The following is a 55,553-nucleotide window of genomic DNA, read 5'->3' on the forward strand; positions in this document are numbered from 1 at the left end:
CGTGAAGTTCGCGTCGCCTGTGAATGGCGACCGTCTCTTCCTCTCGCCCGAAATCTCGATGCAGATCCAGCACGTGCTCAACTCGGACATCGTCATGCAGTTCGACGAATGCACGCCGTACGAGATCGACGGCCGCCCAGCCACGGAAGTCGAGGCCGGCCAGTCGATGCGCATGTCGATGCGCTGGGCCAAGCGCTCCATCGACGAATTCAACCGTCTAGAGAACCCGAATGCCCTGTTCGGGATCGTGCAAGGCGGCATGTACGAACATTTGCGCGACGAGTCGCTCGCCGGGTTGTCGGAACTGGACTTTCACGGCTATGCGATCGGCGGGTTGTCGGTCGGCGAGCCGAAGGAAGACATGATGCGCGTGCTCCAGCACGTGGCGCCGCGGCTGCCGGCGAACAAACCCCACTACCTGATGGGGGTCGGCACACCGGAAGACCTCGTGGCTGGCGTGGCGGCGGGCGTCGACATGTTCGACTGCGTGATGCCCACGCGTAACGCGCGCAATGGCTGGCTCTTCACGCGATTCGGCGATCTGAAGATCCGCAATGCGTCGCACAAGACCGATACGCGCCCTCTGGACGAAACTTGCGGCTGTTACGCCTGTCGAAACTTCTCGCGCGCCTACCTGCACCATTTGCAGCGAGCCGGGGAAATTCTGGGCGCGCGGCTCAACACCATCCACAACCTGCATTACTATCTCACGCTGATGCAGGAAATCCGGGATGCCATCGAAGCGCACCGTTTCGACGCTTTCGTCGCCCAGTTCCGGGCCGATCGCGCGCGCGGCGTGCATTGACGGCCGTCGCGCGCCAGCGGGCGCCGAAACCCCGGAGACCGGGGTTGGGCAGTGGTAAAATGTCGGGCTTGGATCCTGCATCCACGCACCGAAACACACGCCGCGCGTGTCCGGAGCTCCGGCCACACGCGGCTTTTACACGTCTTACATAAGGAGAACCGAACGTGCTGATTTCCAATGCCTTCGCTCAGACGGCAGGCGCCGCGAGCCCGACCAGCAACCTGATGAGCTTCCTGCCGCTGGTGCTGATGTTCGTGGTGCTGTACTTCATCATGATCCGTCCGCAAATGAAGCGCCAGAAAGAAACGCGCAACATGCTGTCGGCCCTCGCCAAGGGCGACGAAGTCGTGACCTCGGGCGGTCTGGCCGGTCGTATCTCGAAGGTCGGCGAGACCTTCGTGACCGTGGAGATCGCTGAAAACGTCGAAATCAACGTGCAGAAGGGTGCGATCACCACCCTGCTGCCGAAGGGCACCATCAAGGCGCTCTGAGCCTTCGCGCCACTGCACGCGGCTGCCTTCAACGGCAGCCGCCGTGCATGGCGACGCCGGCCTTGGCGACCCTCGTTGCCATGCCAGCCGGTCTGAAGCACGGTTTGCCACATGGCATCACCCTAGCCCGCTGCTATGAATCGCTATCCTCTCTGGAAGTACATCCTCATTCTGGTGGCGCTTGCCATCGGGGTGTTCTATACGCTGCCCAACCTGTTCGGTGAAACACCGGCAGTACAGATTTCCAGCGTCAAGGCGACCGTCAAGGTCGATGCCTCGACGCTCGCGCGCGCCGAAGACGCACTCAAGGCGCAGAACATCGCCTATCAAGGCGCCGTGTTCGACAGCACGGGCAACAACCCGAGCGTGCGCATTCGCTTCGCCGACACCGACACGCAATTGCGGGCCAAGGACATGCTCCAGACGGCGCTGAACAGCGACCCGACGGACCCGACCTACGTCGTCGCGCTTAACCTGCTCTCGGCCTCGCCGGAATGGCTCACCCGAATCCACGCGCTGCCGATGTATCTCGGTCTCGACCTGCGTGGCGGGGTGCACTTCCTGCTGCAAGTCGACATGGCCGGCGCCATCACCAAGCGCCTGGACGCGAGCGCCGCCGATGCCCGCACGCTGCTGCGCGACAAGAACATCCGCCACAACGGCGTGACGCGTACGGACACTGGCATCGAAGCCGTCTTCAGCGACCAGAACGACGCCGAGCGCGCCCGCGGTGCCCTGACCGACGGCCTGCCCGATCTGTCCTACACCACGCAAGCCGGCCCGAACGGGACGTTCAAGGTCGTGGGCGCCTTCACGGAAGCTGCCCGTCGTGCGGTACAGGACAACGCCGTCAAGCAGAACATCGTCACGCTGCATAACCGGGTGAACGAACTCGGTGTGGCCGAGCCGGTGATTCAGCAGGAAGGCCCGGACCGCATCGTCGTGCAGTTGCCCGGCGTGCAGGACACCGCCAAGGCGAAGGACATCATCGGCCGTACGGCAACGCTCGAAGCGCGTCTGGTCGATCCGGACGCCCCGCGCCTCATCACGGCCGACACACCGGTGCCGCCGCAGGACGAATTGTTCCTGCACGGCAACGGCGCGCCGGTGATGCTCAAGCGTCAGGTGATCTTCAGCGGCGATCGCATCACCAGCGCGTCCGCGGGCTTTGACGATCACCAGCAACCGTCGGTGAACATCAAGCTCGACGCCGCCGGCGGCCGTGTGCTGCGCGACGTCTCGCGCGACAACATCGGCAAGCCGATGGCCATCGTGCTGTTCGAGAAGGGCAAGGGCGAAGTGCTGACGGTGGCGAACATCCGCAGCGAACTGGGCCAGAGCTTCCAGATCACCGGCATGGGCTCGGCGCAGGGCGCCAACGACCTGGCACTGCTGCTGCGCGCCGGTTCGCTGGCCGCCCCGATGGAGATCATCGAAGAACGCACGATCGGTCCGAGCCTGGGTGCCGATAACGTGCACAAGGGTGTCGACTCGGTGCTGTACGGCCTGATCGCCATCGCCGTGTTCATGATGGCGTACTACATGCTGTTCGGCGTGTTCTCGGTGATCGCGCTGCTGTTCAACCTGTTGCTGCTGGTGGCCGTGCTCTCGATGATGCAAGCCACGCTGACGCTGCCGGGGATTGCCGCTATCGCGCTCACACTCGGTATGGCCATCGATGCGAACGTGCTGATCAACGAACGCATTCGCGAAGAGTTGCGCGCGGGTGCGTCGGCACAGAAGGCGATTTCGCTGGGCTTCGAGCATGCCTGGGCGACGATTCTGGACTCGAACGTGACCACGCTCATCGCCGGTCTGGCGCTGCTGGCGTTCGGTTCGGGCCCGGTGCGCGCGTTCGCCGTGGTGCACTGCCTGGGTATTCTGACCTCGATGTTCTCGGCCGTGTTCTTCTCGCGCGGTCTGGTCAACCTGTGGTACGGCGGCCGTCGCAAGCTCAAGACGCTGGCGATCGGTCAGGTCTGGCGCCCGGACGGTGCGAAAAACGCACCCGACGCAGGCGAGCAATAACCGCAGGCGCGAGAGGAAACAGTCATGGAATTTTTCCGCATCAAGAAAGACGTGCCGTTCATGCGGCACGCCCTGATCTTCAACATCATCTCGGCGCTCACGTTCGTGGCGGCGGTGTTCTTCCTGCTCACGCGGGGCCTGCACATGTCGATCGAGTTCACCGGCGGTACGGTCATGGAAGTGGCCTACACGCAGGCGGCCGATCTCGAGAAGATCCGTGGCGAAGTCGGCAAGCTGGGCTATCGCGACGTGCAGGTGCAGAGCTTCGGCACCTCGCGCGACGTGATGATCCGCCTGCCGATCCAGAACGGTTCTGACGGCAAGCAGGTCACCAGTGCGCAGCAAAGCGACGCCGTGATGTCCGCCCTGAAGGCCGACGCCCCCGATGTGCAGTTGCGTCGCGTGGAATTCGTCGGTCCGCAAATCGGCCACGAGTTGTTCACGGATGGCCTGCTGGCGCTGACCTTCGTGGTCATCGGCATCATCATCTACCTGTCGTTCCGCTTCGAATGGAAATTCGCGGTGGCCGGCGTGATCGCCAACCTGCACGACGTGGTGATCATTCTGGGCTTCTTCGCCTACTTCCAGTGGGAGTTCTCGCTGGCGGTGCTGGCGGGGGTGTTGGCCGTGCTCGGTTACTCGGTGAACGAATCGGTCGTGATCTTCGACCGGATTCGCGAGACGTTCCGCAAGATGCGCAAGGCGACGGTGCGCGAGGTGATCGACCACGCCATCACGACAACCATGTCGCGTACGATCATCACGCACGCGAGCACGGAAATGATGGTGCTGTCGATGTTCTTCTTCGGTGGACAGACGCTGCACTACTTCGCGCTCGCCCTGACCGTGGGTATTCTGTTCGGTATCTACTCGTCGGTGTTCGTGGCCGCGGCCATTGCGATGTGGCTCGGCGTGAAGCGTGAAGACCTCATCAAGCACAGCAACAAGGATGGTGAAGAAGGCGTCGATCGCAACGACCCGAACTTCGGCGCCCGAGTCTGACCGACCGGCTCACTGCGCTCCGTCAGGAAGACCGCCGGCATGTCCGGCGGTTTTTTTTCGCCGGTGCATTGTGCGCTCCGCGTTGCGACAGCGGCTTCCCACGTTGCCCTGCGCAGGCTGCCGTCACCATGCAAAACGGGCCGCAAAAGCGGCCCGTTTCGTTCAAGCAGAAAGCGTGCTGGACGGACGCGCTCAGACCCGCTTGGCGAGCGATTCGGCGATACCGATGTAGTTCGCCGGCGTCATTTGCAGCAGACGCGCCTTTGCGTCTTCCGGAATAGCCAGTTGCTTGATGAAGTCCTGCAACGCTTCGCGCGTGATGCCCTTGCCGCGCGTCAGCTCCTTGAGCTGCTCGTACGGGTTGGGAATGCCGAAGCGGCGCATCACGGTCTGTACCGGCTCGGCCAGCACTTCCCACGTATTGTCGAGATCGTCGTTCAGACGCTGCGGATTGACTTCGAGCTTGTCCAGGCCCCGCTTGCACGAGTCGTACGCCAGCAGGCTATAGCCAAACGCCACGCCGATGTTACGCAGCACGGTCGAGTCGGTCAGGTCTCGCTGCCAGCGCGAAACCGGCAGCTTGTCGGCCAGATGGCGCAGCACGGCGTTCGCCAGACCGAGGTTGCCTTCCGAATTCTCGAAATCGATCGGGTTGACCTTGTGCGGCATGGTCGACGAACCGATCTCGCCGGCCTTCGTCTTCTGCTTGAAGTAGCCGACCGAGATATAACCCCAGATATCGCGGTTCAGGTCGAGCAGGATGGTGTTCGCACGCGCAACGGCGTCGAACAGCTCGGCCATGTAATCGTGCGGCTCGATCTGGATCGTGTACGGGTTGAACGTCAGGCCCAGGCGCTGCTCGATCACGGCCTTCGAGAAGGCTTCCCAATCGTATTCCGGGTAGGCCGAGAGGTGGGCGTTGTAGTTACCGACCGCACCGTTCATTTTGGCGAGCAGCTCGACGCGGCGAACGCGCTCGAGCGCGCGTGCAAGTCGTACGGCCACGTTCGCGAGTTCCTTGCCCAGCGTGGTCGGCGACGCCGGCTGACCGTGCGTGCGCGAGAGCATCGGCTGGGCGGCGTGTTCGCGGGCCAGTTCGCCGAGCTTGGCGACCAGCGATTCGAGCGCGGGCACGACGACCTTGTCGCGCGCGCCCTTGATCATCAGGCCGTGCGAGGTGTTGTTGATATCTTCCGACGTGCAGGCGAAGTGGATGAATTCGCTCGCCTTTTCGAGTTCCGCCTGGCCCTGCACCTTCTCCTTGAGCCAATACTCGACAGCCTTCACGTCGTGGTTCGTGACCTTCTCGATGTCCTTGATGCGCTGCGCATCGGCGTTCGAGAACTGGGTGGCCAGGCTGAGCAGGAACGTCTCCGCTTCGGCCGAGAACGGGGCGATTTCGGCGAAACCGGCCTTGGACAGGGCGATCAGCCAATGGATCTCGACGGTCACGCGGTGGCGCATGAACGCCGCTTCGGACAGCCACGGACGCAGGGCGTCGGTCTTGCTGGCATAACGGCCGTCGAGCGGAGAAAGCGCGGTCAATGGGGAGAATTCGTCGGACATGGCACTGGGCACCGAAAAAGAAAATCGGGGGAGCCGGCGAGCCGCCAACTCGGAAAGGCCAGTATTTTACCATTCTCGGCCTCGCCCATCCCGGGACGAATCGATTTCACCGGAATTCGGGCAGGACTCGCCCCGGGCTGCGGCATACGCAACACGCATGCGCGAGCGCCCGGAGCCCACGTTATACTCTCCCCCGCCCTACCGCGATTTATCAAGGATTCACATGAAGTTGATCGGTGCCCTCGCCAGTCCCTACGTTCGCAAAGTCCGCATTGTGCTGGCTGAGAAGAAGCTCGACTACAAGCTCGAGCTGGAGAACGTGTGGGCCGACGACACGCGCATCCAGCAGTCCAACCCGCTGGGCAAAGTGCCGTGTCTGGTCATGGAGGACGGCGAAGCCGTGTTCGACTCGCGCGTGATCTGCGAGTACCTCGATACGCTCTCCCCGGTGGGCAAGCTCATCCCCCCTTCGGGCCGCGAACGCGCCGAAGTGCGCTGCTGGGAGGCCCTCGCCGATGGCGTGACGGACGCCGCCGTGCAGATTCGCGTCGAGGCGATGTTCCACGACGAAGCCTCGCGCTCGCAGGCGCTCATCGACCGTCAGCGCGGCAAGATCGACGAAGCGCTGCGAGCAATGGCGCTTGGACTCGACGAACGCCAGTGGTGCGCGAGCAACCGCCTCACGCTGGCCGACGTGGCCGTCGTCTGTGCGCTCGGCTACCTCGATTTCCGGTTTCCGGAGATTGCCTGGCGCGACGCCCACCCCAATTTGGCCGATCACTTCGAACGCATGTCCGCGCGCCCGTCGGTCGTCGACACCGCCCCCACGCGCTAGTCCTATCTCCTATCCGCCAACCGCAGGGCCAGCGCCTCGCGCTTGGCCGCGCGCGGGCATGGCGACCGCTGGCCGGTCGCGTCCGCGGCTGTCGGTGGCTTCCGCCGACGGGCTGCGTGTCAGCAGTGCCCCGACCCCTCGCAGCAAACGCCAGGCGCGTTCCCTCGCGGCCTCGTTCGAGGACATATCGCCGCGCTCCCGAGCCGGCGTTGTCGTGGCGGGCGCCTTGGTATCGGGCGTCGTATCGACAAGGACGGCGGCAGGCTGCATGGGCTGCATGGGTGGCAAAGGTCGCGAGGGCACCGCTGGCACCGGACTCGCGTCGCGTAGCCGAGCGTATCCGGCCATCACCTTGCGCACGTAATTCTGCGTCTCCGGGAACGGCGGGATCTGACGACCATAACGCAGCACCGCACCCTCCCCCGCGTTGTAGGCCGCCAATGCCAGCGTCAGGTCGCCGTCGAAGCGCGCCAGCAGCCAGCGGACGTAGGACGCCCCAGCGCGTACATTCTCCGCCGGGTCTTCGAGACGTCGCACGCCGAAGCGCGCGCCAGTGCGCGGCAGCACCTGCATCAACCCGATCGCCCCCCGCACGGACACCGCCTGCGGATCATATCCCGATTCTGTGTCGATAATGGCGTGCAGCAGCGCCGCATCAACCGACGCCACTTGCGCCGCGCGTTGCACCACCGCGTCGAAGGGCAGCGCGGGGTCGGCAGACGTCGGTGCGTCCGTGTCGCGGGCGCTGGCGACGACAGATATCGGTGCCGCCGTGTCGCGGGGGCTGGCGACGACAGACATCGGTGCCGCCGTGTCGCGGGAGGTGGCGATGATCGACGTCGGTGCGTTCGCGTCGCCGGGGCTGGCGTCGACAGGCGCGGGCACGGGCCGCACCAACGCGTCTGGCGTGGCCCGCGGCACGGGTACCACGAGCTGCGCGTCAGCCACTCGCGGATGACGCGGCAGCAATCCCCCGTCCATCGCCCATACGGACATCGACGGCCCCATCATGCTTAACACGCTGAGCACGCCTCCCGCGAGCCGTGCGCGCCACCGGCACAAGTCCCGAATCCGGCGCCCACTCATACGCCGTCTCCCGAAGCCGAGCGCGTGGGCGCGTCCTTCATGCCGCCTCCGACGCAGCCGTCCTGCGGCATTGCATCAGCGTGCGGCGTGGCGTTCGCCGCTTGCACCTCATAAGGCAGGTCGAGCGCGAGCCGCAGAATCGCGGCCACTGCGTCGAACAGATCGGGGGGAATCGGTGCGTCGACCTCGACGTCGTCCATCAGGCGGCGCGCCACAGGCACGTGCTCGACTATCGGCACGCCTTCGCGCTCGGCGAGCCGGACGATGGTCCGCGCGCGTTCGTTGCGGCCCTTCTCGATCACCATCGGCACGGCCGTCTCGCCGGGCACGTAGCGCAGGCAAATCGCGATGCGGGTCGGGTTGCGCACCACGGCCGTCGACCGCTTCACGTTGTCCGACAGACTGCCGCTTTCGATCGTTTCCCGATGAATGTCGCGCCGCTTGTTCTTGATCTCCCGGTTGCCCTCGACCTCTTTGGATTCCCGCTTGATCTCGTCGTGGGACATCATCAATTGCTTGCGAAGCTGATACTTCTGATACGCGAAGTCGAGCCCGCCGAACACCACGTACGCGATAACCAACACCGCCATCAACCAGAACATCAACCGCACCGTGAGGGCAAGACCGCACGACGGCCCGCACTGCGGCAGCGCGGCGAGCGACGGCGTGTACTGTCGGATCAGATAGAAAAAGACCACGGCCAGCACCGCGACCTTGACGAACGACTTGCCGAATTCGAAGAGCGACTGCATCGAGAACAGTTGTTTGGCCTTGGCGATGGGATCGATCCGTTCATACTTGGGACGAACGCTCTCGGGCGCCACGAGCATGCCGACCTGCAACACCATCGCCAGCCAAGTCGTCACGATCACCAGCACGGCAAGACCGCCCACAAAACGCACGAAGAGCAGCAGCGACGGTCCGAGCATGCCGCGCACGGCGTCGTCCACCGGATCGTTGAGCAGCCCTAACATGCGCGCGACGAGCGCTTGCAGCGCGTCGTAAAGCGCCGGGCCTTCGAACGTCAGCCACGCCAGCACCACGCCGAGTTGCATGCACACGGCAAGATCGGCGCTCTTCGCGACGCGCCCCTTCTTGCGCTCGTCTTCGATCTTCTTGGGGGTGGGCGGCTGGCTCTTTTCGCTCATGTCGGCCTCAGGATGCAGGCAGCGCCAGCGCGGCCCAGGCGCGAAACACGTCGGGCAGCCGATACCAGCCCTGCAGCGGCACGGCGACGGCAAACGGCAGACTGGCCACCGTCACCAGCAGCGCCATCGCGCTTTTCACCGGCATGGCGAGAAAAAAAACGTTGAGCTGTTGCGCGGCCCGGTTGATGAAGCCCATCGACATATCGACCAGCACCATCACGACCATCGCCGGCAGCGCCACCGCCACGCACATCACCTGCACCGCCTGCCAGAGCGCGAGCAGCCAGGCCACGCTGTCGTCATGCCATTGCCACGGCTGCCCCACCGGCAGCGCGGCGTAGGAGTCATATAACGCGGTGAGTAAGGCCTGCGCCGCCGGGGTGACAAAGAACAGCACGCAAAGCATCTGAGTGAGCGCGATGCCGAAGACCGACGACTGCGCCCCCATCAACGGATTGAGCACGCTCGCCATGGACGCGCCGCGCATCGTGTCGATCACGTACCCCGTCATGTCGACGGCCCAGAACGGCAGCGCGGCGGCAAAGCCGAGCAGGCCGCCGATGCACAACTCGCGCAGCACCAGCATGCCCCATGCGCCCCAGTGCGACGGCATTTCCGGACTTGCATGCACGAGCGACACCACCGGCAAAGCGAGCGCCAGCACCAGCGCATTGCGCAACATGCCGGCGCCGAGCATGCCGACGGAGAACACTGGCAGCAGCATCGCAATGCCCAGCGGGCGCAGCATCGCCACGCCCCACGCCACCAACCAGCCATACAGGTCGGCCCACAGCGGCGAGAGCAAGGTGTCGACGCCGGGCGCCATGCCCGGCACGAAGGAGGACGTCATGCCGCTCACCGCATCCGGCTGATCTGCTCGAACGCGTTACCCGCGTAATGCAGCAGCACATGGCCCATCCACGCATAGGTGGCGGCCAACGTGACCGATACCGCAATGAGCTTGATGAGGAACTGCACGGTCTGATCCTGCACCTGCGTAAGCGCCTGGACCAGCGAGACCAGCACGCCGACCGCCGCCGCCACCACCACGGTGGGCAGCGACAGGAGGAGCGTAAGCCAAAGCATCTCGCTCGTGAGATTGACGACGATGGCTTCACTCATGGGTGCGCTCCGGGCCGCGTCATGCGTAGGAGAGCATCAACTGGCGCACCAACTGCTCCCAACCGTTCATCATGACGAAGATCAGTAACTTGAACGGGAGAGCAATGGTCATGGGCGAGACCATCATCATGCCCATCGCGAGCAGGATGTTCGAGATCACCAGGTCGATCACAACAAACGGCAGGTACAGCAGCAGCCCGATCTTGAACGCTTCGGCGAGTTGGCTCAGCGCGAACGCCGGCATCAGGACGAGCAGCGAGTCGCTGCCCAGGCGGTCGCGATGCGCCTCAGGCCAGGTATCGCGGCCGACGCCGGCGAAGAAGTCGCGTTGTCTCGCGTCGGTGTGACGGGTGAGAAATGCACGGTAGGGCGACAGGACGCTCGCATCGACATCGGCCACGAAATCCTTGGACGACAGCGATACCGGACGCGTCTCGAGATTGGCCTCGATGTCGAAGGCCACCGGGGCCATGATGAAACAGGTGAGCACGAGCGATAAGCCGTAAATCGCGATGTTGGGCGGAATCTGCTGCGTGCCGAGCGCATTGCGCAACAGGGCGAACACGACCGCCAGCTTCAGAAACGCGGTTCCCAGCACCACCAGCAACGGCATGATCGAGAGCAGCGACAGTACGACGACGAGCTGCACCGGGTGGTCGAGCAGGGACATGCAAACTCCAATGAGCGGCGTTGACGACCGGGTGGGGTATCCGAGAGGTTAGGTCGTCTCCGGATGCACGCCCATCCGGTCACGACCCGAAATGGCGCGGGGAGAATCGCGCTCACCGGGCGCGTCACCTTCGGTGAGGGCGACCTCAAGCGAAGCGTTCGCGGCGAATGCGCCGATCACGCTGTCGATGCACACCGCGAGTCGTCCGTCGTCGAAACGCAGCAAACGCCCGACGGCCCACGGTGTGTCGTCACGCAGAAGCGTGATTCGATCGGCCGACAACGCGCAGGCGATTGCCTCGCTTTGGGAAACGGCATCGTTGCCTGAACGCCAGGCGGTCAGGAACGGAATGGGAAATTGCCTTTCTGCGACGAGGGCAGACAAACGCACGGTGGCTGCTCCCTGGCGCGCTCCGGCCGCCGTCGACAGGGTGTCGTCGGGGGGACTGGCGTTCGTGTCGTCGAGTTGCAGGACGCGCCGATCCAACGGCCGGCCGTCACGCATGGCCATGGCGCGGTCGCCGTCCACAAGCCAATACTCACCGCCTGCGATGTGAGCCGCCACGTCGAGGAGTACGGCGTCTCCCACCTGCAGATGCTCGCATTGCGCGCTGGGCAAGGTCGCCCACCCCGCCACCAGCGCACATCGACGCGTCGGCAATCCCGACGGATCGAGCGCGGTGTCGCCTGGCGTCGCCCTCCGGCAGCGCTCACACAGCCACGACGTCGCGCCGTCGAGATACATCAACGCCAACCGACGTCCCTCTCGCTGCAACACCATGCCCACACGCCACGCTGTCTCCACTTCCGCGGCCGCGACGTCAGTCGCGCGCGGCCACGAACTGGTATCGCGGGCCGCGTCGGCCGCACTGACCGCGGCGTCGAGCGACATATCCGCGCTCACATCGCCCGTCGCCAGCGTGAGCGACGCCGCGCTGGCCCGCCACGAGGGCGGCAGCGCGTCCCACGACGGAACCGGCAGGTTCGGCGCGAGCCAGTCGCGCCACTGCTGCGCGTCGCACCAGAAGCGCGTCTGGCCGACAAGACCGTCGTCGACGCGTGCCGTCACGACAAGACCGTCCCCTCCCGCACGTAGCCAGCCGACGCGGACTTCGGTATCGCCTTCGACAAACTCCACGCAGGCCGCGCCCATGAGCGCCTCATCCAACGGCCCCGGCGTCGACGCCGCGATGAACCCGACGTCCGGCTCAAGGGGCATATCGCGCCTCGACTTCGATCGTGACGGACACCTTCAGGCGCGACGTCAGGGCGCGCTCGAGCCGCCCTCGATGCGCCAGCAAGCGCCGGTACATCGTGAGCCGCACGCAGAGCAGACTCACCGTCACGCCCTGCCGTCCGCGCCGCGCTTCGACGACCAACGCATCGAGCGCGCCACCATGCACCAACACGCGCAACGAACTGCCGCCGTCCCAGTTGGCCTCCTGGCGCATGTGCCAGACACGCAACCAACGCAGCACATCCGCGGGTCCGGACACGCACGCGGCCGGCTCGCATGCCAGGGTGAAGGTCCGTTCGTGACGGTCGCCGCTTGGCCTTCCATCGGGCGTTGCCGTGCCGCGCCGTTGCGACGACGAACGGTCGGACAAGCTGACGAACGCATCGGCTGACGGGCCGCTTCGGTGAATGGTACGCATCGTGAAGTCCTCTTGATGGCAATGGTGGTGAGCGCGTTTCGTTCGGCATAGGTGCGCAATCCCTTCGGCGCCGGGTAATGGCGTGAGACGGTTCCGTCTTCAGCGGCCCATTGCCCATTCACCGGCGGTGAAACGTCATCAACTCCCGCAGTTTTTCCTGTTTGCGTGCATTCGCCTGCAGGCGCTCGCGTTGGTGAAGCACTTCGGCGTCGACAAGCTTCGCGTGCGCGAGTGCAGCGCTGTGCCGGTTCCGCGCCTCGCCAAGGGCGGCACGCTGCACTTCCACCGCACCCGGCGCGCCCGCGGCCTCGCGTGGCCCGTAGACACCGCCGCGCGACAATGCGTCCTGCCACGCGCGACGTTGCGCGTCGCACGCGCGCTCGCACGCAATGACCGCCTCGTTGGCATCGCGCGCCGCGACCGTCATGCGGGCCAGTGCGGCACGCAGGCTGGCTTCGCGGCGCTGGGCGAGGGCCGCCAACGCCGCGAGGCCCTCGTCGTCCGTCAGTTCGCGAGATGTTCGAGCCATGCGCGCGTGTCGTCGAATGGCGTCACGTCGTGCTGCGCCTGACAAAGAAAGGCACGGATGTCCGGGGCCCGCGCGAGCGCGTCGTCGGTCTCCGGATCGTTGCCCGGCTGATATTCGCCAACGCGTACCAGCAACTCAACCTGCGCCGCCAGCGCCATCGCGCGCCTGACACGCGCCGCCGCATCGACATGCGGCGCGTCGGTCACCGCCGCCATCACCCGCGAGAGGCTCCTCGCGACGTCGATGGCGGGATAGTGATTTTCCTGCGCGAGACGCCGCGACAGCACAATGTGACCGTCGACGATCGAACGCACCTCGTCGGCGAGCGGCTCATCCAGGTTGTCGCCTTCGACGAGCACCGTATAGAACGCGGTGATGCTGCCGCGCACGCCGGTCCCCGCGCGCTCCAGCAACCGGGGCAGACGCGCATAAAAGCTCGGTGGCAACCCGCTCGTCGCGCCAAGCGGCTCTCCCGCCGCCATCCCGATATCGCGCACGGCGCGCCCGAAGCGCGTCAGGGAATCCATGAGCAACAGCACGTCTTTGCCGTCGTCGCGAAACGCCTCCGCAATGGCCGTCGCGGTGTAGGCGGCCTTCATCCGTTCGAGCGCGGGACGATCGGATGTCGCGACGACGCAGACAGTTCGTGCACGCGCCTCAGGGGTGAGGGCCGACTCGAGAAACTCGCGCACCTCGCGCCCGCGCTCGCCGATCAGCGCCACGACGATCACATCGGCCTGCGCACCCTGGCACATCATCGCCAGCAGCGTGCTCTTGCCCCCCCCCGCCGCCGCAAAGATGCCCAATCGCTGGCCACGACCGCAGGTGAACATGCCGTCGATCGCGCGAATGCCGATGGGCAGGCACGTGGACACCAGCGCACGCGTCATCGCGGGCGGCGGCTCCGTGTCCAGTGAACGCCATGCCACGCCGGACGTCGGCGTCTCGTCGGCCGCCGCACGGACCAACGGCCGCCCCAGCCCATCGAGCACCTCGCCAATCAGGTGATCGCCGACGGCCACGCGCGACGACCTTCCCAGCGCCTGCACCAGCGCGCCATTGGCCACGCCGTTCGGCTCGGCATACGGCGCAAGCCAGACATGCCGCCCCTCGACCGCAATCACCTCGGCGTCGAGCGACGGCGAGACCACGCGGCATTGCTCACCGAGCGCCGCGCCCGGCAATCGGGCCCGCATCGCATTCGGGGTGATCTTGTCGATACGACCGTAGCGCGCATCACCGCCGGACATCCGCCGCCACTCGTCACACGCCTTGCGCCGCGCGTCGAGCGTTCGACGAAGCCCATTGGCGATGCGTGTGGCGTCCGGGCGACGCATCTCAGTAGGTTCCCTGCACGTCGATCGTGCCCAGCACCCGCACATGCGGCTCGTCGGCCACTTCCTGGAACGACAACACCGCCAGATCGGCGCGCTCGCGCTCGACGAGCTTGCGCAGAAAACGCCGAACATCCATGGCGGTGAACAGCACGGCTGGCGTGCCGTCATGCGCGGTCAGTGCGCCATCGATGGCGTTCAGAATCGCGTCGGTCTGCGTGGGATTCAGATCGGCATAGGACCCCGACGCCGTCTGCCGCACGGCGGCGCGCACGGTGTCTTCGATGCCGCGTCCCACGTTCCACCCGGTGATGTGTTCGGTGCCCCGTCGAAAGCGCCGGGTGATGTGACGTCGCAGGCTGAGCCGCACGTACTCGGTCAACATGATCTGATCGCGCTCACGCGGGGCCCATTCGATCAGGGCCTCGAACACGCGCCGCAGGTCGCGAATCGACACGCCCTCGGCGACCAGTCGCTGCAGGACTTCCGCCGTCCGGCTGATCGGCAGTTGGCGTTGCAGCTCCTTGACGAGTTCGCCGTAGCGATCCTCCATCGCATCCATCAGGAAACGCGCTTCCTGCACACCCAGGAAATCGGCGGCATGCGCGTCGATGACCAGCGACACGCAGTGCGCCACGCGGTCCGCGCCCACGATCACGGTGCCGCCTCGCGTCTGCCACGCCTGGCGTTGCGCGTCGTCCAGCCAGAAAAGGATCTGCCCGCCGAACGGCAACGGCATCTCGCGCGGCGCACCGGCGTCAAGGCTGCGCAGCGCGGGCATCGGATGCGCCGCGTCGTGCTGCGCCAATGCGGCGTCAGGGGCCAAATCGATCGTCATCACGCTCTCGTGATAGAGCTGAATTTCCAGCGTCTCGCCCGGCAGGCCGGCGTCGACGACCACCTGTACCTCGGGCATTGGCACGCCGAACTGCTCGAACTTCTGATCGCGCAGGGCATTGATGCGCGCGGCGAGCACCGCGGTGCCGCCCGCTGCCTCGGCCAGCGCGGCCCCCACCCGTGCCTGCAGCGGCTGCGCGCCAGGGCGTCCCGGTTTCGCTTGCGCTCCGCCGGCGTCTCCCTGCGCGCCGTCCTTGTCCCCTTGGCCCTCGCCCCCTCTGCGCCCTGCCCACCACGCGGCGGTCCCCGCCAGCGCCGCGAGCAGGAGGAAATAGTGCATCGGGAAGCCAGGGATCAGACCGAAGAGCACAAGCACCACGGCCGCCAACGTCAGCGAGCGCGGCTGTGCGGCAAGCTGATCGGTGAGCTCGCGCGCCAGGTTGCGACGTTGCTCGCCAGGCACCCGCGTGACGATAATGCCTGCCGTCACGGAAATGAGCAGCGCCGGGATCTGCGACACCAGCCCATCGCCGATGGAGAGAATCGCGTAGATCGCCGCCGCATCGCCCGCGCTCATGCCGCGCATGAAGACGCCGACTCCGATGCCGCCCAGCAAGTTCACCACGATGATGACGAGGCCGGCGATGGCATCGCCCTTGACGAATTTCATCGCCCCGTCCATCGCGCCGTAGAACTGGCTCTCCTTCTGCACGATGCGGCGCACGCGCTTGGCTTCGGCTGCGTCGATGGTGCCCGCGCGCAGATCGCCGTCGATGCTCATCTGCTTGCCGGGCATGCCGTCGAGCGAAAACCGGGCGCCGACTTCGGCCACGCGCTCGGAGCCCTTCGTGATGACGATGAAGTTGACGACAGTGATGATCAGAAACACGATCATGCCGACGACGATGTTCCCGCCTGCAGCGAAATCGCCGAACGTGTAGACGATGTCGCCCGCGTCGGCGCGCAGCAGAATCAGGCGGCTGGTGCTGATCGTGAGCCCCAGCCGAAACAGCGTGGTCATCAGCAGTACGGACGGGAACGCCGAGAAATCGAGCGGCTCGTTGATATAGAGCGCCACCATCAGCAGCAGCAGCGACAGGCCCAGATTGAGCGCGATGAGCAGATCCATCACCGACGGCGGCATCGGGATGATGATCATCAGCACCGTGACGAGCAGCAGCGCGGCCAGCACGATGTCCTGCCGGCCGGCAGCGACGCGAAGCCAGGGCAGCAGGCGCGTCACGGGTAAACCTCCTGCTGCTGCCGGGCATCGATTCGCTCCAACAGGCGCCGCATGCGGCCGAGGCAAGCGAACCAATCAACGGCCTGTGAGTTGCCGCTCGCCGGCGGTGTCGCGATCAGCATCGGGCGCCCCTGCGCCACGCATGCCCGCACGGGAATGCCGAGACTCCACTCCGGCGCGCAGGTTTGCAGCAACATGGGCAACCACCGCTGCGCGCGGGCGGCGCGATCGATCAGCGTCAACACCAACGTCACGCCCTGCGCATCGACCTCGATCATCAGCACGCAGGGTGCAAGCACCACGCGCATGCGAGGGGCCACACGTTGCGGCGATAGCGCCAGCAATTCGAAGAGCTGCTCGAGCTTGCGTTGAGTCTGGGTGTCCATCGGCGATCTTGCGTTGGGAACGTGCTGGCGGCGCACGCGCGGCTCGGAGGGCGCTCAGGTAGCGGCAGCGGGCATGGTCGCGCATCCACGGCCGCGGGGGCTATCCGGCGCATACCTGAATTTCGCGGCGGGCGTTCCGACGAGGGGTGACCATCGTCACAGCATCATGCGCAGGCGATGTGCCCAATTCACGATATCGGCCACGTTGTGTGCATCGAGCTTGCGCATCATGTTCAGCCGGTGGGTCTCGACCGTCTTCACACTGATCGACAACAGTTGCGCGATGTCGCGATTACGTTGCCCTTCCGCGACCAGCTTGAGCACCTGCCGCTCACGCAGCGTCAGCAGCCGTTCGGGCATCTCGACCGCACATGGGCGGGGCACGTGGCGCGCGCCCGCCGGATCGTGCATGCCACCGAACACGGCCGGATCGACGAAGCGCTCGCCACGAATGACCTGGTACGACGCGTGGATCAAGGTCGTGCGAGGGCTGCTCTTGAGCACGTAAGCCGCCGCGCCGGCTTCCAGCGCCTGGCGTGCCCGCTCGCTGTCGTTGCTGGCCGAGTTGACAACGATACGCAGGTCGGGCCAACGCTGGGCGCATTGGCGGATCACGTCCACGCCGTCCATGCCGGGCAGGCCCAGATCCAGCATCATCAGGGTCGGTCGATGCACCACGCAGGCCCGGTAGACATCGAGCCCGTTGACGACCCGGGCAAGCACACGCCAACCGAGATCGTGCTCGATCAGGCAGCAGAGTCCGTCGGCCAGTAACTCGTGGTCTTCGACAACGACGACACCGATACACCCCGTCATTCGCAGCTCCTCGACAGTTGGTCATAAGCACTCACGCAAGCACTCATACGGATTTTTGTTCACTTTCTATCGACTTCGGGCCACTTGCGCGAATCTTGTGCCTTCGCCTGACGTCGGACGTGGGAAAGCCCCCCAAACCACGGCGCCCGAGCGTCACTTCAGGTCTGCGCCGGATTGTGCCGGCACCTCAGCGCTTGATAATGAGGAATCTTGTGCGCCGCCGTGTCGATCGACGGCGACCCGTGATGGCGTATGCCGCCGATGTCGCATGCGCTTTGTTCCCCGTGCCCGTGCACTGCCTCCTTCAGATACCTATGCGTTTGCCATTTGCGCTTGCCGCGCTCGACTGGATTGCCTCGCGCGACGTACAGGGCGCGCGCCTTGCGCTCGATCTCGACGGCCAACGCGGCTGGACGTGTCGAGTCGACGGCGGCTATTGCGTCGCGACGGCGCTGACACTGCCGCCGCACGACCCTATGCAAGTCCATCCCCATGCTCATCCCCATGCGCAACCGCTCGCCGCCGCACTCGACGACGACCCGGCGCTCGCACGCTGGCTCTTGCGGCTCTCCCTCGTGCTGGCCGGTCAGCCGGCGTTGCGCGACGACAGCCTGTGCCTTGCGAACGACGTCCTCTGGTGGGTCCACCGCTTCGACGCCGGCGAACCGGCCGCACGCGTGGAAGCGCAGCTTCGTCGCCAACTGCTGGCCTGCATGATGGTGACGTCGCAGGGCACGCGCGCCGACGCGGTGCCACCTGCATCATTCACGCCGCACGCGTCCGGTCGCCCGGCCGGGGCGGCAGACGCCAGCCGCCGTCTTCACACGCTGCGCCGCTGCTGACCATGCCGCCTTCCTTCACTTCGCGCACCGTCGCCCTGCTTGCCGGGAGCCTGTGCGTCACGCTGGCCACCGCGTCGTTTGCCGCGCCCCTCACGGCGCATGCGCCCCGGGTCTCACCGGGCACGCCGGTTTGGCGCGGCGGCCCGTTCGTCTTCCAGAGCGCAGGCACGCCTCTCGCGGAGTTGTTGCGCGACTTCGGGGCGCACCACGGCATTCCGACCGTTGTGAGTCCTCACGTCGCCGATCGCTTTATCGGCACGCTACCTGCGGGTGCCGCTCAGGCGACCCTCGACGCCCTATCGGAACGTTATCGGCTTTCGTGGTACTTCAACGGCCAGACGCTGAACGTCTATAAATCCAGCGAGGCAACGCGGCGCGTCATGTCTGTGCGTTACGCCTCGCCCAGCGACTTGCTCGGGCACCTGCGCAATGCCGGTGTGCTGCACCCGCGGCACTGCGTGGCACGGGCGATTCCGGCCACTCACGCGCTCGAAATCGCCGGCGTTCCCGCCTGCATCGAGACGGTTGCCATGCTCGCAGACCACCTCGAACGCGACGCCCGCGATCAGCAGGAAAGCGAAGAGACCATCAAGATATTTCCCCTGAAATTCGCGACGGCCGACGACACGAGGTACTTTTATCGCGGGCAGGAAGTCGTCGTGCCGGGCGTTGTCAGCGTACTGAAGGATTTGATTCTCGGCGCCGGCCCGCTCGGTGCCACTGCGGCGGCGTCTGCCTCGCCGGGCGCGTCGGCCGGCGCCGGCCTTGACGCCCGCCTTCCCCCCGCCACCGGCTCGCGCTCCGGCACGCCGCGCTTTTCCGCCGATCCGCGTCGCAATGCGGTCATCGTGCGTGAGCGGCGACGCAATCTGCCGATCTATGGCGACCTGATCGCGCAGCTCGACATCCGGCCCCGCCTGGTCGACATCTCGGTGGCGATCATCGACGTCAACGCCAGCGATATCGCCGAACTTGGCGTCGACTTCTCCGGCAGCGCCCGGCTGGGTGGCTTCGGCGCCGTGTCGCTGAACTCGCAGACACAGAGTGGCGACTCCGGCACGTTCACGACATTGGTCGGCGACACCAACAAGTTCATGGTCAATTTGAGCGCGCTGGAGCGAAACTCCAAGGCGCGCGTTCTATCCCGCCCATCCATCGTCACGCTCGACAATATGCAGGCCGTACTCGATCGCAGCGTGACGTTCTATACCAAGGTCTCAGGCGAGAAGGTCGCCAAACTGGAGAGCGTGACGTCGGGATCGCTATTGCGTGTCACGCCGCGACTCGTTCCGCAGGAAGGTGATGGTCGCGAGCAGGTGATGCTCACCCTCAATATTGAAGACGGCGGCGAAGTGCGCAGCGAACGCAACAGCCGCAACGAGGTCCCGACGATCCGCAACTCCTCGATTTCGACGCATGCCACGCTCCAGGCGGGACAAAGCCTGCTGCTCGGCGGCTTCGTGCAGGACGCGCAGCACGAGCAGGAGCGCAAGATTCCCCTGCTGGGCGATCTGCCGCTCATCGGCCGCCTGTTCAGTTCGACGAGCAACCGGAGCGACAGTGTCATGCGTCTGTTTCTGATCAAGGCCGAGCCGGCGGCCGACCTGCCGAGCGCATGAGCATGCTCACGCTCACGCTGCTCGACGGCCCCCTCGCCGGACGACCCATGCCGCTACCACCGGGCACACTCACGATCGGCGACAGTGATTCCGATATCGCGATGACGCTCGATCATGGCGCCCAGATCGCGCTGGGCGTCGACGACGATGGCGTTCGCCTGCTCACGCCGGCGCCAGTCTGGGTCGACGGCGTGCCCGTCGCCGCATCGGATGATCGCGCGGCCGACACGCTCAGGCTCCCGCTGCATACGGCGATCGATCTTGCCGGCCTCGGCATCTGGCTCGGCGACGGCAGCGAAAGCGCTCCCGCGCCCATGCCAAAACGTCCAGAGCGGCGTCCCGAGCACACGGCATCGCCTCGCATGACCCTCGCGCCCGAATCCCCCCAAGCGGCCGAAGCCCCTGCGCGGCGCGCTCGCGCCCAGACCGCCTGGATCGCAGTCACGGGACTATCGCTACTGATCGCGGCGGCGGGCGTCGCGATCTGGCGCACGGGAACCGCCAACGTCATCGCCGCGCCGCCACCGCCCGATGCGCTCAAAGCGCTCGCGGCACGCGTCGCGCCCCGCGTCGTGCTGGATCACAGCGGCAATGCGGTACGCCTGTCCGGTGGCTGCATCGACGACGACGCGCTTGCACGACTGCGCGCCGAGGCGCGTTGGCTGGGCAAAGCGTTGAGCGACGAGACCTGGTGCCCCGCGAATTCCATACAGACAGTGCGCACGTTGCTACGCTTGCACGGCTTCGGTACCGCACAGGTGAGCGTCACGCCGGACGGCGAAGTGCTCATCGGTGCGCCGACGGTCGCCGACGCCCGCTGGCGCTCAGCCGCCAACGCGCTCGATGCATTGGCGCTGCCGCATGGCTGGCGCGTGGCAGAAGGCACGGCCAACAGCTTCGAGCGGCTGTTGAAGACGCTACGCGACGCCGGCCAGTTGCGCGGCATCGATATCGCACGCGATCGCAACGGATGGCGGCTTACCGGGGCACTGACCGTGGGACGCCAAGCGTCGTTGAAGGGGATCGTCGACACATGGAACACCGGTGACAACGCGATGCCCGTGCGCATCGAGCCGCTTCCGCCACAGATCCCGACGCTGGTCGAAACAGGCTTTTCCGCGCCGCTCGTGAGCATAGGTGGCTCGCCCAACGCGCCGCAGATCACCCTCGCCGACGGCACGCGCCTGGCGCAGGGGGCGCGTCTGCCCGGCGGCACACGCGTGATCGCGATTCATACGGGCGGCGTGTCGATCGGCTCGCACGACCGGCTTTTCTACTTACCCCTGTCTCCGGAGACGCTGTATGACGATTCGCCTGACCCAGCTTGAAGACCGCCTCGCCGCCGCGCCCGAGGCTGTCGCGCGCGACGTCGGCACACAGCTCGATGTCGCGCGCCAGACGCTACAACAGGCGCTGCACACGCCGCTTGCGCCCGCGCAGCACGCGCTTGCGCAAACACAGATGCAAGCGGTCCGCGCCGCCGAGGTGATTCTCGAGGGCGTCGCGCGGCGGTACGCCACGTCTTACGGATCGTCGTCGTGACGACGGGAGCGACGGTGGGCGTCGATCGATGCTCGCGTGTGCGCAGAAGCGACAACCCAGCTCGCGCGACCAAAGTCTGCTCGGTCCAATCGTGGGAACCTTCGGCATCGCGCGCCCCGTGCGAGCGGTTTTCGTCCCCGCGTTGTCGCAGGACGCTGGCACGGGGCGCGTCGACGATTTCTTCCACTCTCCACGCATATCATGCCAAGTTACGACCTAGCGAAAACTCTCGTCGAAGCGCTGAAGTTGATCGGCTGCGACCCGAGCAAGATTAATACCGTCGACAATCACTCGCCCATCGAGCTGACGTTTACCGCCTCGCCCAGCATCATCGTGGAAACCTTGAAAAACCAGGCGTGCAGTATTCATGCCATTGTGGCCACCGACGAAGCCGCACGTCTGCATCGTGCCAACAGTGAGCGGCTTCTGCAATTGCTCATTGAGCCGGCCGAATGGGCCGTCACCGGGCACGTGCAGTTGCGCGAGCGCGACCGTCGTCTGATTCTTCACGCGCAGGTGACGGACGAAGCCGCCGCCGAGCCCGAGCCGTTCGCGCAAGCGCTCACCGATTTCTATGACCGTATCAAGCTCTGCCGGGAGCACCTGCGCGCCTGAGCGCCGCCGCGGTACCCGTTGGCGCATCCGTTGTGCGCCAGCCCATCCCCCCGATCCTCGCGTCCCCACTTCCCCACTACCCCCCGGTCACCTCTCCCTCGTGGGCGATCTCCGCGCGCCAGCCATCCAGTGCTTCGCCGAGCGTCTCGCGCTGTGTCTCGTCGCGAAAGCAACCGTCATGGGCCGACTGCACCAGCCGAGTCAGTTCGCGCGCAAACGCGTAGCGCGCGTCGACCGTCACCATGCCTAGATGGGCCGCGCGTTGCGCAAGCCATTCCACGCCCACCCACGGCTGATCCAGTAACGTGAGCATCTCCGAGATCATCGTGTCCGTCTCAAACGCGCGAGCGCCTGCCGCGCGCACTGTCTGCGCCGCTTGCTCGCATGCCGACTCCAGCGTGAGAAACAGCACCACTCGACGAAGATCGTCGATGACGGCCGCCAGACGCGGGAGCTCCGCACCGGCCTCGCGCGCGCCCAACTCCAACCCCAGCGCCTGCATCAGCGCGCGCAACCGCGCACGACGCTGCGCAAAGCGCCGGCATTCGTCGAACCATTGCGTCAACGAGCGCTGCGATCCTTGTGACTGGCGGAACAGCGACTTGAGTTGTTGCAACAGCGCCATGCCTGGGTTTTGCCCGTTACCGCATTCCAGCGCAGCGAAGGCCTCGATCGCCCACGTCTCGGACGACGTCAGTTCGTCCAACGTCCGGCGCAAGCGGCTGCGCGTTCTGCTGTCCAGCCCGCCATCGGCCAACCAGGCCGCAACGACCAACGCCGCATGCCCGGCCGACAGGTGGGCCTGGCGAATCAGTTGATGTGGGTCGGGAACGAACGGAAGATCGCGCAACTGCCCGCGCAGTCGCTCGAATTGCGCCGCGTTCACGCGCGCAAACCGATGCATCTGCTGCTCGAACAGGGCGCGCGCACGCTGCTTGTCGTCGCGCACATCGCGATCGCTCGCCCTGCGGAATCGCACCCCGAGGGCGAAGCTGAGATTCTCTTGAGATTCGGCGACCGCCGCCTCTTCGTTCTGCGAGATGGTCGCTTCGATAAGCGCGATATGTCCCGGCATGTCGGCAGGCAACCCTCGCGCCGCGCTTGCCTCACCATCCAGCGGCAGCCATTCGTCCGCCACCCGGCGCTCAACGGCCTTGTTTTCCTGGATTGCCCGACCCGTCGATGGACCGGACGATGGCAAGCGCTCAACCATCAGCGATCTCCAGATCTGGACTCGCGTTCAGGCGCTCGAGGACGGCCGCGAGATCCGCGTCGAGATCCAGGCACACCGTCACCCATTCGCTTTCGATGCGGGCCTGCCGGCCAACCAGCGTGGCATCCGCCGTGCAGGCCAGCACAATATCGGCCGCTCGCAAGGCATCGGCCACGTCGTCGCGATGGGCGGGCGGCACTCGCAGCACGAGGGCTCCTTCGCGCACCAGCGCGGGTAAAGCGCGTGCGACGCGTTGTGCGAAGCGCTCACCGACATCGAGCGGGGCGATGAAATTCGACAGCGCGGCGCCCAGGGCGTCTGTCACGCGACGCTCCAACGAGCGAACGATGTCGCGCTCGAGCGACGCCTCGTCGACCAGCCATGCAACGGCCTGCGCCACGGCGTCACGGCGGGCTGTTTCCGCAAGCGCCGCCGCCTCCTCTCTGGCCTGCTCGCGCGCCGCGTCCCGCCACGCGTCGCGCAGCGCCTGCGCATCGATACGTGCCTGTTCGCGGTCGGCCAGCGCGGCGTCACGCTCGGTCTTTGCCTGCGCCATCCAGCGAGCCCGTAGACTTGCCTGTTCGCGAAGCTCCTCGAGTGCCTGGCGGGGAATCACCGGCCCCGCGGGCGCGGGGCCGTCCATCGCTTCGATGGCCGTCAAGGCGAAGTCGACGACATACATAGCATCTTCTCCAGCGCTGCAAACCGCAGCCAGATGTCCTCGTTCGTCAAACGCGCACCCGACGCAAACGGTTCAATGTCGGCCGGCGGGGGAAGCAACAGTCTGGCGGCCTTGCTCACCGTCGCCACCTCGACGCACGGCAGCTCAGGCGCGCCATCCAGGCACGCGCCGGTGGCCGCCAGCGCCGCAGGAACGACCTGCTCGGGCGACAGGGTGGGACTGGCAGGCCAATCCCGACGCGTGAGCAGCAAACGGTCGCATTGCCAGGCGTCGAGCCACGAAGCCAACGCACGGCGGTACGTGCCGAGCAGGAGATAGTCTGGACATCCCATCGCGCGCAAGCCGTGGGCCAACGACAGACGTCGCAGGTTCGGCAACCGCCTCAGCATCGCTTGCGCCGTGTTGCCTTGCGGGGGCGCGCAATCGCCCGCCGCCGCACCCGGCCAGCCGCGCCGGGCGATGACCAGACAGTCGATGGACGCACGGCACGCGGCGTGTCGCCGGTAGGCCTCTCGCCAAGGCAACATTTCGAACGCGCGCCACCAACCGACGTCCATTTGCATGCCGGGCTGCCAGATCAGGCGTGCAAGTTGGGTAGCGCCGCCGCAGTGCGCAGGCGTCACGATGCCTTCGATACGCGGGCGCGCAAACGCGGCACCCATGATGCGCGCCGACGCCACGCCACCGCCGCGGCAGCGGCCAGCCCGATACACGCCGCCACGACCATGCCCCACGTCATCGTCGGCAGCCCGCGTCCGCGATCCGTCAATGGGCCCGTGGGCGCACCTGTCGACGCGTCGATGGACGCGCGGGGCAAACGATAATCGGCGGGCTGCAACACGATGCTGATGCGCTCGGGCGTCACCCCCGGCACGCTGTCGTGAACCAGACTGCGTATGTCCGTCATACGCTGCGTCATATTGATCTCGGGGCTGTACTTCACGAAGACAGCCACGCCGGGCGGCAAGGTCGTGCGCCCTGCGGAATCCGTCGGCACCTGCGCGATCGAGACTTCGGCCACCATCACGCCGTCGAGCGACGCGAGCATGCGCTCGAGTCGCTGCTCCTTGAGATAGATCAGCTTCGCCTGCTCCTGCACAGGCGAACTGACGAGTTGTCCTGGTGGAAAGACGTCCTCGACGGACGCGCGCTTCTGGCGCGGCAAGCCGTGTTGGCGCAGCACCTCGACACCGCGCACGAAATCGCTGCGCTCGATGCGAACCGTCATGCCCGCGGTGTCGGCGCGCTTGTCGGCCTGCAGCCCGGACACCAGCAATAGCGCCAACATCTGGTTGGCCTCGGTCTCGCTCAGCGAGCGATGCAGTTCGACCTTGCACCCGGCGAGCGAGATCACGAGCAGGCTGCCCAGCAGCCATCGACCGCGCCAACGGCTTTGTGCCACGGACGGGGTGCGTCTCGCCGATCTCGTCACGACGTCGGCGATGCGACGGCCGCACGTCATTGCATATGCACCAGCTTGTTCACCCCTTGCGTGGCGGCGCCTGCCACCTTCGCCACGAACTCCAGTGCCAGCACGCGCTCGGTCAGGGCTCGCTGCATCGCGAGCATGCGGGTCGGATCGTCCAGCGTGCGCTCGTCGATCGCCACCCGATCGGCCAGGCGTTCGGTGTTACCCGCAAGCTTGCCCGCTGCGCTGAGCAGATGATGCTCCGGCAGCGACGGCGCGCTCGCGAGGGCCTGACCGAAATGAACGGCGTCGTGCTCGCTGGCGTTGGCCGGTACGAGCGCGGCGTTCGCCGGCGTTGCAATGGCAGACGCGTGCGCAAGTACCGCGGGGATCTGAGAAGTGGTCATGACGAGGGAACGGGAGGAGGAGAGGAGGACGAGGACAACGCGGGCGACGTCGGCGACATCGCGTTGGCGGACTGGCTGGCGTCCATCGCGTCAAGCCAGCGGGCGAGCACGTCGCCTGTCGGGTTGGCGTCATGCCCGGCCGCCACGATCTTGGCGAGGTGGGCGCGCGCCGCGCGGGTATCGCCGAGCGCGATGAGAAGCGCCGAGTGCAGCCATTGACGCGTCTCGCGATCCGTCACGAGCGACGGCAAAGCATTCAGGATCACGTGGGCTTGCGAGTGCATGCCGTGATGCGCACCCGCCAGCGCCAGTTCGACGACGATTTGCCGGATCGACGCGTCCAACCATGAATCGGCGGCATTGCTCGGTACGCGGTCTGCGCGCGTCATGCGATCTTGGCGATGATGCCCATCAGCGTGTCCTTGATGAGCTTGATCGCAGCGCTATGCAGCCCGACCATTGTCGAGAACTGCTGCAACTTGAATTGGACATCGAGCATATGCCGAGGGTCGTTGGTTTCGGGTGCGCGCACGGCCTGGGTGGCCTCGTCGGACATGCGTCGCACCCCTTCGGACATCCCGCGGTGAATCTCTTCGACGTTCATTGCACGCCCTCCTCGGTGACGGCACCGTGTCCCGCCACCAGATCGGCGCGCATGGCGGCGTAGGCGTCGGCTTGCGGCATGGCCACACGACGGCTACCGCGCTGCGGCGGCGTGCCGAGTCGGATTTCCGTCGGCGCGCAGTCGAAGCGCTTGCGGAAGGTGTCGGTAAAGTGCGCGTGGTTGGTGAAGCCGCATTCGAGCGCGATGTCGAGCACCTTGTGGCGCGTGGACAGCAGCAGATCGCGCGCCAGCCGAAGGCGCCGCTCCAACAGCCACTGCTTCGCGGGCATGCCATACGTTTGCTGAAACAGGTAGCGAAATTTGCGCAGCGGCATGCCGAACTCCTCGGCCAGGCGGCCGACCGGCCACGGTCGGTGAAAATTTGCCTCGACGAAATCGAACAGCGAATGGCTGCCCGCAATCGTCTGACGCAACATGGCCGAGAAGTACCGCTGATCGCGACACAGGCAATAGACGTAGAAGAAACGCAACATCGCCATGCGGTCGACGTTTTGCAACGTCATGGCCACGTCGACCATGCTGGGCTCGAGAATCAACGTGCGTGCCGCCTGTCGATGAAAAACGCCGAGCGGACGGCGGTCGAGCAGATCGACGACATCGGGGTACAGCGCCTGCAGGTCGCAGGCGTGAAAATCGTGTGACATCACCGGCCCTGGGGCATCGATCGTCGCATCCGAATGGGTGGCGGTCATGCCGCCGGCCGGCAGCGTGTGTATGAGACCGTTCACATTCAGTTTGACGTCGTGGTGGCTGATCAGAAATCGCACCGTACTCATAGGCTCCTCCTCTGACGACGGGCGGTCGCCGGGATGACAAAGTCGAAGGCCACACCATAGGCGAGTCCGCCCGCGAGCATCATCCGGTGGAGACCTTAATGTGCGATGCCTGACCTCGGCGTTATCGTATTTGGGAAGAAAACTATCGGGAAACGTAAAAAAACCCGGCGCAGCATCGCGTCGGGTTGTGGTGGAAGCCTCTTGCCTGGGCTTGCGCCGTTCTGTCAGGTGACCTCAGCCGGAGAGAAACTGTCGGCACGCGCCATCGGCCAGTATTTTTCGTAGAGCTGATAACGGAACTGGCCGCGCAGCAGATCGCCCGGCGCAAGGTACTTGAGCGATTCCGACATCAGGCGAATCTCGTTGGTCGACACACGCTCGACGATGTGATGCGCTCGCAGGTCCGACGGATGCGACAACCCCGCCGCCTGAATCAACTCCTGCAGCGCATGCAACGTATGCGCGTGGAACTGGTGCACGCGCTGCGCCTTGTCCGGCACCACCAAGGCGCGCTGACGCAACGTATCCTGCGTTGCGACGCCCGTCGGGCAGCGATCGGTGTGACATTTCTGCGATTGAATACAGCCGATCGCGAACATGAAGCCGCGCGCGGAGTTGCACCAGTCGGCGCCGATGGCCAGCGTACGGGCGATGTCGAATGCCGTAACGATCTTGCCCGATGCACCGATGCGGATCTTCTCGCGCAACCCGGCCCCCACGAGCGTGTTGTGCACGAGCAGAAGTCCTTCCTGCAGCGGCGCACCCACATGATCGGTGAACTCCAGCGGCGCGGCGCCCGTGCCGCCTTCCGAGCCGTCCACGACGATGAAGTCGGGCAGGATACCGCTCTCGAGCATCGCCTTCACAATGCTGAAAAATTCCCACGGATGGCCGATGCACAGCTTGAACCCGGTCGGCTTGCCCCCCGAGAGCGTGCGCAGACGCTCGACGAATTGCAGCAACCCGAGCGGCGTCGAGAACTCACTGTGACGCGACGGCGAAATACAGTCCTGCCCCATCGGCACGCCGCGCGTGGCGGAAATCTCCGGCGTGATCTTGGCCGCGGGCAACACGCCGCCGTGTCCCGGCTTTGCGCCTTGCGAGAGCTTCACCTCGATCATCTTCACCTGAGGCGTCGTCGCCTGCGCCGCAAATTTCTCGGCGTTGAAGGTACCGTCGTCGTTGCGGCATCCGAAATAGCCCGAGGCCACCTCCCAGATCAGGTCGCCGCCCTGCTCCCGATGATGCGGCGAGATGGAACCCTCGCCGGTGTCATGAATAAAGTTGCCGAGCTTCGCACCGCGATTGAGTGCGCGGATGGCGTTGGCCGACAGGGCACCGAAACTCATGGCGGAGATATTGAAGATCGACGCCGAATACGGCTGTGCGCGATCCGCGCCAATGGTGATGCGAAAGTCGTGATCCTTCAGGACTGTCGGCGCGAGCGAGTGGGCAATCCATTCGTAGCCCGTCGCCTTGACATCGATCTCGGTGCCGAACGGCCGGCTGTCGACATCGCCCTTGGCGCGCTGATAGACAATGCTGCGCTGGGCACGCGAGAAGGGGGTTTCGGACGTATCGTCTTCCACGAAATACTGGCGAATTTCGGGGCGGATGAATTCGAACAGAAACCGGAAGTGTCCCCACAGCGGGTAGTTGCGCAGCACGGCGTGACGCTGCTGCACGATATCCCACACGCCGAGCGCCACCAGCGCAGCAAACGGCAACGGCCAGAGCGGATGCCAACCGTCGAACAGCACGCCCGCCAACGTTGCCAGGAGCAACGCCACGACGAGCCACAGAGCCAGGAATCGGCGCGAGAACATGAAATCTCCTTGCTTTAGGGGACACTCGCCGGCACGCGGCCGGGGGTCCCCCGGCGAGCGCCGGCGGATTCAATGCGTATTGAGGATGGCGTGTTTGGCGGCCACGGCGGCCTGGGGGTTAGCGCTGCCGGCGTCGGCCGGCGTCGTGGCCGCGATGATGCCGCCGCCCAGACAGACCTCGCCGTCATACAGCACGGCCGATTGCCCCGGCGTGACCGCCCACTGCGCCTCGGAGAACGACAACGTGAGCGCATCGGCGTCGGCACGCACCACTTCGCATGCGGCGTCGGCCTGCCGGTAGCGGGTCTTGGCGCCGCAGCGCGTGCCCTCGGCCGGCGGCTCGCCCGCGACCCACGACAGGTCTTCGGCATCGAGCGTGTTCGAGAGCAGCCACGGATGATCGTGGCCCTGCACCACATACAGCGTGTTGCTCGCCATGTCCTTGCGCGCCACGAACCACGGCTCGCCGGAGCCTTCGCGGCTGCCCCCGAGTCCGATGCCCTTGCGCTGGCCCAGGGTGTAGAACGCCAGGCCCACGTGCTCGCCCACGACCGCTCCGTCAGGCGTTTTCATCGGGCCCGGTTGGGTCGGTAGGTAGCGATTGAGAAAGTCGCGGAATGGGCGCTCGCCAATGAAGCAAATGCCGGTCGAGTCCTTCTTCTTCGCGTTCGGCAATCCGATCTGCGCGGCAATCTCGCGAACCTTCGTTTTCGGCATGTCGCCAAGCGGGAACATCGTGCGCGAAAGCTGTTGCTGGTTCAGCCGGTGCAGGAAGTAGCTCTGATCCTTGGTGTGATCGAACGCCTTGAGCAACTCGAAGCGCCCATCGCGCTCGCGCACGCGGGCGTAGTGACCGGTGGCGATGGTCTCGCCGCCCAGCGCCACGGCGTGATCGAGAAACGCCTTGAACTTGATCTCGGCGTTGCACAGCACGTCCGGATTGGGTGTGCGGCCCGCCGAATACTCGCGCAGGAATTCCGCGAACACACGGTCCTTGTACTCGGCGGCAAAGTTCACGGCTTCGACGTCGATGCCGATCAGATCCGCGACCGAGACCACGTCGATCCAGTCCTGCCGGGTCGAACAGTATTCGCTGTCGTCATCGTCTTCCCAGTTCTTCATGAACAGGCCGACGACGTCATAGCCTTGTTGTTTGAGCAGCCATGCCGTGACCGACGAATCCACGCCGCCCGACATGCCGACCACTACGCGTTTTTGACTCATGTGTTGCCTTGCCCGCCGGCGCTCGCCGGATGGGTCAGAAGTAGGGCGAGGTCGTAACGGACCCCCCGCAGGTAATCGTCCATGCAGCGCTCGAGAATCGGCGAGCGATGGCGCGCGCGCTGGGCACGCACTTCGTCTGGTGTCAGCCAGACGGTGCCGACAATGCCGTCGTCGAGCGTACGCGACGCATCGAACTCGCCCAGTGTGCCGGTGAACGCGAAGCGCAGATACGCGATGTCGCCGGGGCCGGGGGCGAGATAGATGCCCAGCAGATGCTGGGGCGCGAACGCATAGGCCGTCTCTTCCAGCACTTCACGGCGCACCGCGTCGAGAATCGACTCGCCCGGCTCCAGATGACCGGCCGGTTGGTTGATCAACAGGCCTTCACGCTTTTGCTCTTCGACAAACAGAAAACGGCCGTCGCGCTCAACGACCGCGGCGACCGTCACGTTGGGCTTCCAGCGTGCATTCATGACACATCCTTGCAGGACGGGGGACCTGACGAGCCCCATGGACCGTGGCCGGCGGTTGGCCCACGCAGTCGGTCCGAGACGTTACCCCGATAAAAGCAGCATTTTACCGTCTGACGGGGTTTGGCGCTGAGGACGGGTGAGCGTCGTGAGTGTGGCGGCCGAGATGACCGACCGGTCGGTCGGCCGCAACGACCATCGTCCCGGCCCCGTCGGCATATCCATATGCGGTTTCGTGCAATAGGCGTGCCTGTCATCTTCGGGTAAGCTTCCAGCACCAGCAATGTGCAGCATGCAGTGGCAGTACCGCATCACCGGTTTGTACAGTAGTTCGATTGCAGTGGTTTGTGCAGGACTAATGTCATCAGCGGCGAAACAGGTAATGCGCCTGCCCCGGCAGCGCACGCGCTGCGGCTCCTTGGCCGCTGATGAGATCAGTTCACAAACCCAAGGAGAGACGTAATGAGAATCGGCATCCCCGCCGAAACGCTTACCGGCGAATCCCGTGTCGCGGCCACGCCCGAGACGGTGAAGAAGCTGGTCGCGTCAGGACATCAGATCGTGGTTGGACGCGGTGCAGGAGACGCCGCAAGCGTGCCCGACGCGGCCTTCGAAGCCGCCGGCGCCACATTAGGCACCGCCGCCGACGCCCTGGGGGCAGAACTCGTACTCAAGGTACGGGCCCCCTCCTCCGAAGAACTCGCACTCATCCCGCGCGGCAGCGTCGTCGTCGGCATGCTCAACCCGTTCGATGCCGAGAACAATGCGCGCATGGCGGCCGCCGGCATTACGGCCTTCGCCCTGGAAGCCGCGCCGCGGACCACGCGCGCGCAAAGCATGGACGTGTTGTCTTCGCAGGCCAACATCGCCGGCTACAAGGCCGTAATGCTTGCCGCCAATCTGTATCAGCGTTTCATGCCGATGCTCATGACGGCCGCCGGCACGGTCAAGGCCGCGCGTCTGGTCGTGCTGGGCGCCGGCGTCGCCGGGTTGCAGGCCATCGCCACGGCCAAGCGTCTCGGCGCGGTCATCGAAGCCTCGGATGTGCGTCCGGCCGTGCGCGAGCAGATCGAGTCGCTCGGCGCCAAGTTCATCGACGTGCCGTTCGAGACCGACGAGGAACGCGAGATCGCCAAGGGCGTGGGCGGTTATGCGCGCCCGATGCCGGCGGCATGGCTCGCGCGTCAGTCGCAACTCGTGCACACACGTTTGACGCAGGCGGACATCGTCATCTCCACCGCGTTGATTCCGGGACGCGCCGCACCGACGCTCATCGCCGAAGACACCGTCAAGGCCATGAAGCCCGGCTCGGTGATCATCGACCTCGCTGCGGGACGCGGCGCGAATGGCGGCGGCAATTGCCCCTTGTCGGTGGCCGACGAGGTCGTCAAGGTGCATGGCGTAACGATTGCGGGCTACACCAACCTCGCGGGCATGGTGGCGGCCGACGCCTCGGCGCTGTATGCCCGTAACGTGCTCGACTTCCTGAAGCTGGTGATCGACAAGGAAGGCAAGCTCGTCATCGATACCAACGACGACATCGTCAGTGCGTGCCTGATGTGCCGCGACGGTCAAGTGCTGCGTGCGGCATAAGGGGGAGACACGACCATGGAAATGATCAATCACACGGTGATCAATCTGATCATCTTCGTGCTGGCGGTGTACGTCGGCTATCACGTGGTGTGGAACGTCACGCCTGCGCTGCACACGCCGCTCATGGCGGTCACGAACGCGATCTCGGCCATCGTGATCGTGGGCGCAATGCTCGCGGCCGGGCTCACGGAAGGCGCGCTCGGCAAGACGATGGGTGTCGTGGCCGTGGCGCTTGCGGCGGTCAACGTGTTCGGGGGCTTCCTCGTCACACAGCGCATGCTCGAGATGTTCAAGAAGAAAGACAAGGCACCCGTCAAGGCGGCCGAGGGGGACAAGCAATGAGTATGAATCTCGTCACGCTGCTGTATCTGGTCGCGTCGATCTGTTTCATCCAGGCGCTCAAGGGCCTGTCGAATCCGAAGATGGCGCGACGCGGCAATGCGTTCGGCATGATCGGGATGGCCATTGCGGCCCTCACCACGATTGCGTTGATCTTTGAACTGCGACGCCTGATGGGCGGGAACTATTCGGGTCTCGGGTTGATTCTGGGTGGGCTCGTGGTCGGCGGTGGCATCGGCGCGTTCGTCGCACGCAAGGTCGAGATGACCAAGATGCCGGAGCTGGTCGCGGCCATGCACTCACTGATTGGTCTTGCGGCCGTGTGTATCGCGGTGGCGGCGGTGGCGGAACCGGCGGCGTTCGGCATTGTGCCGGCCGGCGAAACTGTGCTGCCTTCCGGTAACCGTATCGAGCTGTTCATCGGCACGTTCGTCGGCGCGATCACGTTCTCGGGGTCGGTCATCGCCTTCGGCAAGCTCTCGGGCAAGTACAAGTTCCGTTTGTTCCAGGGCGCACCGGTCCAGTTCACGGGCCAGCACACGGTCAACCTACTGCTCGCCATCGCGATGCTCGGCTTCGGCGTCATCTTCTTCCTGTCGCAAAGTTGGCTGCCGTACGTTCTGATGACGGCCATCGCGTTCGTGCTCGGTGTGCTCATCATCATCCCGATTGGCGGCGCGGACATGCCCGTCGTCGTGTCGATGCTGAACTCGTACTCGGGCTGGGCGGCCGCCGGTATCGGCTTCTCGCTGAACAACCCGATGCTCATCATCGCGGGCTCGCTCGTGGGTTCGTCAGGCGCGATCCTGTCGTACATCATGTGCAAAGCCATGAATCGCTCGTTCTTCAACGTGCTTCTCGGCGGGTTCGGTGCAACGCCGGGCGCGAGCCCTGCGGGCGGCGCGCAACAACAACGGCCGGTGAAGTCGGGTTCGCCTGACGACGCCGCGTTCCTGATGAGCAACGCGGAATCGCTGGTGATCGTGCCGGGTTACGGCCTGGCCGTCGCCCGCGCGCAGCACGCCCTGAAGGAGTTGACCGACAAGCTCACCGAGAAGGGGGTGAATGTGCGCTACGCCATTCACCCGGTGGCAGGGCGCATGCCGGGTCATATGAACGTGCTGCTCGCCGAAGCCGAAGTGCCGTACGATCAGGTGCTGGAGATGGACGAGATCAACGGCGAATTCGGCCAGACGGACGTGGTGCTGGTGCTCGGCGCGAACGACGTGGTGAACCCGGCCGCGAAGAACGATCCGACATCGCCGATCGCCGGCATGCCGATTCTCGAGGCGTACAAGGCCAAGACGATCATCGTCAACAAGCGTTCGATGGCGGCGGGCTATGCCGGTCTCGATAACGAGTTGTTCTATCTCGACAAGACCATGATGGTGTTCGGCGACGCGAAGAAGGTCGTCGAGGAAATGGTCAAGGCCGTCGACTAAGGCGACACGTTCGCCATCGGCCGGACTGCGGGGCTGCACGGGAAGGTGACCGGCAGCCCCGCGCTACAATGCGCGCTCCTCATTGCTCCCAGGAACCGCGCCATGACGCTCGGCATTGTCGCCGCTCTCCACGAAGAAATTACCGATCTGCTCGCCGAGATGGCGCCCGGCGCGCACGTCGAGTCCATCGGTATGCGCGACTACCACGTGGGCAAGCTGCATGGCCATGACTGTGTCGTCGTGCTCGCACGTGTCGGCAAGGTTGCGGCGGCCGCCACGACCGCCGCGCTGATTCACCGGTTCGCGATCGACGAGCTCGTTTTCACAGGCGTGGCCGGCGGACTCGCGCATGGGTTGTCGGTCGGCGACATCGTCGTGGCCGACACGCTCGTGCAGCACGACATGGACGCCAGCCCCCTCTTCCCTCGTTTCGAAATCCCGCTGCTCGGGCGCGACACCTTCGCCAGCGCACCGCCGCTGCGCGACGCCCTTGCGAAAGCGGCGCGCGACTGGCTCGCCGAGGAGATGGCGACGCAAGTGCCTGTCGCGCTGCGCACCGAATGGCAGATGAGCGCCCCACGCGTGCACGTCGGGCAAGTCGCGAGCGGCGATCAGTTCGTCTCCAGCGCGGGCGAGGTCAGCCGGCTGCGCGACGCGCTGCCGCAGACCCTCGCCGTGGAGATGGAAGGGGCCGCCGTGGCACAGGTGTGTCACGAGTACGGCGTTCCGTTCGCGGTGATGCGCACGCTCTCCGATAGCGCCGACGACACCGCCCACGTCGACTTCCCGCGCTTTCTGCGCGAGGTGGCCAGCCATTACTCGCACGGCATCCTGCGCCGCTTCCTGACCGAACGGCGCGCATGATCCGGGGACCCGCCGCGGACCATCCGAGCGCTTCACCATCGGACCCTTCGAGGCGTCCGTCCCCGTTTGGACAATGACGGCGCACGATCTCGATACCTCGCATCGAACGCCTTCCCGACAATGCCATCTTTTGCATTGTCCGAAGGAGAGTCCCGATGAACGTGGAAAATCATCTTGTCGGCACAGGCGCAACGGCGCGTCTGAGTACGCCGGCATTGGCGCCGATCTATCGAACGATGGCCTGGAGCGACGTCGTCCAGATCCGCGCCCTCAACCCCAAGTGCAATCCGACGAAGGCGGCAATCACCCTTGCCGCCGAACATCCGGACAGCGTGTTCGGACGCGAAATCGATTGTTACGTCGGCAGGACGGCCGTCGGCGAACCGGCCCTCAACGCGCAGCAGCAATTGGCACTGCGCCGGCTGGCCGTGCTCGAAGACCACGAGGTCACGGTCGATTCGCTCAGGGATGCGGGCCTGCCCACTGCCCTTGCCGTCGATCTCGTGCAACGCCTGTGCGCACGCCCGACGGGTTGGTCCCTCTTCGAGCGGCTCGTGATCACGCCGACGCTGAACGACTGGGCGCGATCCGTACTGGAACGCCAGGACCCCGTTCACGTGGCCGACGACGTGCTGACGCTGCGCATCCTGCAGGCGTTCGGTCACGACGTCGCCGTGCCGTGGACGTTCGACGTCACCAACAAGTGGGTGTACTTCTACAGCGTATCGTCGGGCGACACGGGGTGCCTTACGCGACTGCTCAATACGGCGACACGCGATCGACCGGCCGACAGCGTCCGGCGCGAAGCATGCCGCAAGGCCTATCAGGCGCTGGCGTATACGCATTTCGGCGCAGACGGCCAGCTCTGGCCGCATTGGGAAGCGAGAGACGACACCTGGGAGATTTACCCGGATCCGCGCGGCGAAACCTTCCGTGACGACATCGTGTCCGAGAACGCCATCACCTGCGAGACGGAGCGGTGGCTCCGGAACGTTACACCCGTCGGATTCATGAACGTTTCCGGCCACTCGCCGCGCACCGGCCTCGACTACGACAGCGATCTGTCGGACCCGGACAACGTGACGTGCGATCCAGAGCGCGCTCGGGTCTCGCCGAGCGAACTGCGCGTGCGCCTCGCAACGCTGGCGGCGCAGCGACGCGGGGAGACGCAAGCCGCATTGGCGGTATCGCTTGCACCACCTGCACCACCTCCATCACTTGCCCCCTCTTCAGCCAGGCGGGTCGCCTGGTCTCCCGCCACCGACCAGTAGCCACGACGCGCCCGTCGCGCACAAAGCAAAAGACCGGCGGCCGCCGGTCTTTGTCGTAACGTCGAACGAGACGATTCGCTTACGCTTGCGGCGCGCCCGCCTCGTCCTTGCCTTCGCTCTTGCCCTCACTTTCCGCGCGCTTGCGCACCGAGCCGGCAATCAGGTCGAAGCGGAACAGACGGCATTCGAGCGCGCCGTTGAACAGCGGCGTACGACGCGATTCGCGCAGACGCATCTGTCCGGGCAGGCTCATGTCGGCCGTCAGCAGGTAGGCACTCCAGCCCGTGAAGCGCTGCTTGAGCGCGTCGCCGAAGGCGCGGAAGAATGCCGCGTCGACACCGTCCGGCTGATTGCGCTGGAACTGACCGCCGCGATTGCCCTGCATGTCCGGCGATTCGTCGCCGTCATCGGCGTCGCGCGATCCGCGACGTCCGCGCACTTCGATACGCTCGCCGTACGGCGGATTGGCGACGATGATGCCGGGTCGATCCACCGGGGGCGACATATCGCGCGCATCCACCTGCTTGAGGCCGATGTCGCCCACGCCCGCACGCTCCAGGTTGGCGCGGGCCTTGGCCAGCATGTCGCCCGAGATATCACTGCCGAAAATCGTCGGCGGCACACCGCGCACGCGGGCATCGCGTTGCGCTTCGGTGGCCTGCACCTTCAGCGCCTGCCATGCCGTGATGTCATAGCCCTTGAGCTTCTCGAAGCCAAAGCGGCGCTCGGCACCCGCGGGCACGCCCAGCGCAATCTGCGCCGCTTCCGCGAGGAAGGTGCCGCTGCCGCACATCGGGTCGTACAGCACCATGTCGGCCGCCGTGTCGGTGCGCCAGCCGGCCAGACGCAGAATGCCCGCAGCCAGATTCTCGCGCAGCGGGGCCGCCCCCTTGTCCAGGCGCCAGCCGCGCTTGAACAGCGCTTCGCCCGAAGTATCGAGATAGAGGGTAGCGTCGGTGGCGGTCAGGAAGGCGAACACCCGCACGTCGGGCTGCGACGTATCGATGTTCGGCCGCGCGCCGGTCTTCTCGCGCAGGCGGTCGCACACAGCGTCCTTGATCCGCAGCGTGACGAATTCGAGGCTGCGCACCGGCGCCTTGATGCCGGTGACGTCCACGCGCAGCGTCTGCTGAGACGAAAACCACTCTTCCCAGCGCTGACGCAAGGCGAAGTCGTAGATGTCCTGTTCGGTGCGGTACGCCTGCTGTGCGATGCGCAGCAGCACGCGGCTCGCGATGCGCGAATGCAGGTTGGCGGCCATGCCGGCGGCCCACGGACCGGCGAAATGCACGCCACCGGGCACCTGCTTGCCCACCGACACGGGCGCCAGACGTCCCAGCTCTGCCAATTCGGCGGCGAGCGCCTCTTCCAGTCCGCGAGGACAGGGCGCGAAGAATTCGAAGGAAGCCATTTCGATGCGTACGACCGGCACGCGAAGTGCCGGCGGAGGGAATAAACCGCTATTGTACGCGCGCCGACCCGGCCGGCGTCAGCGCCGCGCCACCGGGGCAGGCGGCGAGTTTGTGCAACAGCGTCTCGACGATGGCGTCGGGCGACTCGCGGATGTCGATCACCAACGCGTCGCGCGGTTCTTCGAGCGTGTCGAACTGGCTTTGCAACAGCGCCGGGTCGAAGAAGTGCCCGCCACGCGACGCCAGGCGCTCGCCGATCACCTCGGGGGCCCCCTTCAGGTAGACGAACACGACGTCGCCGTCGTGCTCGCCCAGCACGTCGCGATAGCGCGAGCGCAACGCCGAACACGCGAACACGTGGTGACGCCCCGCCACGCGGCGCGCGACGATCGCCTCGCGAATCGCCGCCAGCCACGGGGCGCGGTCGTTGTCGTTAAGCGCCTCACCGCGCCGCATCTTTTCGATGTTCGCGGCGCTGTGAAACGAATCCGCGTCGGAAAACCCGCAGCCCAGACGCTCGGCAAGTCGTTGCCCGACCGTGCTCTTGCCGCTGCCCGATACGCCCATTACCACGACGATCATGGCTCGCCTCCTTGTAACCGGCTGACTCGCGTCAGCGTATTGACGCTGTTGCACGCCCTGCATCGCTACCTCACACCACCGTGGCGAGGCCGAGCGTCAGCAGCAACGCCACAACCGAAATGATCGTCTCGCACACCGTCCAGGTCTTGAAGGTCTGCGGCACGGTCATGTTGAAATATTCCTTGACCAGCCAGAAGCCGCCGTCGTTGACGTGCGACAGGATCAGCGAGCCCGCGCCCGTGGCCAGCACCATCAATTCCGGTTTCACGGTGGCACCGGCGGCCGCCGCGATCGGTGCGACGATGCCGCACGCCGTGGTCATGGCCACCGTGGCCGAGCCCGTCGCGATACGAATCAGCACCGCCACCAGCCAGCCCAACAGCAGCGGCGAGAGGTGGGCGTTCGTCGCGACATCGACGATCGCCTTCGACACGCCGCTGTCCATCAGGATACGCCCGAAACCGCCACCCGCTCCCACCACCAGCGTAATCGTGGCGATCGGCGCCAGACACTCGTTGGTGAACTTCAGGATGTGGTCGCGATTGAAACCGCGCTGCTTGCCAAACGTGAAGAAGCTCACGAGCGTGGCGATCAGCAACGCCATCACCGAGTTGCCGATCAGGCGCAGAAATTCGTTGGCAAACGTCTTCGGCGCGAAGAACAGGTCGGCCCAGCTACCGATGAGCATCAGGATCACCGGCAGCAGGATCGTGAACAGCGTGATGCCGAAGCCCGGCAGTTCGTTCAGCGCACGGTCCTTTTCGACGAACTGCGAGAGCAGCGGATTGTCCGGATTGGGCACCACGTGGCGCGCCATGAGCTTTGCGAACAGCGGGCCGGCAATGGCCGCCGTCGGAATGCCGACGATCAGCGCGTACATGATGGTGTGACCGATGTCCGCGTTGTAGGCGGTCACGGCGAGCAACGCGGCCGGGTGCGGCGGAATCAGGCCGTGCACGACCGACAGGCCCGCCACCATCGGAATGCCCACGAGCACCATCGACGTACCGGTCCGCTTGGCGACGTTGAACGCAATCGGAATCAGCAGCACGAAACCGACTTCGAAGAACACCGGCAGACCGACGATGAACGCGATCACGACCATCGCCCAGTGCACGTTCTTCTCACCGAAAGCGCCGATGAGCGTGCGCGCAATGCGCTCGGCCCCGCCCGACTCGGCCATCATCTTGCCGAGCATCGTGCCAAGCCCCACCACCAGCGCAATGTGCCCCAGCGTGTTGCCCACGCCTGTCTCGAACGCCTTGACGATTCCCCCCATCGGCATACCCACCGCCAGCCCGAGCACGAGCGAGACGACGATCAGCGTGATGAACGGATTCAGTTTGAAACGCGCGATCAGCAGAATCAGCGCGATTACCGCGACTAGCGCGTACACCAGCAGCAAGTTGCCTTGCACCGCGACCATGGGGGGTCTCCTCGTTTGGCTAGATGGGCGAATGCCCGAAGGGCTTGCGCCCGATTATTGGAATTGTGGGATGTGATGCGTTGCTTCGATGAAACCGGTGTTGCCTAGCGGCGCGGCAAGGCAGTCGCCGCTCGCGCGAGACGCGTAATGCCGTCCCAGTCCTGCGCGTCCACGAGCGCCTTGGGGGTGAGCCACGATCCCCCCACGCACACCACATTGGGTTGCGCGAGATACGACGGCGCCGACTCGGCGCTGATACCGCCCGTCGGGCAGAAACGCACGTGCCGGAACGGCCCGTAAAGGGCCTTGAGCATCGGCACGCCCCCCGACGGTTCGGCCGGGAAGAACTTCACCGTGTCGTAGCCATCGGCGAGCGCCGCGAGAATGTCGGACGGCGTCACCACGCCCGGCAGCAACGGCAGACCTGCTGCCTTGGCCGCTGCGCCCAGCGCGCTCGTGTAGCCCGGCGAGACGCCGAAGCGCGCGCCGGCCGCCACGGCCTGCGCCATTTCTTCCGGGCGTGTGAGCGTGCCCACGCCGACAATCAGTTCGTCGGACAGCCCCGCCACATGGCGAATGACGTCCATCGCGGCCGGGGTGCGCAGCGTGATTTCGAGGACCCGCACGCCGCCCGCGAGCAGCGCGCGCGAGACCTGCTCGCCCTGCTCGACGCTGTCGAACTGGAGCACCGGAACCACGGGGCCGGCACGAACGATGTCATTGATGTCCATTACGTTTTCCTTGAATGCAGCGACGTGACCGGCACGTCACTCAGAACCGAAGAACACGGACGCGCCGGCTTCAGCCGCGCCCACCGCCGCGCGCATGTGACCGAAGAGCAGACGCCCGGTGTCGTCGCCCGAGACCGGCACCTCTGCCATCTCACGCGCCTCCCATACCTGCGGGGCCACCTCGGCGTGCAGCATGCCGGCGTTCGCGTCGAGCACGATCAGATCGCCGTCGCGCACCCGTGCCAGCGGGCCGCCGCCCGATGCTTCGGGCGACACGTGAATCACGGCGGGCACCTTGCCCGAGGCGCCGGACATCCGACCATCGGTCACGAGTGCCACCGCAAACCCTTCGTCCTGCAAAACACCGAGCAGCGGGGTGAGACGGTGCAGCTCGGGCATGCCATTGGCGCGCGGCCCCTGGCCACGCAGCACCACGACCACGTCGCGACGCAATTCACCGGCGTCGAACGCGGTCTGAACCGCTTCCTGCGACGCAAATACGCGTGCCGTTGCGGCCACGCGCCGATGTTCCGGCTTGACCGCCGACACCTTGATGACGCCGCGTCCCAGATTGCCGTGCATGAGCCGCAATCCGCCATCGGGGGCGAACGGTTCGGCGTGGCCGCGCAGGACGTCACGATCACCACTGTAGGCGCTACCGGCGCGCCACGCCAGTCCATCGGGCGACAGCCACGGCTCGGCGCGGTAGCGCGCGAGGCCCGGACCGGCCACGGTCTTGACGTCGTCGTGCAGCAGGCCCGCGTCGAGCAACTCGCCGATCAGGAAGCCCATGCCACCCGCCGCGTGGAAATGATTCACGTCGGCCTTGCCGTTCGGATAGACCCGCGCCATGAGCGGCACCACGGCCGACAACGCGTCGAAATCGTCCCAATCGATGATGACGCCCGCCGCGCGGGCCATCGCCACCAGATGGAGCGTGTGATTGGTGGAACCGCCCGTGGCCAGCAGGCCGACGATGCCGTTGACGACGGCACGCTCGTCGACCACATGGCCGATCGGGGTGTAGTCGGGCGTGTCGGCGCCGATGGCCAGCACGCGCGCGAGGGCGGCGTCGGTCAGTGCGTCGCGAAGCGGCATGTGCGGATGCACGAAGGCCGCGCCCGGCAGGTGCAGGCCCATGATTTCCATCAGGAGCTGATTGCTGTTGGCGGTGCCGTAGAACGTGCAGGTGCCTGCGCCGTGATAGGCCTGCGACTCGGCTTCGAGCAGCGCGTCACGGCCGACCTTGCCCGTGGCATACGCCTGGCGGATCTTTGCCTTCTCGTCATTCGACAAGCCGCTCGCCATCGGACCAGCCGGCACGAAAATCGTCGGCAGATGACCGAATTGCAGGGCACCGATCACGAGACCCGGCACGATCTTGTCGCAAACTCCGAGCATCAGCGCGGCATCGAACATGTTGTGCGAGAGCGCGACCGCCGTGCTCATGGCGATGATCTCGCGCGAGAACAACGATAGCTCCATGCCCGCGTTACCTTGCGTGACGCCGTCGCACATCGCCGGCACTCCGCCCGCGACCTGCACCGTGGCGCCGAGCTTGCGCGCGGCTTCGCGCAAACGCGCCGGATACGACTCATACGGCTGATGTGCCGAGAGCATGTCGTTGTAAGCCGTGACGACGCCGACGTTCGGACGACGCTGTTCGCGCAGGACGAGCTTGTCATTGGCCGGCATGGCGGCGAATCCGTGCGCCAGATTGGCACAGGACAGCGCGCCGCGCTGCGGGAAGCGTCCGGCGCTGGCGTCGATGCGGGCCAGATACGCCGCACGCGTGTCGCGGCTGCGCGCGGCAATGCGCGCCGTGACGGCCATTACGGTCGGGTGCAGGGGCTTCTTTTGCTCAGACATCATGCCGGGGAACGGAAATTGCGACGCACCCAGGGTAGGTGCGATTCGGAGCGGAGTTTAGTAGAAATTCTACATCGCATCAATCGAAAGACATCGGCATCCGGGCTTGTCCCTAGTATTATCCGACAGTTATGTCGCATTTTACCGTATCAAGAAACATCACACCACAATATGAAATGATGATTTCCTGTAGTTTTTGTACATTCACACCGCAACTTGCACACGTGCCGATCCGCGCCCGCGCTACGGCGCCGGGACCTGCGGGTGCTATAGTGGGCGCCTGCTTTTGTCGACGCCTGCCATGCTGAACCGAATCAAAGCCACGCTGACCCAATTGCGCCCGTCCGAGCGCAAGCTCGCGACCTATGTGCTGGATGCGCCGCGCGAAGTCGTCGATCTGTCGATGAACGAACTCGCCGAACGCGCCAGCGTCAGCCAACCCACGATCGCCCGGTTCTGTCAGGCGGTGGGTTGCAGTGGCTATCGAGAATTCAAGATCCGGCTGGCGCAGGGCATCGCGCAAGGGGTGCCGTTCGTACACCGCGACGTCCGCCCCGACGAACCGGTGCCGGGCATCGCCAGCAAGGTGCTCGACCGCACCATCGGCAGTCTCATGCAGGTTCGCAACAATCTCTCGCCCGACAGTATCGGGCAAGCCATCGAGCTGCTTGCCGGGGCACGACGCATTGAGTTCTATGGCGCGGGGGCGTCGGGGATTGCCGCACAGGACATGCAGCACAAGTTCTTCCGGCTCGGGGTGCCCGCCGTGGCATATAGCGACCCGCATGTCTATGGGATGTCGGCCGCGCTGCTGCGACAGGGGGATGTGGTGGTGGCGATCTCCAACACCGGGCGCACGCAGGATCTGCTTGAAGCCGTCCAGTTGGCGCGAACGGCGGGCGCGAGCGTGATTGCAATCACGCACAGCAACTCGCCACTGGCGCGGCAGGCGAGCGTCGCGCTCTTCGCCGATGTCGACGAAGACACCGACGTCTACTCGCCACTGACCTCGCGTATCGCGCATCTCGCCATTGGCGACGTGCTCGCCGTGGGCATGGCGCTGCGCCTGGGCGATCGCCTGCCCGCCCAACTCGCCCGCGCGAAGGAAGTCATCAATCGCCGCCGGACGACGAACGAAGGGCGATAGCCACGGCTATCGCCTCACCCTCGTCATTTCGCATCGCTTAAGGTCAGCGCCTATGCCGCGCTCAGCGCTGCTGTGCCTGCGGATTGACGGCGTTCTGTAATGGCTTGCCGGTCAGCGCAGCAACGAGGTTGTCCGCCGCGCACGCGGCCATGGCATGGCGCGTCTCGTGTGTTGCCGAACCGATATGCGGCAGCGCGACCACTTGCTTCATCTTCAGCAGCGGCGAATCGACCGACACCGGCTCGCGCTCGAACACGTCGAGGCCCGCCCCACGCAGATGGCCCGACGCCAGCGCATCGATCAGCGCCGCCTCGTCGATCACCTTGCCGCGCGCCGCGTTGATGAAAATGGCGCCCGGCTTCATCTGCGCGAATTCGTTCGCTCCGATCAACCGTTCCGTCGCCGGCGATAGCGGTACGAGCGTCACGACAAAGTCGGCTTCGGCCAGCAACGCCGGAAGTGCCCGGTGCCGAGCGCCGTAGGCCTGCTCCGCAGCCTCGTTGCGCGAACGGTTGCTGTACAACACCTTCATGCCGAAGCCGAGCGCGGCACGACGCGCGACCGCGCCGCCGATGCGGCCCATGCCGACGATGCCAAGCGTCTTGCCTTGCACGTCGGTACCGAAATGTGCCTCGTCGAGACTCGCCGTCCAACCGCCCGACTTCACCAGTTCGGCCAGTTCGACGACGCGCCGGGCACTCGACAGAATCAGGGCGAAGACGGTATCCGCCGTGGTTTCCGTCAGCACATCGGGGGTATTCATCAGCACGATGCCGCGACGCGTGAGATCGGCCACGTCGAATTGATCGTAGCCCACGGAAATGGTGGCCCAGGCCTTGAGCCTGGGTGCGGCGTCCAGCAATGCGGGCGTGACGTTCATGCCCCCGCCGATGGCGCCCTCGGCGCGGCCCAACGCCGCCAGGAATGCCGCGCGATTGCCGTCGTTCACCCCGTCGAATTCCGTCAGCGTAAAGGTTTCGGCCAACCGCGCGCGCACATCTGGCGGCACGCTCTTGTACAGCACCACTTCCGGAAGACTCATCCTCTTCACTCCTTGGGAGGTTGCCGCTACCCGCACCCGCGGGCACCGGACGACACGTTCGGTATGCCGGATCAGCGCCGAGTGCCCTGAGCGTCGGCAAAAGCCCGTTCGAGAAAATCGAGGCGGTCCTGGCCCCAGTAGGGCTGGCCGTCGAACACGAACCACGGCGCGCCGAAGACGCCGGCGCGTTCGGCGTCGTCGGTGTTGGCGTCGTAGGCCGCCTGCACGCCGGCCGTCTTCGACGCCGCGAGCAGCGATGCGCCGTCGAGCGACAGGCTGTCGGCGATCGCCTGCAACGTTGCCTCGTCGGCGATGTTGCGCTCCTCGGCCCACAGCGCCGTCGAAATGGCCGCCGTCAGCGCGAGCGCCTTGTCCGTGCCATGCGCGAGCTGCGCGGCGACGATCAAACGCGCCGCCGGATCGCCCGCCACCGGAAAGTACTTCGGTTCCAGGTTGAGTGGCACGCCGAGATAGCGGGACCAGCGCGCCAGCTCGACCAGACGATACGCTTGGCGCTGCGGCGCACGCTTGGCCAGCGGCAGGCCGCCCGAGCCGGCGAAGATGCGCCCGATATCCATCGGCTTCAACTGGATCTGCACGTCGTAGCGACGTGCCAGTTCGACAAAGCGGGCCTGCCCCATGTAGACATAGGGCGACGGCGGCGCCACGAAATAATCGCAGGTCAGACTCACGGCAGACTCCTCTCGGGTATTGGTGGTGGGCGCGGGTGGGCGCGCGATGGTGCGGTGGCCAGTGCTGGCGATGTGCGACGACGTGGGTGAAAAATGATCCGGCGCGTCAGAACGGCTTGACGACCACGAGGATCACCGCCGCGAGCAGCGCCAGCACCGGAAATTCGTTGAAATAGCGATACCAGCGATGCGAATGTGTGTTGCGACCGGTTTCGAATTTGCGCAGCAGACGGCCGCACGCATGGTGGTACCCCAGCAGCAACACCACGATGAGCAGCTTGGCGTGCAACCAGCCGCCGTAGCGTCCGATCCCGTAGTACAGCCAGAGGATCAGTCCGAAAGCGAGCGCGGGCACCGCCAGTATCGTCATGAAGCGATAGAGCTTGCGGGCCATGAGCAGCAGGCGCTGCGTGGCAGCGGGATCGCTCTCCATCGCGAGGTTGACGAAGATGCGCGGCAGGTAGAACAGGCCGGCGAACCACGAGGCGACGAAAACGATATGGAGCGCTTTGATCCAGAGCATCGGGGACGGGCGGCCCGCACGCAGGCCGTCGAATATTTTGAACAGCAAACAATGTACAACAATCCGTCGCGCCGCGAAGGGCAACGTCCCGCGCATTCAGGCTCGGGCACCGCGACAAATCGACGCGACGCGGCCCGCGGCGTTAGCGCGCACCGGGTTGTCATCCGCTGGGGTGCGGCGTCATCGCGTCTCACCCGATGAAACACACCTTGAGCGACGCCCTCGCGCGGCTGTGCCAGAATACGGGCCATATTGGCGTCTTCGCCCCGCATCGGTCGGTTTTCCGATCATTGGCCCCCGCATGAGAATTCTTGGCATCGACCCCGGGCTGCGTGTCACTGGCTTCGGCGTGCTCGAAAAGCACGGCAACCGTCTGCAGTACGTGACGAGCGGCGTCATACGCACCGGCGAAGGCACACTGCCCGCGCGGCTGCGCATCATCTTCGAGAGCGTGGCGGAACTGGTCGACACCTATCGGCCCGATCAGGCGGCCATCGAGAAGGTGTTCGTCAACGTCAATCCGCAATCCACGCTTCTGCTTGGACAAGCGCGCGGCGCGGCGATCACAGCGCTGTCGGTCGGCGGGCTCGAGGTCTTCGAATACACGCCGATGCAGCTCAAGCAAGCGGTGGTCGGCTACGGACGCGCCCGAAAGGAGCAGGTCCAGGAGATGGTCACCCGTCTGCTCACGCTCACCGGAACCCCCGGCAAGGATGCGGCCGACGCGCTGGGCGTCGCCATCTGCCATGCGCACAGCGGCGAGACGTACTCGGCACTGGCCGGCGTCGCCCCGACCCTTGCGGCCAAGGGCCTGCGCGTGCGGCGCGGTCGTCTGGTCGGCTGAGCGGCACCACCGCCGTTGCGGTTGCGGTTGCCCTTACGCGTGCGCTTGCCGTGGCGGTTGCCATCACGGTCATCGTCGTACGTCGCGGCATACCGTGCTGCCTCACGCCGGCAAGCGACGTCCGAAGCGCTACAATGCAGCCATGATCGAAACCGACAAACTCGCCGCCGAGCGCATCATTGCGCCGACCCCGGCCTCGCCTAACGAAGAAGCCTTCGAGCGCGCGCTGCGTCCCAAGCTGCTCGACGAATATGTCGGTCAGCGCAAGGTGCGCGGCCAGTTGGAGATCTTCATCGAGGCCGCGCGCAAGCGCTCGGAACCGCTCGACCACGTGCTGCTGTTCGGGCCGCCGGGCCTGGGCAAGACGACGCTCGCCCACATCATCGCCCGCGAAATGGGCGTGCATTTGCGCCAGACGTCGGGGCCCGTGCTCGAGCGCCCGGGCGACCTCGCCGCGCTGCTGACCAATCTCGAAGCCAACGACGTGCTGTTCATCGACGAAATCCACCGGCTCTCGCCCGTCGTCGAGGAAATCCTGTATCCGGCGCTCGAGGATTACCAGATCGACATTATGATCGGTGAAGGCCCTGCGGCACGCAGCGTCAAGCTCGATCTGCAACCGTTCACGCTCGTGGGAGCGACCACGCGCGCCGGCATGCTGACGAATCCGTTGCGCGACCGCTTCGGGATCGTGGCGCGTCTGGAGTTCTACACGGCCGAAGAACTGACCGGCATCGTGCGCCGCTCGGCCGGCCTGCTCGGCGCGGCCATCGTCGACGACGGTGCTTTTGAGATCGCCCGTCGCGCGCGCGGCACGCCGCGTATCGCCAACCGGTTGCTGCGGCGTGTGCGCGACTACGCCGAAGTGAAGGCCGACGGGCGCATTACCGCCGCCGTGGCCGACGCCGCGCTCTCGATGCTCGACGTCGATTCGGTCGGCCTCGACGTGATGGACCGCAAGCTGCTCGAAGCCGTGCTCCACAAGTTCGACGGCGGCCCCGTGGGCGTGGACAACCTCGCCGCCGCCATCGGCGAAGAGCGCGACACCATCGAAGACGTGATCGAGCCGTACCTGATCCAGCAGGGCTTCCTGCAACGCACACCTCGCGGGCGCGTCGCGACACTTGCCGCGTATCGTCACTTCGGACTGGCCGCCCCTGGCAGTGCGCCGGACAGCAGCTCGCTCTGGTCGCCCGACGCCACCGGCAAGTGAAACCTGCCGCTTTGACATCGCCACACTGAACCTCGCATGTCCTCGCACGACGACCTCCCGACACCGCCTCCGGCAACGCCCTTGCGGCCTGCCGGGCCGGTCGTGGGCGTGTCGGGACGTGTGCGGCACGCCATTGCGATGCGGCTGGTGAGCCTGACCTCAGGCCCCGGCGCTCCACGACTGAACTACGACACCCCGGCTGGCGACCCCGGCCTGTTCGGCCCGGACGCCGCCTGCTGGCATGTGCATGGAGACTTCACGTCGATGATGATCGGCGGCATCAGCGCGCTGCTGATGCAGTCGTTGCACCCGCTCGCGATGGCCGGCGTCTGGGATCACTCGACCTTCCGACAGGACGTGATCGGCCGTCTGCGCCGCACGGCCACATTCATCGGCGGCACGACGTTCGGCAATACCGCCGACGCGCAGGCGCTGCTTGAGCGGGTGCGACGCATCCACCTGCAGGTCAAGGGCGTCGCCCCCGACGGGCGCCCCTACGCCGCGTACGATCCGGATCTGCTGACGTGGGTGCACGTGGCCGAGACGTCGAGCTTCCTGCGCAGCTATCTCGTCTACAAGGATCCGGCGTTCGCCCGCAGCGAGCAGGATCGTTATTACGCGGAAGTCGCGCGCATTGCGGTGGCGCTCGGCGCTCGCGACGTGCCGACGAGTGTCGCGCAGATCGACGACTATCTCGCGGCCATGCGCCCGGCCTTGTGCGCGAGCGAGCGCACCGACGAAGTCGTGCGTGTGTTGCGCAATCTGCCCGCGCCGTTCACAGGCGCGCGCCTGTTCAGCGGCGTGTTGTTTCGCGCAGGCATCGATTTGCTGCCCGACTGGTCGCAGGCGATGCTCGGCTTCGGGGAAGGGGCGACGGTACGTCGCCTGACGGTGCGGCCCGCAGTGCGTCACATGGCGCAGGTCGCCCGATGGTCGATGCGCAACAGCGTGGCGCACCGCGCGCGACGTCGCGCATTGGCGACGCCCGATGTTGTCGTCGTGCAGTCATCGCTGGAACGCTAGGCACGTCTGCGTCACGGCCCTTAGCGGATTTGGCAGACTTAGCGGACTTAGGTGACTTAGCGGCCTTACACGCCCCGACGTGCTGACCCGACCGGCCAGCCTGTCACACCACGCGCGGATCGACGCGATCCATGGCGGCAGCGCCCTCCGGCCTGTCGTTGCTTTCGTCTCGCACGGCGGCGTCCAGATGCGCGACATCCCCCCAACACAGCACTTGCCAGCGCTGGCCATCGTAGGCCAGGCGGTTCACGCTCGCATTGAGCAGCGGATAGGCTCGCGGCTCGGTCAATGCAAGCCGCGTTGCGAGCCGATAGCAGCAATCGAGCACGCCGCCATGCGCCACCAGCGCCAGATGCTTGCCCGCATAGTCGTGCAGCAGTTGCGCGACGGACTCGGTGATACGCGTGTAGAAACCTCGCGTGGACTCGCCGCCGGGAATCACGAAATCGGGATCGCGGCTCTGCCAGCGTGCATAGTCTTGCGGAAATTCCGCCTGGATCTCGTCCGGCACACGGGTTTCGAAGACCCCATAGTGACGCTCCCGCAAACTCGCGGTGCGCACCAGCGGCAAACCGCACGCGCGCGCGACGGGTTCCGCCGTCTGCACCGCTCGCTGCAAATCGCTCGTAAGCACGTGGTCGAAAACGCGCCCGCGCGCCGCCACCTCGCGTTCGATACGCTGTCCCAACAAGACCGCCTGATGCTCGCCCTCGGTCGAGAGCGGGATATCGGTGTGGCCTTGAATCCGTTTGGCGCGGTTCCAGTCAGTCTCACCGTGGCGAATCAAAGTCAGGGTCGTGGTCATGCCGGTCATCGATGCGATTGCTTGTTACGTGTGGCGTGAGTCAAAGCGAGCGGAGGCAAACGGCGCGCAGTCAGGCCAGCGCCGGATTGAGCGTGTAGGTGCCGGTCACGCGCGCCTGCCCAAGCACGTGTGGCTGAATCGCCGCGAGCACGTCGTCGCCCCCGAAACGGCCGTCGAGCGGCACACGGGCGATATCGAGCGCGTACACGGTGAAGTGGTAGTGGTGCACGATCGTGTCGTTCCACGGCGGGCACGGGCCATCGTAGCCGTAGTAATCGCCGCGCATGCCCTCGTCGCCCGCAAACCAGGCGGTGTAGTCGTTGACGCCGTGACGCATGCCGTCGAGCGCGTCCGGGCCGAACTTGCCGCGCGGCGTAACGTGGTTGCTATGGCTGGCCGCCGGGATCTCGGACACCGACGCCGGCACGTCCACGAGCACCCAATGATAGAAATCGACGCGCGGCAGCGTCGCCGGCACTTCGCGACCTTCCTGGTTGACGTCGTCGCCCTGGCTCGGTACGTCGCTATCGGTGCAGATCACGACAAACGAACGGGTACCGGCCGGCGCATCGGACCACGCCAAATGGGGATTCTTGTTCTGCGACAGCGCCACGTGCGCCTGTGCATCCGGTTTGCCGAAGGCGAACTGTTCATCTATCGCCGCATTGTCGGCAAACGAGTCACTCCAGACTTTCATCGGTTTCTCCCAAGCATTGTCGTTTCGGAACTCGACGACGGTATCACACCGATGCGAATCGCGTGCGGGCCATCCCCCACAACCGGACGATTCCGAGCAATTTTCGGGATAGGCCCTGGGCGGATGCGGCCGGCGGCGCAGATAACGCGCGGTATCGGCAGCACACGCCGCCCACCCCGAACGTCAACCGGCGTCGGGACGCGTCTGAAGCCAGAACGTGACCGGTCCGTCGTTCACGAGCGAGACGCGCATGTAAGCGCCGAATTCGCCCGTTTCCACGATCGGATGGCGCGCACGCGCCTGCGTCACGAAATGATCGAAGAGCCGCTTGCCGTCGGCCGGACTGGCCGCCGGGGTGAAGCTCGGCCGGGTACCGCTGTGGGTGTCGGCCGCCAGCGTGAACTGCGAGACGAGCAGCAAGCCGCCAGCCGCGCCGTTGCCGTCGAGGCTCGACACGCTGCGGTTCATCTTGCCCGCCTCGTCCGAGAACACGCGATAGCCGAGCAGCTTAGCGAGCAGCTTGTCCGCGCTCGCTTCGGTGTCGCCGCGCTCGGCGCACACGAGGGCGAGCAGGCCCGGACCGATGGCGCCCACCGTGCGGCCATCGACCGTCACGGCGGCTTCGAGCACCCGCTGGATGAGCGCGATCATCGGCTGACCCGCGCCTGCAGGCGCCACATCAGCGGCGATCGGGCGGCGACGCTCAAGCGAGCGTCACGCGCGCGAAGCGGCGCTTGCCGACCTGCACGACATAGGTGCCGGCGTCGATCTTCGCGCCCTTGTCGGACACGGCCTCGCCGTCGATCCGCACGCCGCCCTGCTCGATGTTGCGGTTGGCTTCCGACGTCGACGGCACCAAGCCCGCCTGCTTGAGGAGCTGAGCGATCCCCAGCGGCGCGCCTTCAAGGGAAACTTCCGGAATGTCGTCCGGCACACCGCCCTTGGCGCGCGCGTTGAAATCCTCGAGCGCGCGCTCGGCATCGGCTTGCGAGTGGAAGCGCGCCACGATCTCCTGCGCGAGCAGCACCTTCACGTCGCGCGGATTGCGCCCGCCTTCGACGTCCTTGTGCAACTGGGCGATCTCGTCGAGCGTACGGAACGAGAGCAGCTCGTAGTAACGCCACATCAGATCGTCCGAGATACTCATGAGCTTGCCGAACATCTCGCTCGGCTTCTCGCTGATGCCCACGTAATTGGCCTTGGACTTCGACATCTTCTCAACGCCGTCCAGCCCTTCGAGCAGCGGCATCGTCAGAATGCACTGCGGCTCCTGGCCGTATTGCTTCTGCAATTCGCGGCCCACGAGCAGGTTGAACTTCTGGTCGGTCCCGCCGAGTTCCAGATCCGACTCCAGGGCCACCGAGTCGTAGCCTTGCATGAGCGGATACAGGAATTCGTGGATGGCGATCGGCACGCCGCCCTGGAAACGCTTGGTGAAGTCCTCGCGCTCGAGCATGCGCGCCATGGTGTAGCGCGACGCGAGCTTGATCATGCCGTCCGCGCCCAGCTTCATCGACCATTCGCTGTTGTAGCGAATTTCGGTCTTGTTACGGTCGAGCACCAGCGCGGCCTGCTCGAAATACGTCTTGGCGTTCGACTCGATCTGCTCGCGGGTGAGCGGCGGACGCGTGCTGTTACGGCCCGACGGATCACCGATCAGCGACGTGAAATCGCCGATCAGGAAGATGACCGTGTGCCCCAGATCCTGCAACTGGCGCATCTTGTTGAGCACCACGGTGTGGCCGATGTGGATGTCGGGCGCCGTCGGGTCCAGTCCCAGCTTGATGCGCAGCGGCTTGCCGGTCGCTTCGCTGCGCGCCAGCTTCTGGAGGAACTCCTCTTCCACGAGCAGCTCGTCGCAACCGCGCTTGGCGATCGCCAGTGCGGCCCGCGCGGCGTCGGTCACGGGATACTTCTTTTCCGAGGTGAGTGCGTGTTCACTTGTCATAACATCATTGTCCAGACTGGTTCAGGGTTTCCCTTGAGCAGTCAGTAAAGGCGGAGGCCGCGGTAGCTCTGCTATAATCGCGGCTCAATTCTCGGCTCGGGCCGAAGCGACGCCGGGTTGCCCCGGAATTCCGACAGGCAATCTCGAAGCGTGCCGCTCCGCCCGGGCTTTTTTTGTAAGTTGCGCAGAATTTTACGTGATGTGGCCAAAACTCCGTGATTTTTTTGCGCGTGAACTGCTGACGCTGATCGATCCCACGCAGCCCAAGCACCGTCGCAGGAAGGTGCAAATCGTGGCAACGGTCGGTTCTGCCCTGACGTTGGGAATGGTGACCGCTTTCGGCGTGGCACCGATGGTGCCCGACGCGGCCCGCAACGGTGTGAGCGTGACATTGCCGCTCACCTTCCCCGACCTGGCCAAACAGATTCAGCAGCTCGACGCGCAATCCCAGACCTTTATTCATCAAGTGGCCCTGCGCCGCGGCGAAACCCTGGGCGACATGCTCTCGCGGTTGTCGATCCAGGACCCCGCGGCCGAGCGGTTCATTCGTGAGAACGCCGTCGCTCGTCGCCTGATCGGCGTGCCTCCAGGGAATGTCGTGCAGGCCGAGACCGACGACGACGGCAAGCTCGTCTCGCTCTCCACCGTGTTGTCCAACGGCAGCACTGCGGCCCAGCAACTGGTGATCGATCGCAACGATGGCGGTCGCCTGTGCGCCCGTATGGAGCAGCTTGCCAACGATACCGAATGGGCCATGCGCTCCGGTGCCATCGCGGGCAATTTCTTCACGGCGATGGACGATGCGGGCGTGCCCGATGCGGTCGTCGCGCAGATGGTGAACATCTTCTCCGGGGTGATCAACTTCCAGCGTGACGTTCGCCGCGGCGACCGCTTCCGCCTCGTGTACGAGGTGATCAAGCAGCAGGATCGCACCGTGCGCACTGGCCGTGTGCTGGCGATCGAGTTCATCAATCAGGGCAAGACGCACCAGGCCATCTGGTACGCCGATCCGAAGGGCGCGCCCGAGGGCGCGTACTACGGCTTTGACGGTCGCAATCTGAAACAGGCTTTCCTGCGCACGCCGGTCGAATTTTCGCGGATTTCGTCGGCCTTCGGCGGTCGCGAGCATCCGTTCCAGCACAAGTGGAAGCAGCACGAAGGCGTGGATCTGGCAGCGCCTATCGGCACGCGCGTGTTTGCAGCCGGCGACGGCGTGGTCAAGTTCGTCGGAAAGCAAAACGGTTACGGCAATCTGGTCGAGATCGATCACTCAGGCAATTACCAGACGCGTTACGCCCACCTGTCCGGCTTCGGCCAAGGCATGAAGCCCGGTACGCGTGTCACCCAAGGTCAGGTCATCGGCTTCGTCGGACAGACGGGCTGGGCCACCGGCCCGCACCTGCACTATGAACTGCGCTTCAAGGGTGTGCCGCTCAACCCGTTCTCAACGGACGTGGCGGCGGTCGCGCCGCTTTCGGGTCCGCGCCTGAAGCTATTCGACATGTACGCCGAGAACCTTCTCAAGCGCATCGATCTGATGCGCACCGTGCAGGTCGCCGAGCGCGATTGAGGTATGCTGGAGACCGCACTGTGCGGGGCGATAGGTGACTCACCTGCGCCCCCTCCCGGTGCGGATTCGATTTCTCCGGCCCCCGCTCCGCCCATGACCGACACCGCTCGCCACCTCGACGCCCCAGCATCCCCCTCCCATTTCATCGGCCTGATGTCCGGCACCAGTCTCGACGGTGTCGACGGCGTGCTCGTCGCGTCAGCCAGCGGGCCGGTGCTCGCAGAAGCCTATCTCCCCTTTCCGGACGATCTGCGTGAAACGTTGATGGTGTTGCAAGCGCCCTCGGAAAACGAACTGCACCGGGAAGCACTGGCGGCGAACGCATTGGTAAGCGTCTATGCGGACTGCGTGCGCGAGCTGCTCACGGCGGCCGGATTGCCGGCGTCCGCTATCGCTGCCATCGGCGCCCATGGGCAGACGATCCGCCACCGTCCGGGCGAGTTCGATGGAATCGGTTATACGCGCCAACTCAACGCGCCCGCACTGCTCGCGGAATTGACCGGCATCGATGTCGTCGCAGACATTCGCAGCCGGGATGTCGCCGCCGGCGGCCAGGGCGCACCGCTTGTGCCCGCCTACCATCAGGCGGTGTTTTCGGATGCCGGGCAAACGCGCGTCGTCTGCAATCTCGGCGGCATCAGCAATGTGACGATTCTGCCGGCGGCCGCATCCGGCCAGCCCGTCTGCGGCTTTGACTGCGGCCCGGGCAATGCACTGCTCGATGGTTGGGCCGCCCGTCATCTCGGAACCTCGTATGACGACGCAGGCGCCTGGGGCGCCAGCGGACACGTCGACGAGGCCTTGCTGGGCACGTTGTTGAGCGAGCCTTACTTCCGTCAGACACCGCCGAAGAGCACCGGTCGCGACCTGTTCCACGCGAACTGGCTGGATGCCCGACTGGCGGCCGCTCCGGGCGTGTCGCCGGTGGATGTCCAGGCCACGCTCGTCGCGCTGACCGCGCAGTGTGTCGCCGACGACGTGTTGCGTTACGCGCCCGACTGCAAAGGGTTTTACGCCTGCGGCGGCGGAACGCGCAATCGTGCACTCATGCAAGCCATCGCGGCGCGTTTGCCGGGTGTGACCGTCGCGACGACCGAGGCGCTCGGCGTACCGCCGCATCAAGTCGAGGCCCGCGCCTTCGCCTGGCTCGCGCAACGTTGCCTGGTCAGGCAACCGGGGAATCTTGCATCCGTCACCGGCGCGCACGGCCCTCGCATTCTCGGCGCGATCTATCCGCACTGAGCCAGGCACACCCATCGCACCAGGAAATCGACGGAGCAATAAGAAAGGGCCCTTGCGGGCCCTGTCTCGTACTGCATCCAGATACGGATTTCGTGCGGCTCAGACCGAGAACGAAGAACCGCAGCCACAAGTCGTGGAAGCGTTCGGGTTCTTGATCACGAACTGCGCGCCGTTGATGTCTTCCTTATAGTCAATCTCGGCGCCGACGAGGTATTGATAGCTCATCGAGTCGATCAGCAGCGACACGCCGTTCTTGTCGAGCACGGTATCGTCTTCGTTGACGTCTTCATCGAAGGTGAAACCATACTGAAAGCCGGAGCAACCGCCGCCCTGCACGAAAACGCGCAGTTTCAGCTCGGCGTTGCCTTCCTCGTCGATCAGTTGCTTGACCTTGTCCGCGGCGCTGTCGGTAAAGACCAGGAAAGCGGGCATTTCCGTGACGGCGGCCTCAAGCGGTGCGTTCATCGCAAATCTCCA

Annotated in this window: 58 protein-coding genes (1 of these 58 running past the window's edge); 21 read left to right on the top strand and 37 right to left on the bottom strand. The window is 65.5% G+C overall.

Going from position 1 to position 55,553, the window contains the following annotated elements; genetic code table 11:
- The 4 genes from tgt to secF all read left to right on the top strand — a co-directional run.
- Positions 1-805, top strand: partial view of a tRNA guanosine(34) transglycosylase Tgt gene (gene tgt / locus PanNE5_RS02625; RefSeq protein ID WP_017233100.1) — the 3' portion only. The gene continues 326 nt to the left of window position 1, outside the view; the window shows 805 of its 1,131 coding nt (coding positions 327-1,131); its start codon lies off the left edge, out of view; it ends in the stop codon at positions 803-805.
- 224 nt (positions 806-1,029) lie between these two features.
- Entirely contained in the window at positions 1,030-1,296 is a 267-nt protein-coding gene (gene yajC, locus PanNE5_RS02630; RefSeq protein ID WP_232424572.1) for a preprotein translocase subunit YajC, read from the top strand.
- Between the two features lie 135 nt (positions 1,297-1,431).
- Complete coding sequence (gene secD / locus PanNE5_RS02635; RefSeq protein WP_017233098.1) at positions 1,432-3,324, top strand: protein translocase subunit SecD; 1,893 nt, start codon at positions 1,432-1,434, stop codon at positions 3,322-3,324.
- 24 nt (positions 3,325-3,348) lie between these two features.
- On the top strand, positions 3,349-4,326 hold the full coding sequence (secF, locus tag PanNE5_RS02640) for a protein translocase subunit SecF (protein WP_017233097.1): 978 nt from the start codon (positions 3,349-3,351) through the stop codon (positions 4,324-4,326).
- 192 nt (positions 4,327-4,518) lie between these two features.
- Here the strand turns inward: secF and purB are convergent, their stop codons facing one another.
- Positions 4,519-5,892, bottom strand: coding sequence for an adenylosuccinate lyase (gene purB, locus PanNE5_RS02645; protein ID WP_017233096.1), 1,374 nt, complete (start codon positions 5,890-5,892; stop codon positions 4,519-4,521).
- Between the two features lie 223 nt (positions 5,893-6,115).
- Here purB and PanNE5_RS02650 point away from each other — a divergent pair, with 223 nt between their 5' ends.
- A complete protein-coding gene (locus tag PanNE5_RS02650; RefSeq protein ID WP_017233095.1) occupies positions 6,116-6,727 on the top strand; it encodes a glutathione S-transferase family protein in 612 nt (203 codons plus the stop codon).
- 9 nt (positions 6,728-6,736) lie between these two features.
- Here PanNE5_RS02650 and PanNE5_RS02655 read toward each other — a convergent pair whose 3' ends face one another.
- The 12 genes from PanNE5_RS02655 to PanNE5_RS02710 all read right to left on the bottom strand — a co-directional run bounded on the left by PanNE5_RS02655 (position 6,737) and on the right by PanNE5_RS02710 (position 17,552).
- Complete coding sequence (locus tag PanNE5_RS02655) at positions 6,737-7,813, bottom strand: lytic transglycosylase domain-containing protein (RefSeq protein WP_261939177.1); 1,077 nt, start codon at positions 7,811-7,813, stop codon at positions 6,737-6,739.
- Complete coding sequence (locus PanNE5_RS02660; protein WP_261939178.1) at positions 7,810-8,961, bottom strand: EscU/YscU/HrcU family type III secretion system export apparatus switch protein; 1,152 nt, start codon at positions 8,959-8,961, stop codon at positions 7,810-7,812. The genes PanNE5_RS02655 and PanNE5_RS02660 overlap by 4 nt, the downstream gene beginning before the upstream one ends.
- Before the next feature lie 7 nt (positions 8,962-8,968).
- Complete coding sequence (sctT, locus tag PanNE5_RS02665) at positions 8,969-9,811, bottom strand: type III secretion system export apparatus subunit SctT (protein ID WP_261939179.1); 843 nt, start codon at positions 9,809-9,811, stop codon at positions 8,969-8,971.
- 5 nt (positions 9,812-9,816) lie between these two features.
- Complete coding sequence (gene sctS / locus PanNE5_RS02670) at positions 9,817-10,083, bottom strand: type III secretion system export apparatus subunit SctS (protein ID WP_017233091.1); 267 nt, start codon at positions 10,081-10,083, stop codon at positions 9,817-9,819.
- A 19-nt stretch (positions 10,084-10,102) separates the two neighbouring features.
- Complete coding sequence (gene sctR / locus PanNE5_RS02675; protein ID WP_017233090.1) at positions 10,103-10,753, bottom strand: type III secretion system export apparatus subunit SctR; 651 nt, start codon at positions 10,751-10,753, stop codon at positions 10,103-10,105.
- A 48-nt stretch (positions 10,754-10,801) separates the two neighbouring features.
- On the bottom strand, positions 10,802-11,971 hold the full coding sequence (locus PanNE5_RS02680) for a hypothetical protein (protein ID WP_261939180.1): 1,170 nt from the start codon (positions 11,969-11,971) through the stop codon (positions 10,802-10,804).
- Positions 11,961-12,407, bottom strand: a complete 447-nt coding sequence (locus PanNE5_RS02685; RefSeq protein ID WP_017233088.1) for a hypothetical protein — start codon at positions 12,405-12,407, stop codon at positions 11,961-11,963. Before PanNE5_RS02685 ends, PanNE5_RS02680 begins: the two co-directional genes overlap by 11 nt.
- Positions 12,408-12,525: 118 nt before the next feature.
- Positions 12,526-12,936, bottom strand: coding sequence for a hypothetical protein (locus PanNE5_RS02690; RefSeq protein ID WP_261939181.1), 411 nt, complete (start codon positions 12,934-12,936; stop codon positions 12,526-12,528).
- Positions 12,912-14,273: a FliI/YscN family ATPase gene (locus PanNE5_RS02695; protein ID WP_261939182.1), complete on the bottom strand. Its 1,362-nt coding sequence runs from the start codon at positions 14,271-14,273 to the stop codon at positions 12,912-12,914. Before PanNE5_RS02695 ends, PanNE5_RS02690 begins: the two co-directional genes overlap by 25 nt.
- Before the next feature lies 1 nt (position 14,274).
- Positions 14,275-16,350, bottom strand: coding sequence for a type III secretion system export apparatus subunit SctV (gene sctV / locus PanNE5_RS02700; protein ID WP_261939183.1), 2,076 nt, complete (start codon positions 16,348-16,350; stop codon positions 14,275-14,277).
- Entirely contained in the window at positions 16,347-16,736 is a 390-nt protein-coding gene (locus PanNE5_RS02705) for a hypothetical protein (RefSeq protein WP_261939184.1), read from the bottom strand. The genes sctV and PanNE5_RS02705 overlap by 4 nt, the downstream gene beginning before the upstream one ends.
- Positions 16,737-16,892: 156 nt before the next feature.
- Positions 16,893-17,552, bottom strand: coding sequence for a two component system response regulator (locus PanNE5_RS02710; protein WP_017233962.1), 660 nt, complete (start codon positions 17,550-17,552; stop codon positions 16,893-16,895).
- Positions 17,553-17,866: 314 nt separating this feature from the next.
- On the opposite strand from PanNE5_RS02710, the gene PanNE5_RS02715 reads away from it, so the two are divergent.
- The 5 genes from PanNE5_RS02715 (at position 17,867) to PanNE5_RS02735 (ending at position 22,170) form a co-directional block, all read left to right on the top strand.
- Positions 17,867-18,394: a hypothetical protein gene (locus PanNE5_RS02715; RefSeq protein WP_261939185.1), complete on the top strand. Its 528-nt coding sequence runs from the start codon at positions 17,867-17,869 to the stop codon at positions 18,392-18,394.
- A 2-nt stretch (positions 18,395-18,396) separates the two neighbouring features.
- Positions 18,397-20,013, top strand: coding sequence for an EscC/YscC/HrcC family type III secretion system outer membrane ring protein (locus PanNE5_RS02720; protein WP_261939186.1), 1,617 nt, complete (start codon positions 18,397-18,399; stop codon positions 20,011-20,013).
- Positions 20,010-21,341, top strand: a complete 1,332-nt coding sequence (gene sctD / locus PanNE5_RS02725) for a type III secretion system inner membrane ring subunit SctD (RefSeq protein ID WP_261939187.1) — start codon at positions 20,010-20,012, stop codon at positions 21,339-21,341. Before PanNE5_RS02720 ends, sctD begins: the two co-directional genes overlap by 4 nt.
- Positions 21,316-21,555, top strand: a complete 240-nt coding sequence (locus PanNE5_RS02730; protein ID WP_261939188.1) for an EscE/YscE/SsaE family type III secretion system needle protein co-chaperone — start codon at positions 21,316-21,318, stop codon at positions 21,553-21,555. Before sctD ends, PanNE5_RS02730 begins: the two co-directional genes overlap by 26 nt.
- A 201-nt stretch (positions 21,556-21,756) precedes the next feature.
- Complete coding sequence (locus tag PanNE5_RS02735) at positions 21,757-22,170, top strand: hypothetical protein (RefSeq protein ID WP_017233967.1); 414 nt, start codon at positions 21,757-21,759, stop codon at positions 22,168-22,170.
- Between the two features lie 76 nt (positions 22,171-22,246).
- Here the strand turns inward: PanNE5_RS02735 and PanNE5_RS02740 are convergent, their stop codons facing one another.
- The 11 genes from PanNE5_RS02740 to PanNE5_RS02790 form a co-directional block, all read right to left on the bottom strand.
- Complete coding sequence (locus tag PanNE5_RS02740; protein ID WP_261939189.1) at positions 22,247-23,383, bottom strand: TyeA family type III secretion system gatekeeper subunit; 1,137 nt, start codon at positions 23,381-23,383, stop codon at positions 22,247-22,249.
- On the bottom strand, positions 23,376-24,065 hold the full coding sequence (locus tag PanNE5_RS02745) for a hypothetical protein (protein WP_017233969.1): 690 nt from the start codon (positions 24,063-24,065) through the stop codon (positions 23,376-23,378). The genes PanNE5_RS02740 and PanNE5_RS02745 overlap by 8 nt, the downstream gene beginning before the upstream one ends.
- The gene (locus tag PanNE5_RS02750; protein WP_261939190.1) at positions 24,041-24,727 is read right to left on the bottom strand and encodes a type III secretion system domain-containing protein; all 687 of its coding nucleotides are present in this window, start codon (positions 24,725-24,727) and stop codon (positions 24,041-24,043) included. The genes PanNE5_RS02745 and PanNE5_RS02750 overlap by 25 nt, the downstream gene beginning before the upstream one ends.
- Positions 24,685-25,467, bottom strand: coding sequence for a type III secretion system inner membrane ring lipoprotein SctJ (gene sctJ / locus PanNE5_RS02755; RefSeq protein WP_232424618.1), 783 nt, complete (start codon positions 25,465-25,467; stop codon positions 24,685-24,687). The genes PanNE5_RS02750 and sctJ overlap by 43 nt, the downstream gene beginning before the upstream one ends.
- Positions 25,468-25,523: 56 nt before the next feature.
- Positions 25,524-25,880 carry a type III secretion system inner rod subunit SctI gene (gene sctI / locus PanNE5_RS02760; RefSeq protein WP_017233972.1) on the bottom strand — a complete coding sequence of 119 codons (357 nt, stop codon included), beginning with the start codon at positions 25,878-25,880 and terminating at the stop codon, positions 25,524-25,526.
- Positions 25,877-26,269, bottom strand: coding sequence for a DUF1039 domain-containing protein (locus PanNE5_RS02765; RefSeq protein ID WP_261939191.1), 393 nt, complete (start codon positions 26,267-26,269; stop codon positions 25,877-25,879). The genes sctI and PanNE5_RS02765 overlap by 4 nt, the downstream gene beginning before the upstream one ends.
- Positions 26,266-26,484 (bottom strand): type III secretion system needle filament subunit SctF, encoded by a 219-nt coding sequence (gene sctF, locus PanNE5_RS02770; protein ID WP_017233974.1) that lies wholly within the window; start codon positions 26,482-26,484, stop codon positions 26,266-26,268. The genes PanNE5_RS02765 and sctF overlap by 4 nt, the downstream gene beginning before the upstream one ends.
- Positions 26,481-27,281: a helix-turn-helix transcriptional regulator gene (locus tag PanNE5_RS02775; protein ID WP_017233975.1), complete on the bottom strand. Its 801-nt coding sequence runs from the start codon at positions 27,279-27,281 to the stop codon at positions 26,481-26,483. Before PanNE5_RS02775 ends, sctF begins: the two co-directional genes overlap by 4 nt.
- Before the next feature lie 224 nt (positions 27,282-27,505).
- The gene (locus PanNE5_RS02780) at positions 27,506-29,107 is read right to left on the bottom strand and encodes an FMN-binding glutamate synthase family protein (protein ID WP_017233976.1); all 1,602 of its coding nucleotides are present in this window, start codon (positions 29,105-29,107) and stop codon (positions 27,506-27,508) included.
- Positions 29,108-29,176: 69 nt separating this feature from the next.
- Positions 29,177-30,331 carry a tRNA 2-thiouridine(34) synthase MnmA gene (gene mnmA, locus PanNE5_RS02785; protein ID WP_261939192.1) on the bottom strand — a complete coding sequence of 385 codons (1,155 nt, stop codon included), beginning with the start codon at positions 30,329-30,331 and terminating at the stop codon, positions 29,177-29,179.
- On the bottom strand, positions 30,328-30,804 hold the full coding sequence (locus PanNE5_RS02790) for an NUDIX hydrolase (protein WP_017233978.1): 477 nt from the start codon (positions 30,802-30,804) through the stop codon (positions 30,328-30,330). Before PanNE5_RS02790 ends, mnmA begins: the two co-directional genes overlap by 4 nt.
- Positions 30,805-31,263: 459 nt before the next feature.
- On the opposite strand from PanNE5_RS02790, the gene PanNE5_RS02795 reads away from it, so the two are divergent.
- The 5 genes from PanNE5_RS02795 (at position 31,264) to PanNE5_RS02815 (ending at position 36,310) form a co-directional block, all read left to right on the top strand.
- On the top strand, positions 31,264-32,394 hold the full coding sequence (locus PanNE5_RS02795) for a Re/Si-specific NAD(P)(+) transhydrogenase subunit alpha (RefSeq protein WP_261939193.1): 1,131 nt from the start codon (positions 31,264-31,266) through the stop codon (positions 32,392-32,394).
- Positions 32,395-32,409: 15 nt separating this feature from the next.
- A complete protein-coding gene (locus PanNE5_RS02800; protein WP_130024974.1) occupies positions 32,410-32,736 on the top strand; it encodes an NAD(P) transhydrogenase subunit alpha in 327 nt (108 codons plus the stop codon).
- Positions 32,733-34,175, top strand: a complete 1,443-nt coding sequence (locus PanNE5_RS02805; RefSeq protein WP_261939194.1) for an NAD(P)(+) transhydrogenase (Re/Si-specific) subunit beta — start codon at positions 32,733-32,735, stop codon at positions 34,173-34,175. Before PanNE5_RS02800 ends, PanNE5_RS02805 begins: the two co-directional genes overlap by 4 nt.
- A 102-nt stretch (positions 34,176-34,277) precedes the next feature.
- Positions 34,278-35,039: a 5'-methylthioadenosine/adenosylhomocysteine nucleosidase gene (locus PanNE5_RS02810; RefSeq protein ID WP_261939195.1), complete on the top strand. Its 762-nt coding sequence runs from the start codon at positions 34,278-34,280 to the stop codon at positions 35,037-35,039.
- 155 nt (positions 35,040-35,194) lie between these two features.
- Positions 35,195-36,310 carry a hypothetical protein gene (locus tag PanNE5_RS02815; RefSeq protein WP_261939196.1) on the top strand — a complete coding sequence of 372 codons (1,116 nt, stop codon included), beginning with the start codon at positions 35,195-35,197 and terminating at the stop codon, positions 36,308-36,310.
- Positions 36,311-36,389: 79 nt separating this feature from the next.
- On the opposite strand, the gene PanNE5_RS02820 is transcribed toward PanNE5_RS02815, so the two are convergent.
- The 5 genes from PanNE5_RS02820 to edd form a co-directional block, all read right to left on the bottom strand.
- Entirely contained in the window at positions 36,390-37,721 is a 1,332-nt protein-coding gene (locus tag PanNE5_RS02820) for a class I SAM-dependent RNA methyltransferase (RefSeq protein ID WP_017235667.1), read from the bottom strand.
- A gap of 49 nt (positions 37,722-37,770) precedes the next feature.
- On the bottom strand, positions 37,771-38,304 hold the full coding sequence (locus tag PanNE5_RS02825) for a gluconokinase (protein ID WP_017235666.1): 534 nt from the start codon (positions 38,302-38,304) through the stop codon (positions 37,771-37,773).
- A 70-nt stretch (positions 38,305-38,374) separates the two neighbouring features.
- The gene (locus PanNE5_RS02830) at positions 38,375-39,730 is read right to left on the bottom strand and encodes a GntP family permease (protein WP_017235665.1); all 1,356 of its coding nucleotides are present in this window, start codon (positions 39,728-39,730) and stop codon (positions 38,375-38,377) included.
- Positions 39,731-39,834: 104 nt separating this feature from the next.
- Positions 39,835-40,461, bottom strand: a complete 627-nt coding sequence (gene eda, locus PanNE5_RS02835) for a bifunctional 4-hydroxy-2-oxoglutarate aldolase/2-dehydro-3-deoxy-phosphogluconate aldolase (protein WP_017235664.1) — start codon at positions 40,459-40,461, stop codon at positions 39,835-39,837.
- 36 nt (positions 40,462-40,497) lie between these two features.
- Positions 40,498-42,330, bottom strand: coding sequence for a phosphogluconate dehydratase (gene edd, locus PanNE5_RS02840; protein WP_039830735.1), 1,833 nt, complete (start codon positions 42,328-42,330; stop codon positions 40,498-40,500).
- Between the two features lie 301 nt (positions 42,331-42,631).
- Between edd and PanNE5_RS02845 the strand changes: the two genes are divergently transcribed.
- Positions 42,632-43,477 (top strand): MurR/RpiR family transcriptional regulator, encoded by an 846-nt coding sequence (locus PanNE5_RS02845; protein WP_017235662.1) that lies wholly within the window; start codon positions 42,632-42,634, stop codon positions 43,475-43,477.
- Between the two features lie 61 nt (positions 43,478-43,538).
- On the opposite strand, the gene PanNE5_RS02850 is transcribed toward PanNE5_RS02845, so the two are convergent.
- The 3 genes from PanNE5_RS02850 to PanNE5_RS02860 form a co-directional block, all read right to left on the bottom strand.
- Positions 43,539-44,519 carry a bifunctional glyoxylate/hydroxypyruvate reductase B gene (locus PanNE5_RS02850; RefSeq protein ID WP_017235661.1) on the bottom strand — a complete coding sequence of 327 codons (981 nt, stop codon included), beginning with the start codon at positions 44,517-44,519 and terminating at the stop codon, positions 43,539-43,541.
- A 71-nt stretch (positions 44,520-44,590) separates the two neighbouring features.
- Positions 44,591-45,211: a 2-hydroxychromene-2-carboxylate isomerase gene (locus tag PanNE5_RS02855; RefSeq protein WP_261939197.1), complete on the bottom strand. Its 621-nt coding sequence runs from the start codon at positions 45,209-45,211 to the stop codon at positions 44,591-44,593.
- A 106-nt stretch (positions 45,212-45,317) separates the two neighbouring features.
- Positions 45,318-45,734: a CopD family protein gene (locus PanNE5_RS02860; protein ID WP_026132307.1), complete on the bottom strand. Its 417-nt coding sequence runs from the start codon at positions 45,732-45,734 to the stop codon at positions 45,318-45,320.
- A gap of 301 nt (positions 45,735-46,035) precedes the next feature.
- Here PanNE5_RS02860 and ruvC point away from each other — a divergent pair, with 301 nt between their 5' ends.
- The 3 genes from ruvC to PanNE5_RS02875 all read left to right on the top strand — a co-directional run bounded on the left by ruvC (position 46,036) and on the right by PanNE5_RS02875 (position 48,814).
- A complete protein-coding gene (gene ruvC, locus PanNE5_RS02865) occupies positions 46,036-46,578 on the top strand; it encodes a crossover junction endodeoxyribonuclease RuvC (RefSeq protein ID WP_017235658.1) in 543 nt (180 codons plus the stop codon).
- Positions 46,579-46,720: 142 nt separating this feature from the next.
- Complete coding sequence (gene ruvB, locus PanNE5_RS02870; protein ID WP_026132306.1) at positions 46,721-47,791, top strand: Holliday junction branch migration DNA helicase RuvB; 1,071 nt, start codon at positions 46,721-46,723, stop codon at positions 47,789-47,791.
- A 36-nt stretch (positions 47,792-47,827) separates the two neighbouring features.
- Positions 47,828-48,814, top strand: a complete 987-nt coding sequence (locus tag PanNE5_RS02875) for an oxygenase MpaB family protein (RefSeq protein WP_083902410.1) — start codon at positions 47,828-47,830, stop codon at positions 48,812-48,814.
- 103 nt (positions 48,815-48,917) lie between these two features.
- On the opposite strand, the gene PanNE5_RS02880 is transcribed toward PanNE5_RS02875, so the two are convergent.
- From PanNE5_RS02880 to tyrS, 4 genes are all read right to left on the bottom strand, one after another.
- Complete coding sequence (locus PanNE5_RS02880; protein ID WP_051060347.1) at positions 48,918-49,619, bottom strand: histidine phosphatase family protein; 702 nt, start codon at positions 49,617-49,619, stop codon at positions 48,918-48,920.
- Between the two features lie 70 nt (positions 49,620-49,689).
- Positions 49,690-50,316 (bottom strand): YbhB/YbcL family Raf kinase inhibitor-like protein, encoded by a 627-nt coding sequence (locus PanNE5_RS02885; protein ID WP_017235654.1) that lies wholly within the window; start codon positions 50,314-50,316, stop codon positions 49,690-49,692.
- Between the two features lie 183 nt (positions 50,317-50,499).
- Positions 50,500-50,967 (bottom strand): D-aminoacyl-tRNA deacylase, encoded by a 468-nt coding sequence (gene dtd / locus PanNE5_RS02890; RefSeq protein ID WP_017235653.1) that lies wholly within the window; start codon positions 50,965-50,967, stop codon positions 50,500-50,502.
- Between the two features lie 52 nt (positions 50,968-51,019).
- On the bottom strand, positions 51,020-52,264 hold the full coding sequence (tyrS, locus tag PanNE5_RS02895) for a tyrosine--tRNA ligase (protein WP_017235652.1): 1,245 nt from the start codon (positions 52,262-52,264) through the stop codon (positions 51,020-51,022).
- Positions 52,265-52,463: 199 nt separating this feature from the next.
- On the opposite strand from tyrS, the gene PanNE5_RS02900 reads away from it, so the two are divergent.
- Together PanNE5_RS02900 and PanNE5_RS02905 are read left to right on the top strand one after the other, a co-directional pair.
- Positions 52,464-53,834 carry a M23 family metallopeptidase gene (locus PanNE5_RS02900; protein ID WP_261939198.1) on the top strand — a complete coding sequence of 457 codons (1,371 nt, stop codon included), beginning with the start codon at positions 52,464-52,466 and terminating at the stop codon, positions 53,832-53,834.
- 93 nt (positions 53,835-53,927) lie between these two features.
- Complete coding sequence (locus tag PanNE5_RS02905; protein WP_261939199.1) at positions 53,928-55,076, top strand: anhydro-N-acetylmuramic acid kinase; 1,149 nt, start codon at positions 53,928-53,930, stop codon at positions 55,074-55,076.
- A 99-nt stretch (positions 55,077-55,175) separates the two neighbouring features.
- Here the strand turns inward: PanNE5_RS02905 and erpA are convergent, their stop codons facing one another.
- Positions 55,176-55,541: an iron-sulfur cluster insertion protein ErpA gene (gene erpA, locus PanNE5_RS02910; protein ID WP_017235649.1), complete on the bottom strand. Its 366-nt coding sequence runs from the start codon at positions 55,539-55,541 to the stop codon at positions 55,176-55,178.
- Positions 55,542-55,553: the final 12 nt, after the last annotated feature.

The sequence above is a fragment of the Pandoraea sp. NE5 genome (assembly GCF_024363545.1).
Lineage (GTDB): Bacteria > Pseudomonadota > Gammaproteobacteria > Burkholderiales > Burkholderiaceae > Pandoraea > Pandoraea cepalis.

Bases quoted from the DNA above. Each gene is read 5' to 3' on its own strand.
- sctI (WP_017233972.1), bottom strand. From the start codon at position 25,880: ATGACCACTTCTCAGATCCCCGCGGTACTTGCGCACGCGTCTGCCATT.
- dtd (WP_017235653.1), bottom strand. From the start codon at position 50,967: ATGATCGCGCTCATCCAGCGGGTGCTCGAAGCCGCCGTGACGGTCGAT.
- PanNE5_RS02795 (WP_261939193.1), top strand. From the start codon at position 31,264: ATGAGAATCGGCATCCCCGCCGAAACGCTTACCGGCGAATCCCGTGTC.
- PanNE5_RS02680 (WP_261939180.1), bottom strand. From the start codon at position 11,971: ATGCCCCTTGAGCCGGACGTCGGGTTCATCGCGGCGTCGACGCCGGGG.
- PanNE5_RS02900 (WP_261939198.1), top strand. From the start codon at position 52,464: ATGTGGCCAAAACTCCGTGATTTTTTTGCGCGTGAACTGCTGACGCTG.
- PanNE5_RS02695 (WP_261939182.1), bottom strand. From the start codon at position 14,273: ATGCGTCGCCCGGACGCCACACGCATCGCCAATGGGCTTCGTCGAACG.
- edd (WP_039830735.1), bottom strand. From the start codon at position 42,330: ATGTCTGAGCAAAAGAAGCCCCTGCACCCGACCGTAATGGCCGTCACG.
- PanNE5_RS02790 (WP_017233978.1), bottom strand. From the start codon at position 30,804: ATGAATGCACGCTGGAAGCCCAACGTGACGGTCGCCGCGGTCGTTGAG.
- PanNE5_RS02720 (WP_261939186.1), top strand. From the start codon at position 18,397: ATGCCGCCTTCCTTCACTTCGCGCACCGTCGCCCTGCTTGCCGGGAGC.
- PanNE5_RS02685 (WP_017233088.1), bottom strand. From the start codon at position 12,407: ATGCGTACCATTCACCGAAGCGGCCCGTCAGCCGATGCGTTCGTCAGC.
- ruvC (WP_017235658.1), top strand. From the start codon at position 46,036: ATGAGAATTCTTGGCATCGACCCCGGGCTGCGTGTCACTGGCTTCGGC.
- PanNE5_RS02805 (WP_261939194.1), top strand. From the start codon at position 32,733: ATGAGTATGAATCTCGTCACGCTGCTGTATCTGGTCGCGTCGATCTGT.
- yajC (WP_232424572.1), top strand. From the start codon at position 1,030: ATGAGCTTCCTGCCGCTGGTGCTGATGTTCGTGGTGCTGTACTTCATC.
- PanNE5_RS02800 (WP_130024974.1), top strand. From the start codon at position 32,410: ATGGAAATGATCAATCACACGGTGATCAATCTGATCATCTTCGTGCTG.
- PanNE5_RS02815 (WP_261939196.1), top strand. From the start codon at position 35,195: ATGAACGTGGAAAATCATCTTGTCGGCACAGGCGCAACGGCGCGTCTG.
- ruvB (WP_026132306.1), top strand. From the start codon at position 46,721: ATGATCGAAACCGACAAACTCGCCGCCGAGCGCATCATTGCGCCGACC.
- PanNE5_RS02775 (WP_017233975.1), bottom strand. From the start codon at position 27,281: ATGAGTACGGTGCGATTTCTGATCAGCCACCACGACGTCAAACTGAAT.
- mnmA (WP_261939192.1), bottom strand. From the start codon at position 30,331: ATGAGTCAAAAACGCGTAGTGGTCGGCATGTCGGGCGGCGTGGATTCG.
- PanNE5_RS02885 (WP_017235654.1), bottom strand. From the start codon at position 50,316: ATGAAAGTCTGGAGTGACTCGTTTGCCGACAATGCGGCGATAGATGAA.
- PanNE5_RS02690 (WP_261939181.1), bottom strand. From the start codon at position 12,936: ATGGCTCGAACATCTCGCGAACTGACGGACGACGAGGGCCTCGCGGCG.
- PanNE5_RS02875 (WP_083902410.1), top strand. From the start codon at position 47,828: ATGTCCTCGCACGACGACCTCCCGACACCGCCTCCGGCAACGCCCTTG.
- sctT (WP_261939179.1), bottom strand. From the start codon at position 9,811: ATGACGTCCTCCTTCGTGCCGGGCATGGCGCCCGGCGTCGACACCTTG.
- PanNE5_RS02905 (WP_261939199.1), top strand. From the start codon at position 53,928: ATGACCGACACCGCTCGCCACCTCGACGCCCCAGCATCCCCCTCCCAT.
- PanNE5_RS02745 (WP_017233969.1), bottom strand. From the start codon at position 24,065: ATGTATGTCGTCGACTTCGCCTTGACGGCCATCGAAGCGATGGACGGC.
- PanNE5_RS02705 (WP_261939184.1), bottom strand. From the start codon at position 16,736: ATGGACACCCAGACTCAACGCAAGCTCGAGCAGCTCTTCGAATTGCTG.
- PanNE5_RS02830 (WP_017235665.1), bottom strand. From the start codon at position 39,730: ATGGTCGCGGTGCAAGGCAACTTGCTGCTGGTGTACGCGCTAGTCGCG.
- PanNE5_RS02765 (WP_261939191.1), bottom strand. From the start codon at position 26,269: ATGACGCGCGCAGACCGCGTACCGAGCAATGCCGCCGATTCATGGTTG.
- PanNE5_RS02655 (WP_261939177.1), bottom strand. From the start codon at position 7,813: ATGAGTGGGCGCCGGATTCGGGACTTGTGCCGGTGGCGCGCACGGCTC.
- PanNE5_RS02825 (WP_017235666.1), bottom strand. From the start codon at position 38,304: ATGATCGTCGTGGTAATGGGCGTATCGGGCAGCGGCAAGAGCACGGTC.
- sctR (WP_017233090.1), bottom strand. From the start codon at position 10,753: ATGTCCCTGCTCGACCACCCGGTGCAGCTCGTCGTCGTACTGTCGCTG.
- sctD (WP_261939187.1), top strand. From the start codon at position 20,010: ATGAGCATGCTCACGCTCACGCTGCTCGACGGCCCCCTCGCCGGACGA.
- PanNE5_RS02735 (WP_017233967.1), top strand. From the start codon at position 21,757: ATGCCAAGTTACGACCTAGCGAAAACTCTCGTCGAAGCGCTGAAGTTG.
- PanNE5_RS02845 (WP_017235662.1), top strand. From the start codon at position 42,632: ATGCTGAACCGAATCAAAGCCACGCTGACCCAATTGCGCCCGTCCGAG.
- PanNE5_RS02750 (WP_261939190.1), bottom strand. From the start codon at position 24,727: ATGGGTGCCGCGTTTGCGCGCCCGCGTATCGAAGGCATCGTGACGCCT.
- secD (WP_017233098.1), top strand. From the start codon at position 1,432: ATGAATCGCTATCCTCTCTGGAAGTACATCCTCATTCTGGTGGCGCTT.
- PanNE5_RS02730 (WP_261939188.1), top strand. From the start codon at position 21,316: ATGACGATTCGCCTGACCCAGCTTGAAGACCGCCTCGCCGCCGCGCCC.
- PanNE5_RS02740 (WP_261939189.1), bottom strand. From the start codon at position 23,383: ATGGTTGAGCGCTTGCCATCGTCCGGTCCATCGACGGGTCGGGCAATC.
- PanNE5_RS02780 (WP_017233976.1), bottom strand. From the start codon at position 29,107: ATGTTCTCGCGCCGATTCCTGGCTCTGTGGCTCGTCGTGGCGTTGCTC.
- PanNE5_RS02850 (WP_017235661.1), bottom strand. From the start codon at position 44,519: ATGAGTCTTCCGGAAGTGGTGCTGTACAAGAGCGTGCCGCCAGATGTG.
- sctS (WP_017233091.1), bottom strand. From the start codon at position 10,083: ATGAGTGAAGCCATCGTCGTCAATCTCACGAGCGAGATGCTTTGGCTT.
- PanNE5_RS02650 (WP_017233095.1), top strand. From the start codon at position 6,116: ATGAAGTTGATCGGTGCCCTCGCCAGTCCCTACGTTCGCAAAGTCCGC.
- erpA (WP_017235649.1), bottom strand. From the start codon at position 55,541: ATGAACGCACCGCTTGAGGCCGCCGTCACGGAAATGCCCGCTTTCCTG.
- PanNE5_RS02880 (WP_051060347.1), bottom strand. From the start codon at position 49,619: ATGACCACGACCCTGACTTTGATTCGCCACGGTGAGACTGACTGGAAC.
- PanNE5_RS02660 (WP_261939178.1), bottom strand. From the start codon at position 8,961: ATGAGCGAAAAGAGCCAGCCGCCCACCCCCAAGAAGATCGAAGACGAG.
- PanNE5_RS02820 (WP_017235667.1), bottom strand. From the start codon at position 37,721: ATGGCTTCCTTCGAATTCTTCGCGCCCTGTCCTCGCGGACTGGAAGAG.
- PanNE5_RS02715 (WP_261939185.1), top strand. From the start codon at position 17,867: ATGCGTTTGCCATTTGCGCTTGCCGCGCTCGACTGGATTGCCTCGCGC.
- sctF (WP_017233974.1), bottom strand. From the start codon at position 26,484: ATGAACGTCGAAGAGATTCACCGCGGGATGTCCGAAGGGGTGCGACGC.
- PanNE5_RS02810 (WP_261939195.1), top strand. From the start codon at position 34,278: ATGACGCTCGGCATTGTCGCCGCTCTCCACGAAGAAATTACCGATCTG.
- PanNE5_RS02860 (WP_026132307.1), bottom strand. From the start codon at position 45,734: ATGCTCTGGATCAAAGCGCTCCATATCGTTTTCGTCGCCTCGTGGTTC.
- eda (WP_017235664.1), bottom strand. From the start codon at position 40,461: ATGGACATCAATGACATCGTTCGTGCCGGCCCCGTGGTTCCGGTGCTC.
- secF (WP_017233097.1), top strand. From the start codon at position 3,349: ATGGAATTTTTCCGCATCAAGAAAGACGTGCCGTTCATGCGGCACGCC.
- purB (WP_017233096.1), bottom strand. From the start codon at position 5,892: ATGTCCGACGAATTCTCCCCATTGACCGCGCTTTCTCCGCTCGACGGC.
- tyrS (WP_017235652.1), bottom strand. From the start codon at position 52,264: ATGACAAGTGAACACGCACTCACCTCGGAAAAGAAGTATCCCGTGACC.
- PanNE5_RS02710 (WP_017233962.1), bottom strand. From the start codon at position 17,552: ATGACGGGGTGTATCGGTGTCGTCGTTGTCGAAGACCACGAGTTACTG.